41 protein-coding genes and 1 tRNA gene (1 of these 42 running past the window's edge) are annotated in these 45,516 nt (G+C 57.6%); 20 read left to right on the top strand and 22 right to left on the bottom strand.

Features of this window, described 5'->3' with window-relative positions; all coding sequences use genetic code 11:
• Positions 1-82 precede the first annotated feature (82 nt).
• Together ACR1XY_RS05080 and ACR1XY_RS05075 are read right to left on the bottom strand one after the other, a co-directional pair.
• Positions 83-613, bottom strand: coding sequence for a tyrosine-type recombinase/integrase (locus ACR1XY_RS05080; protein WP_480590530.1), 531 nt, complete (start codon positions 611-613; stop codon positions 83-85).
• A gap of 147 nt (positions 614-760) precedes the next feature.
• Positions 761-835 (bottom strand) — tRNA-Gln (locus ACR1XY_RS05075).
• Between the two features lie 417 nt (positions 836-1,252).
• Between ACR1XY_RS05075 and ACR1XY_RS05070 the strand changes: the two genes are divergently transcribed.
• Positions 1,253-1,756, top strand: a complete 504-nt coding sequence (locus tag ACR1XY_RS05070) for a ferritin (RefSeq protein WP_480590527.1) — start codon at positions 1,253-1,255, stop codon at positions 1,754-1,756.
• A gap of 38 nt (positions 1,757-1,794) precedes the next feature.
• Here ACR1XY_RS05070 and ACR1XY_RS05065 read toward each other — a convergent pair whose 3' ends face one another.
• The gene (locus tag ACR1XY_RS05065) at positions 1,795-2,283 is read right to left on the bottom strand and encodes an SH3 domain-containing protein (RefSeq protein ID WP_480590549.1); all 489 of its coding nucleotides are present in this window, start codon (positions 2,281-2,283) and stop codon (positions 1,795-1,797) included.
• Positions 2,284-2,453: 170 nt separating this feature from the next.
• Here ACR1XY_RS05065 and ACR1XY_RS05060 point away from each other — a divergent pair, with 170 nt between their 5' ends.
• The 5 genes from ACR1XY_RS05060 to ACR1XY_RS05040 all read left to right on the top strand — a co-directional run bounded on the left by ACR1XY_RS05060 (position 2,454) and on the right by ACR1XY_RS05040 (position 10,728).
• Positions 2,454-3,440, top strand: a complete 987-nt coding sequence (locus ACR1XY_RS05060; protein WP_480590524.1) for a 2-hydroxyacid dehydrogenase — start codon at positions 2,454-2,456, stop codon at positions 3,438-3,440.
• 46 nt (positions 3,441-3,486) lie between these two features.
• Positions 3,487-5,280 (top strand): gamma-glutamyltransferase, encoded by a 1,794-nt coding sequence (gene ggt, locus ACR1XY_RS05055; RefSeq protein ID WP_480590521.1) that lies wholly within the window; start codon positions 3,487-3,489, stop codon positions 5,278-5,280.
• A gap of 12 nt (positions 5,281-5,292) precedes the next feature.
• Complete coding sequence (locus ACR1XY_RS05050) at positions 5,293-6,705, top strand: FAD-binding oxidoreductase (RefSeq protein ID WP_480590518.1); 1,413 nt, start codon at positions 5,293-5,295, stop codon at positions 6,703-6,705.
• A gap of 94 nt (positions 6,706-6,799) precedes the next feature.
• On the top strand, positions 6,800-8,083 hold the full coding sequence (locus ACR1XY_RS05045; protein WP_480590515.1) for a hypothetical protein: 1,284 nt from the start codon (positions 6,800-6,802) through the stop codon (positions 8,081-8,083).
• Positions 8,084-8,220: 137 nt separating this feature from the next.
• Positions 8,221-10,728 carry a GcvT family protein gene (locus tag ACR1XY_RS05040; RefSeq protein ID WP_480590512.1) on the top strand — a complete coding sequence of 836 codons (2,508 nt, stop codon included), beginning with the start codon at positions 8,221-8,223 and terminating at the stop codon, positions 10,726-10,728.
• A 45-nt stretch (positions 10,729-10,773) separates the two neighbouring features.
• Here the strand turns inward: ACR1XY_RS05040 and ACR1XY_RS05035 are convergent, their stop codons facing one another.
• From ACR1XY_RS05035 to ACR1XY_RS05025, 3 genes are all read right to left on the bottom strand, one after another.
• On the bottom strand, positions 10,774-11,109 hold the full coding sequence (locus ACR1XY_RS05035; RefSeq protein WP_480590509.1) for a carboxymuconolactone decarboxylase family protein: 336 nt from the start codon (positions 11,107-11,109) through the stop codon (positions 10,774-10,776).
• 69 nt (positions 11,110-11,178) lie between these two features.
• Positions 11,179-11,832 carry a DUF938 domain-containing protein gene (locus ACR1XY_RS05030; RefSeq protein WP_480590506.1) on the bottom strand — a complete coding sequence of 218 codons (654 nt, stop codon included), beginning with the start codon at positions 11,830-11,832 and terminating at the stop codon, positions 11,179-11,181.
• On the bottom strand, positions 11,829-12,902 hold the full coding sequence (locus ACR1XY_RS05025; RefSeq protein WP_480590503.1) for an NAD(P)/FAD-dependent oxidoreductase: 1,074 nt from the start codon (positions 12,900-12,902) through the stop codon (positions 11,829-11,831). Before ACR1XY_RS05025 ends, ACR1XY_RS05030 begins: the two co-directional genes overlap by 4 nt.
• 143 nt (positions 12,903-13,045) lie before the next feature.
• On the opposite strand from ACR1XY_RS05025, the gene ACR1XY_RS05020 reads away from it, so the two are divergent.
• Both ACR1XY_RS05020 and ACR1XY_RS05015 read left to right on the top strand, forming a co-directional pair.
• On the top strand, positions 13,046-13,426 hold the full coding sequence (locus ACR1XY_RS05020) for a hypothetical protein (protein ID WP_480590547.1): 381 nt from the start codon (positions 13,046-13,048) through the stop codon (positions 13,424-13,426).
• A gap of 3 nt (positions 13,427-13,429) precedes the next feature.
• Complete coding sequence (locus tag ACR1XY_RS05015) at positions 13,430-14,662, top strand: HlyD family secretion protein (protein ID WP_480590501.1); 1,233 nt, start codon at positions 13,430-13,432, stop codon at positions 14,660-14,662.
• Positions 14,663-14,712: 50 nt separating this feature from the next.
• Here the strand turns inward: ACR1XY_RS05015 and ACR1XY_RS05010 are convergent, their stop codons facing one another.
• The 9 genes from ACR1XY_RS05010 to xdhA all read right to left on the bottom strand — a co-directional run bounded on the left by ACR1XY_RS05010 (position 14,713) and on the right by xdhA (position 25,596).
• The gene (locus tag ACR1XY_RS05010; protein ID WP_480590498.1) at positions 14,713-15,630 is read right to left on the bottom strand and encodes a hypothetical protein; all 918 of its coding nucleotides are present in this window, start codon (positions 15,628-15,630) and stop codon (positions 14,713-14,715) included.
• Between the two features lie 289 nt (positions 15,631-15,919).
• Positions 15,920-16,993 (bottom strand): BMP family ABC transporter substrate-binding protein, encoded by a 1,074-nt coding sequence (locus tag ACR1XY_RS05005; protein WP_480590495.1) that lies wholly within the window; start codon positions 16,991-16,993, stop codon positions 15,920-15,922.
• 31 nt (positions 16,994-17,024) lie between these two features.
• On the bottom strand, positions 17,025-17,945 hold the full coding sequence (locus ACR1XY_RS05000; protein ID WP_480590492.1) for an ABC transporter permease: 921 nt from the start codon (positions 17,943-17,945) through the stop codon (positions 17,025-17,027).
• Between the two features lie 3 nt (positions 17,946-17,948).
• Positions 17,949-18,260, bottom strand: coding sequence for a hypothetical protein (locus ACR1XY_RS04995; RefSeq protein ID WP_480590489.1), 312 nt, complete (start codon positions 18,258-18,260; stop codon positions 17,949-17,951).
• On the bottom strand, positions 18,260-19,342 hold the full coding sequence (locus tag ACR1XY_RS04990) for an ABC transporter permease (protein ID WP_480590488.1): 1,083 nt from the start codon (positions 19,340-19,342) through the stop codon (positions 18,260-18,262). The genes ACR1XY_RS04995 and ACR1XY_RS04990 overlap by 1 nt, the downstream gene beginning before the upstream one ends.
• A gap of 35 nt (positions 19,343-19,377) precedes the next feature.
• Positions 19,378-20,895 carry an ABC transporter ATP-binding protein gene (locus ACR1XY_RS04985; RefSeq protein WP_480590485.1) on the bottom strand — a complete coding sequence of 506 codons (1,518 nt, stop codon included), beginning with the start codon at positions 20,893-20,895 and terminating at the stop codon, positions 19,378-19,380.
• The gene (gene xdhC, locus ACR1XY_RS04980; protein WP_480590483.1) at positions 20,892-21,827 is read right to left on the bottom strand and encodes a xanthine dehydrogenase accessory protein XdhC; all 936 of its coding nucleotides are present in this window, start codon (positions 21,825-21,827) and stop codon (positions 20,892-20,894) included. The genes ACR1XY_RS04985 and xdhC overlap by 4 nt, the downstream gene beginning before the upstream one ends.
• Positions 21,827-24,241 (bottom strand): xanthine dehydrogenase molybdopterin binding subunit, encoded by a 2,415-nt coding sequence (gene xdhB, locus ACR1XY_RS04975; protein WP_480590480.1) that lies wholly within the window; start codon positions 24,239-24,241, stop codon positions 21,827-21,829. The genes xdhC and xdhB overlap by 1 nt, the downstream gene beginning before the upstream one ends.
• Positions 24,238-25,596 (bottom strand): xanthine dehydrogenase small subunit, encoded by a 1,359-nt coding sequence (gene xdhA / locus ACR1XY_RS04970; protein ID WP_480590477.1) that lies wholly within the window; start codon positions 25,594-25,596, stop codon positions 24,238-24,240. Before xdhA ends, xdhB begins: the two co-directional genes overlap by 4 nt.
• A gap of 343 nt (positions 25,597-25,939) precedes the next feature.
• Here xdhA and dnaE point away from each other — a divergent pair, with 343 nt between their 5' ends.
• The 3 genes from dnaE (at position 25,940) to ACR1XY_RS04955 (ending at position 30,127) form a co-directional block, all read left to right on the top strand.
• Positions 25,940-29,443 carry a DNA polymerase III subunit alpha gene (gene dnaE, locus ACR1XY_RS04965; RefSeq protein ID WP_480590474.1) on the top strand — a complete coding sequence of 1,168 codons (3,504 nt, stop codon included), beginning with the start codon at positions 25,940-25,942 and terminating at the stop codon, positions 29,441-29,443.
• 85 nt (positions 29,444-29,528) lie between these two features.
• Positions 29,529-29,753 carry a YMGG-like glycine zipper-containing protein gene (locus tag ACR1XY_RS04960; RefSeq protein ID WP_480590471.1) on the top strand — a complete coding sequence of 75 codons (225 nt, stop codon included), beginning with the start codon at positions 29,529-29,531 and terminating at the stop codon, positions 29,751-29,753.
• A 92-nt stretch (positions 29,754-29,845) separates the two neighbouring features.
• Positions 29,846-30,127, top strand: a complete 282-nt coding sequence (locus ACR1XY_RS04955; protein ID WP_480590469.1) for a hypothetical protein — start codon at positions 29,846-29,848, stop codon at positions 30,125-30,127.
• Positions 30,128-30,148: 21 nt separating this feature from the next.
• On the opposite strand, the gene ACR1XY_RS04950 is transcribed toward ACR1XY_RS04955, so the two are convergent.
• Complete coding sequence (locus ACR1XY_RS04950; RefSeq protein WP_480590466.1) at positions 30,149-30,841, bottom strand: imm11 family protein; 693 nt, start codon at positions 30,839-30,841, stop codon at positions 30,149-30,151.
• A gap of 10 nt (positions 30,842-30,851) precedes the next feature.
• A complete protein-coding gene (locus tag ACR1XY_RS04945) occupies positions 30,852-31,046 on the bottom strand; it encodes a SlyX family protein (RefSeq protein ID WP_480590464.1) in 195 nt (64 codons plus the stop codon).
• Positions 31,047-31,177: 131 nt separating this feature from the next.
• Here ACR1XY_RS04945 and hisS point away from each other — a divergent pair, with 131 nt between their 5' ends.
• From hisS to hisG, 3 genes are read left to right on the top strand one after another with little or no spacing between them, the layout of a single operon-like run.
• A complete protein-coding gene (hisS, locus tag ACR1XY_RS04940) occupies positions 31,178-32,665 on the top strand; it encodes a histidine--tRNA ligase (protein ID WP_480590461.1) in 1,488 nt (495 codons plus the stop codon).
• Between the two features lie 3 nt (positions 32,666-32,668).
• A complete protein-coding gene (locus tag ACR1XY_RS04935; RefSeq protein WP_480590458.1) occupies positions 32,669-33,757 on the top strand; it encodes an ATP phosphoribosyltransferase regulatory subunit in 1,089 nt (362 codons plus the stop codon).
• Positions 33,754-34,443 (top strand): ATP phosphoribosyltransferase, encoded by a 690-nt coding sequence (gene hisG, locus ACR1XY_RS04930; protein WP_480590455.1) that lies wholly within the window; start codon positions 33,754-33,756, stop codon positions 34,441-34,443. The genes ACR1XY_RS04935 and hisG overlap by 4 nt, the downstream gene beginning before the upstream one ends.
• Here the strand turns inward: hisG and ACR1XY_RS04925 are convergent.
• Positions 34,440-34,871: a DUF1489 family protein gene (locus ACR1XY_RS04925; protein WP_480590452.1), complete on the bottom strand. Its 432-nt coding sequence runs from the start codon at positions 34,869-34,871 to the stop codon at positions 34,440-34,442. The two genes, hisG and ACR1XY_RS04925, sit on opposite strands and share 4 nt — an antisense overlap.
• A gap of 129 nt (positions 34,872-35,000) precedes the next feature.
• Here ACR1XY_RS04925 and ACR1XY_RS04920 point away from each other — a divergent pair, with 129 nt between their 5' ends.
• Positions 35,001-37,286 carry an adenosylcobalamin-dependent ribonucleoside-diphosphate reductase gene (locus ACR1XY_RS04920; protein ID WP_480590449.1) on the top strand — a complete coding sequence of 762 codons (2,286 nt, stop codon included), beginning with the start codon at positions 35,001-35,003 and terminating at the stop codon, positions 37,284-37,286.
• A 227-nt stretch (positions 37,287-37,513) separates the two neighbouring features.
• On the opposite strand, the gene ACR1XY_RS04915 is transcribed toward ACR1XY_RS04920, so the two are convergent.
• Positions 37,514-38,271 (bottom strand): IS5 family transposase gene (locus ACR1XY_RS04915; protein WP_480590447.1). Its coding sequence is split into 2 segments (ribosomal slippage): positions 37,514-37,950 and positions 37,950-38,271, totalling 759 coding nucleotides; the frame shifts between segments, so codons are not numbered across the junction.
• Positions 38,272-38,349: 78 nt separating this feature from the next.
• Between ACR1XY_RS04915 and ACR1XY_RS04910 the strand changes: the two genes are divergently transcribed.
• On the top strand, positions 38,350-38,832 hold the full coding sequence (locus ACR1XY_RS04910) for a hypothetical protein (protein ID WP_480590444.1): 483 nt from the start codon (positions 38,350-38,352) through the stop codon (positions 38,830-38,832).
• A 261-nt stretch (positions 38,833-39,093) separates the two neighbouring features.
• Here the strand turns inward: ACR1XY_RS04910 and ACR1XY_RS04905 are convergent, their stop codons facing one another.
• Together ACR1XY_RS04905 and ACR1XY_RS04900 are read right to left on the bottom strand one after the other, a co-directional pair.
• On the bottom strand, positions 39,094-40,203 hold the full coding sequence (locus ACR1XY_RS04905; RefSeq protein WP_480590441.1) for an adenylate/guanylate cyclase domain-containing protein: 1,110 nt from the start codon (positions 40,201-40,203) through the stop codon (positions 39,094-39,096).
• A gap of 454 nt (positions 40,204-40,657) precedes the next feature.
• Positions 40,658-40,906: an EF-hand domain-containing protein gene (locus tag ACR1XY_RS04900; RefSeq protein ID WP_480590438.1), complete on the bottom strand. Its 249-nt coding sequence runs from the start codon at positions 40,904-40,906 to the stop codon at positions 40,658-40,660.
• Between the two features lie 260 nt (positions 40,907-41,166).
• Between ACR1XY_RS04900 and ACR1XY_RS04895 the strand changes: the two genes are divergently transcribed.
• The 3 genes from ACR1XY_RS04895 to ACR1XY_RS04885 all read left to right on the top strand — a co-directional run bounded on the left by ACR1XY_RS04895 (position 41,167) and on the right by ACR1XY_RS04885 (position 43,845).
• On the top strand, positions 41,167-42,030 hold the full coding sequence (locus ACR1XY_RS04895; RefSeq protein WP_480590436.1) for a LysR family transcriptional regulator: 864 nt from the start codon (positions 41,167-41,169) through the stop codon (positions 42,028-42,030).
• 424 nt (positions 42,031-42,454) lie between these two features.
• Entirely contained in the window at positions 42,455-42,724 is a 270-nt protein-coding gene (locus tag ACR1XY_RS04890) for a hypothetical protein (protein ID WP_480590433.1), read from the top strand.
• Between the two features lie 569 nt (positions 42,725-43,293).
• Complete coding sequence (locus ACR1XY_RS04885) at positions 43,294-43,845, top strand: 2OG-Fe(II) oxygenase (RefSeq protein WP_480590430.1); 552 nt, start codon at positions 43,294-43,296, stop codon at positions 43,843-43,845.
• A 47-nt stretch (positions 43,846-43,892) separates the two neighbouring features.
• On the opposite strand, the gene mgtE is transcribed toward ACR1XY_RS04885, so the two are convergent.
• Positions 43,893-45,257: a magnesium transporter gene (mgtE, locus tag ACR1XY_RS04880; protein ID WP_480590427.1), complete on the bottom strand. Its 1,365-nt coding sequence runs from the start codon at positions 45,255-45,257 to the stop codon at positions 43,893-43,895.
• 95 nt (positions 45,258-45,352) lie between these two features.
• On the opposite strand from mgtE, the gene ACR1XY_RS04875 reads away from it, so the two are divergent.
• A protein-coding gene (locus ACR1XY_RS04875) for a hypothetical protein (protein WP_480590424.1) crosses the window boundary here: on the top strand, positions 45,353-45,516 show its 5' portion. It continues 115 nt past the right edge of the window; the window shows 164 of its 279 coding nt (coding positions 1-164); the start codon lies at positions 45,353-45,355; its stop codon lies beyond the right edge, outside the window.

Raw genomic sequence — 45,516 nt, 5'->3', positions numbered from 1 at the left:
AGAAAGGCTCTAAACGCGCCATCTGCGCGTCTGTAAGCCAGAAAAGATCAGACATGTTCACCGCTCGTTTTCGAACCGTGAATCACGCCGCTATACGGAAATCAATGGGTCCTGAGCCTAGCTTGTAGGCTGGGCTTTTGACGATGAGGTCCCTAGCCACAGCCCAATTCAAGATCGACTTGGAAAGGTCAAATGCGTGCTTGGCGGTTTGTCGGGAGGTGAACTTCTCGGTGAGCTGCCCCATGAACATGCTCATCTTGTCTCTGGTCAGCTCGTTCAAACGTACATTCCCGATGTACGGGAGTATGTGTTCGTCCAGATAATGTTGGTAGCCCTTTAATGTGGAGTACTCGAGCGGCATTTTTCCATCCCTGCCGCGCTTTGAGGCTTCCATATATTGTTCGGCGAGCTGAGAGAACTTCATCTCCCGCATGCCCGGTCCGACTTGAGAAGCGTTCATGGCATCGATTTCTCGTTTGCGTTGCTTCGCTTCAGCCAGCGACTTGAAAGTCTCCTCCTTATAATTTTCACTCCAATCACAGTACCAACGCACTCTGTACCGTCTGGAATCGCCAATGATTCTGTCACTTATACGAACGCTTTTGTTGCGCATGTCGTTGTCTCCCGTTGTTTTTTGGGGGACGCAGCCGGCCGGAACCGCGACCATGCACTATCTGTGGGGGAGGTGTGGGGCAGAAATCAAGGTAAGTATAACTTACATCTTGAGTGCTTATAAGTATCTGATTTTAAAGAAGTTTTGTGGCTGGGGTGGTAGGATTCGAACCTACGATACACGGTACCAAAAACCGCTGCCTTACCACTTGGCTACACCCCAACGGTGAGCGGCTATCTACGATTGTTGTTCGGAGGGTTCAAGAGGCTTTGAACGAAAAACTTCGGCTTTGAGCAAAATTTATTTGGCCCGCGTTCCTGATGGCTCAGGTTCGGATTTTATGTCGATCAGCCAGTTGAGCGATAAGGTGTTCCATGGGCAAGAGCGGTCGAAACTGCGCAAGGCCTTGGCTGGGAAGGGCGCTGCATCAACCGTTTGTTTTTGTCGATTGCCAGTAGCTTAGTGGGCGACTGAATTGGGGCGCAGAAACCCGTGGGTATTGCAAGTGCCTTTCACTTGCAAATCATCCCGGTAAAATATTGAAATATATCTAAAAAATCATGTGGTGCTGGTTGCGCCGGTTCGCTGGAGAAAATATCTGTATGTTTGCCCCGGCAAACCGTGACACAGGAGATGAAGATGAAGTTAAACCCGAATGTCGCAGAAGCGTTGAATCGTCAGATCAACAATGAACTTCACGCTTCCTACACGTATCTCGCCATGGCCGCTTATTTCGAATCCGAGGACCTGCCCGGATTTGCGCAGTGGTTTCGTGGGCACTCGGTTGAAGAGAGCGGGCATGCCATGCGCATCTTCGACTTTTTGGCCCAGCGTGGCGGAAGAATCGAAATTGATGGGATCGCCAAACCAAAAACCGAATACGTCTCGCCTGTCGAGGCGCTGGAACACGCCCTTGCAAATGAGGTAACGGTGACCGGGCAGATCAACGCGCTGTTTGAGCTGGCGCATGAGGTCAAGGAATACAGCACTCAGAACATGCTGAACTGGTTCCTGGCGGAACAGAACGAGGAAGAGGATCTGTTCGGCAAAATCCTCGACCAGACCAAAGCGGCCAACGGGGATCGCTGGAATCTGCTGTTGTTGGATAAGGAAATGGGCACGCGCACTGCCGAGACCGCATAGCAGTCGTATTGTTCAGGCGGGGCGGGCATATCGCCCCGCTATTCGCGAATCTCGGATGGATCGACGCCCCAGAGGTTCGACTTCTGTGTCCAACCGCGATAGCCACCAGCAGAGACGTGGCACCAGTCTAGACTGCAACTGCCGAGGCGCGCTACTACGCCAGATTCGAATTTCGCGCTGACCTGAGAATTGGAGTCAGGGCTGGTGTGAACGGGTAGCAACTCGGATTCGATTAGCACGGTACGCATGCCAGACAGCAGGGCATAGTGAACCCAACCACCAGCGCCGTCACGGTCCTGTACCCTGCGCCAGTTGCCGTATTCGGCCGTAATCTGCAACGGCATTCCGCGGCGTTTGAATACCCAGTCGATTCGATGCGTCAGCGAGGGGCCTCGGCGGACGTTGCCCTCGGCGGCCTTCATCGAAACATATCGCGGCAGGGGCAGGTTGGTGACAGGGCCACGTTTGTCCTGTGCGCTGGCGGTCAGAGTGCTCAGCACAACCAGAAATGCGGACGTGACCACCAGAAGGCGGTGTTTTACTGGTAGAAAACCACTCACTGACTGTCTGCTCTTGTGCCTGTTGATCGGGTTTCGAAAAAAGGTCGTCTCAATGCATTGGGGTTCTTGTGCCCCGCCTTATCCTGCGCCACGATGCCATGGCGCGCGAAGATTTGCAAAGCGATGGGAGGGCGAAAGTGCCAAGAGAACGTCTGAGTGTTGTCGTTACGCGACGGTTGCCCGAGGCGGTGGAAACCAGGCTGAGCGAGTTGTTCGATGTGCAGTTGCGCGACGATGACACGCCCATGACGCGGGAAGAGCTGGTCGCAGCGGTGCAAAGTGCGGATGTCTTAGTGCCCACGGTGACGGATACCATCGATGGCGGGTTGCTGGGTCAGGCGGGTGAAAAGCTGCGCCTGATCGCCAATTATGGAGCCGGGGTCGACAATATCGATGTGGCCACAGCCCGGCAGCGGGGCATTCTGGTGTCGAACACGCCGGGCGTGCTGACTGATGATACCGCAGACATGACCATGGCGCTGATCCTGTCGGTGACCCGACGGATTCCCGAGGGGTTGACGGTCATGCAGAAAGGCGACTGGTCGGGCTGGGCCCCGACCGCGTTTCTGGGTGGCCGCATCGGCGGGCGCCGCCTTGGTATTCTGGGCATGGGGCGGATCGGTCAGGCGGTGGCCCGCCGCGCCTCGGCATTCGGGATGCAGGTGCATTATCACAACCGTCGTCGCTTGCGCCCCGAGGTCGAACAGGAGCTTGAGGCGACATATTGGGAAAGCCTCGACCAGATGGTGGCGCGAATGGATGTGATCTCCATCCATTGTCCGTCCACTCCGTCGACCTTTCACCTGATGAACGCGCGGCGGTTGAAGCTGTTGAAACCATCGGCCGTCATCGTGAACACGTCGCGGGGCGAGGTGATTGATGAAAACGCGCTGACCCGTCAGGTTCGCTCGGGTGAGATCGCCGGAGCCGGGCTGGACGTTTATGAACATGGTACGCAAGTGAACCCGCGCCTGCGACAATTGCCGAACGTCGTCCTGCTGCCTCATATGGGATCGGCCACGCTGGAAGGGCGGATTGAGATGGGTGAGAAGGTCATCATCAATATCAAGACCTTCGAAGACGGGCACCGCCCACCGGATCAGGTTGTGCCTTCCATGTTGTAACGCGTTTGCGCCGCAGGGACGACAAACGGATTTTCAGGAGGATACGATGAAACGAAATCTGATTTCGGGATTGTTTTTGACGGCGTTGATACTGAGCAGCGCGTCTTTTGCGCAAGAGACAGCGGATGCAGTGGCCCCCGAGGCGGCCTCTGACGGGCAGGTTCAGGGCCTGACGGACGAGGTCATCGCCGCGCTTGAGGCCAAGATGGCTGGTCAGCCGGTAACGTCGCAGAACTGGATGGTTGCCGCCGCGAACCCTCTGGCTGTTGAAGCCGGGGCCAAGGTGCTGCGGGCCGGTGGGTCTGCCGCTGATGCGATGGTTGCCGTGCAGGTTGTGCTGGGGTTGGTTGAGCCGCAATCCTCGGGTCTTGGCGGCGGGGCTTTTCTGGTCTGGTATGACGCAGCAACCGGCAAACTGACCACGCTGGACGGGCGGGAAACGGCTCCGCTTGAGGCAAACCACCGTCTGTTTCATGACGAAAACGGCGATCCACTGAAATTCTACGACGCCGTGGTTGGCGGTCTTTCGGTTGGCACGCCGGGTACGCCCGCTTTGTTGGAAGAGGCGCACCGGCGTTGGGGGCGAAGCCCGTGGCCCAGCCTCTTTCAGGATGGCATAACACTGGCCGCTGAGGGGTTCCTTGTATCTCCACGCCTGGCCACGTTGGTCGAAGCGGACGCCGAGCGCCTGTCGCGTTTTCCTGCAACGGCTGAGTATTTCCTGCCGGGCGGAGAGCCCTTGCAACAGGGCCAACGGTTGATGAACCCGGACTATGCGAAAACGCTGCGGGTTCTGGCCAGCGAAGGTTCTGCCGGGTTTTATGGTGGTGAGATCGCGGCAGGGATTGTCAGCACCATTCGCAATGCACCGGGTAACCCCGGGGTTTTATCCGGTGTTGATCTGGCGTTGTATCAGGTGATCGAGCGCGAGCCCGTCTGCGCCACCTATCGCGCCTATGAGGTCTGCGGCATGGGTCCGCCCTCGTCGGGTGCGTTGACGGTCGGTCAGATACTGGGAATGCTTGAAGGGTATGATCTGGCGGCGATGGGGCCGGAGGACGTACATACATGGCGCCTGATTGGCGACGCCTCGCGTTTGGCCTTTGCCGATCGCGGGCGTTACATGGCTGATCACGATTATGTCCCGATGCCGACAAAGGGCCTGGTCCATCCCGACTACCTCTCTGAACGCGGAACATTGCTGAACGGTGAGGGGGCGCTGCCCGAGGTTGCGCCGGGCAATCCTGAATTCGACCACGCGTCGAACTGGGCGGACGACGTGTCGCTGGAACTGCCCTCGACCTCGCACATTTCGATCGTCGATCAGTATGGCAACGTGCTGTCGATGACCACGACGATCGAGAACGGGTTCGGCTCGCGGCTGATGACCAACGGGTTCCTCTTGAACAACGAACTGACCGATTTCTCGTTCAAGACCCACAGCGATGGTGTCCCGATTGCCAACCGGCTGGAACCGGGCAAGCGTCCACGTTCGTCCATGAGCCCGACTATCGTGATGCAGGACGGTGCACCGGTTCTGGCGATTGGTTCGCCCGGTGGCAGCCGGATCATTGGCTACGTGGCCAAGTCGATCATCGCCTGGGCCGATTGGGATATGGATGTGCAACAGGCGCTGTCACTACCGCATCTGGTCAACCGCTTTGGTACCTATGATGTGGAACAGGGCACAGCCGCCGAAGGCTATGCCGATGCGCTGATCGAGTTGGGGTTCGAGGTCAACCCGCGCGACCTGACATCGGGCCTGCACGCAATTGAAATCGGAGATGTTCTGATAGGTGGCGCCGACCCGCGCCGCGAAGGCATCGCGCTGGGCGAATAAGAGAGGTTGTTCATGGTGCAGGCAGTAACGTTGCCCCGAAACGAGGCCGGGATTGAAACAGCTGTCGGCATCCTGAAGCAGAAATTCGGTGATCGTCTGCAAACCGGTCAGGCGATCCGCGAACAGCACGGTCACACGACCACATGGATCGAAAACCAGTCTCCGGACGCGGTGGTGTACCCTCACACAACCGAGGAAGTGTCCGAAATCGTTAAGACCTGCGCCCTGCACAAGGTGCCGGTGATCCCCTTTGGGACCGGTACATCGCTGGAGGGGCATGTGAACGCCCCGGCCGGTGGTATCTCGGTGGACCTGACCCAGATGAACAAGGTGCTGGCCGTCCATGCGGGCGATCTGGATTGCGTTGTTCAGCCCGGTGTCACGCGCGAGGACCTGAACACCCATCTACGCGATCAGGGCCTATTCTTTCCCATCGATCCCGGTGCCAATGCCTCACTGGGCGGGATGGCGGCGACGCGGGCCTCGGGTACCAATGCGGTGCGCTATGGCACGATGAAGGACAACATCCTCAGTCTGGAAGCGGTGATGCCGGACGGGCAGATCATCCGTACCGGGCACCGGGCCAAGAAATCGTCGGCCGGCTACGATCTGACGCGTCTTCTGGTCGGGGCCGAGGGCACGCTGGGTATCATCACCGAGCTGACTCTGCGCCTGCAGGGCATCCCCGAGGCGATCACCTCAGCTCGCTGTTCTTTTCCAACGGTCGATGCCGCCTGTCAGGCGGTGATGATGACGATCCAATACGGCGTGCCCGTGGCGCGGATTGAGCTGCTGGATGAGCTGTCGGTCAAGGCTGCCAACGCCTATTCCGGGCTGGACCTGCCGGAAACGCCGCTGTTGCTGCTGGAATTCCACGGGTCCGATGCCGGTGCGGTTGAGCAGGCCGAGACATTTGGTCAGATCGCCGAGGAGTTCGGTGGTGCGGATTTCGCCGCGACTTCGACCACCGAAGAACGCAACAAGCTGTGGCAGGCGCGGCACGACATGTACTGGGCAAGCTTGCAACTGCGCCCCGGTGCGCGGGGCATTTCCACCGATGTCTGCGTTCCCATCTCGCGTTTGGCGGAGTGCGTTGCCGCCGCGCAACAAAAGGCGCAGGATCTTGGCTTGCTGGCTCCGATTGTCGGGCATGTGGGAGACGGGAACTTTCACACTCTGCTGCTGATAGACATGGAGAACGCGGACGAGGTCGCCAAGGCCGACTGTTTTGTCGGCTGGCTGAACGATCTGGCGATCTCGATGGAGGGGACTTGTACAGGTGAACATGGAATTGGACAGGGTAAACGGCCCTACCTGGTTAAGGAACTGGGCCCGGCGGTCACCTATATGGCGGCGATAAAAATGGCGCTGGATCCGGATAATATCATGAATCCGGGTAAAATTTTGCTGTCCACAGAGTGTTGATACGCACTAGTTTTCCGGCGCTACAGCCATAAGACCGCCCCAATTTGGCTTTATCTTTCGCGAAAACGAGCAGCGATTGATTTCGGGTATTCAGATGGACGGTTTGCGGATCTTTGGATTTGTGGTGATCATAGTCTTGGTCATTGTCGGCTTGGACTATTATCAACAGGACAAAAAACACGAAGGTACTCTGTCCGCCAATGGCTATGTGGGCACGATAAAGCATCGCTTTTCTCAGCAGCAGATCGAGCGTGACGCCAAAGCCGCCGAACGAGAGCGCAAGAAGCAATGGAAAGCGGGCGCAAAATCCCACCTTCCTGCATCCACCGGGGAATGGTCCCGGTATGAGCTTACAGATGCGGATAACAAGACAGTTGCGACCGCGACTTCAAAACTTGGTATGACACCGCTGATCAGTTCCGTTTCAAACACGGCGGAACTGATGAGCCTGTCCAGCGGGGGCAAGGACGGCATTCTGCGCAAGCTCAGCAAGACGGGTGCGGTCTATTCCAAAGGCGAGGAGATCGCTTGGTTGGACATCAGCCTGAAACCGGAATCGGCGCGCAATACGCTGGCGGGAATCGCATTGTCTCGACAGCAGAATTTCATGGCGCAGGCCGCGATTAAGGAAGGGTTCGCCGTTGTCGACGGTGTTGCCTTCGTTGAGATCACTCAGGACATGACGTCTCCGACCGAAACGCTTGCGTTTCGCAAGGTCACGGGGCGGATCGGGATCGACGAAGAGGTTGTGATCCGGCTGCACACCAATGCCAGCGACGCCTCGATTCGAGAGCTTTTGGGCATGGTTGACTATGCAGCCCTCAACTCTTTGCTGACTTTCCCTTCGCCTGTGGTAGGGCAGGGAATAACGGTGCCTCTGGACCGGCAGCCGGAGGTCGCCGGGAAAATGGATCGCCTGTATTCCGAGATGACGTTGATTCAGGAAAAGACGACCGGCGAAAAGCTCGGGAATCTGGATGTCACGGCGCTGATGGTGAATACGATGACAGCGTCGGGGTTCAACAGCGATGGCCTCATGGACATCACTGGCGGGGAGGTCTTCGAAAATCAGGACGTCCTCCAAATCGGTTATGGCCGGGCGCAGAAATTGCTGCTGGAGTCGGATAAGCGTCAGGCAGCTTTGGGTGACGCGGCCGAAGTGGATACCGCGGCAAAGGATGACACCGCTGAAACGGAGGCTCGGGGCTTTTTCAGCCGGCTGAAAGACAAACTGCCGGCTTTCGGTGCGTCGGAGCCCAAGGAAGCTGCTGCAAAACGCCCAGGGAACAGTCAGCCGGTGCGTGTGCACAAAGGTGGGCTGGGTGGTGGCTGTGCCAAGGTTGGCAGCATCAAGCGGTGTTCGGTCACCGGACAATAATGGCAAAATCGTCGAATCCGGTGGTCATCTGCGGCAGCGGGGTCGTTTTCCTTCTCTCACTGGTCGGATGAATGTCGCGTTTAACCCTGCAAATGCGCCATATGGTTCCAACAGATTCCAAGGAGAGACGTCCGGTTATGAAAACCCAAGTCAAAGCACTGGTCGTTGGCGGCGGCGCCGTCGGGACCTCGATTGCCTATCACCTGGCCAAAGCGGGCTGGGACGATGTGATGTTGATCGAACGGGACGAGCTGACGTCCGGGTCCACCTGGCACGCGGCCGGTCTGCTGCCACTGTTCAACATGTCCTATGCGACAACTCATATCCACAAGTACTCGGTCGACTTCTACAAGACGCTTGAGGAAGAGACCGGCCTGAACGCAGGTTTCGCCGTGGTTGGCAACCTGCGCATGGCGCAGACGCAAGAGCGTATGGATGAGTACATGCTCTATGCCTCCACCGCCGAAACCTGCGATGTTGCCTATGAGTGGTTGACCCCGGACCAGATCAAGGAACGCTGGCCGCTGATCGAAACTTCGGACCTGAAGGGTGCGATCTACCACACCGAAGATGGCTACATTAACCCTGCCGACGTGACCCAGGCGATGGCCAAGGGTGCCCGTCAGCGTGGTGTCGACATTGTCCGCAAGATGCAGGCCGATGCCTTCCACTGGAACGGCACCCACTGGGAAGTCACCTGCACCAAGATGGTCGAAAAAGGCGGCAACCTGGTTGAGAGCGACGAGCAGGTGGTGATCACTGCCGAGCATGTCGTAACCGCATCGGGTAACCACGCTCAGCGCACCGCCAAGATGCTGGGCATCAAGATGCCGGCCATCCCGGTTGAGCACACCTTCATCGTCATGGACAAGGACCCCGAGCTGGTCAAGTGGCGCGAAGCCGGCAACCCGGAACACCCCGTTGTGCGCGATGCCGACAACGAATCCTATGCACGTGAAGAACGCGGCGGCTGGATTCTGGGTATCTATGAGCACGGCGCACCCGCGCGGTTCGAGCACGGCGTGCCCGACAGCTTCCGCGCGGACCTGTTCCCGCTGGATCTGGACCGGATCGCCGATCAATACATGGCAATGGCCGAACGTGTGCCGTCCTGTGCCGAATCTGGCTTGAAAGACGATTTCAACGGCCCGATCTGCTATACGCCCGACGGCAACCCGCTGGTTGGTCCGGCTCCGGGCCTGCGCAACATGTGGCTGGCAGAAGGGTTCTCGTTCGGCATCACCGCTGCAGGCGGTACCGGCTATTATCTGGCGCAGATGATGGTCGATGGCGAAGCCGAGATCGACATGGCCTCTCTGGACCCCAAGCGTTACTCGTCCAACTGGATGACCACCGAGTTTGCAGCGCGCAAGAACGAAGAGTGCTATGAGCACGTCTATATCCTGCACCACCCTGACGAAGAGCGCGCAGCTTGCCGTCCACTGCGGACTGTTCCGGCTTATGACCGTCAGAAAGCGCGCGGCGCACAGTTTGGTTGGGTGAACGGTTGGGAACGTCCCAACTACTTTGGCCCTGTCGATGCACCTGAGAACTTCGACCATGACGCCCGCTCCTTCCGCCGTGGCGGCTGGTGGCAGTATGCCGTCGAAGAGGCCAAAGCGATCCGCGAAGGCGTTGGCCTGATCGACGCGTCGGCCTTCACCAAACATGTCGTCAAAGGCCCCGGCGCCACACAGTTCCTGGATTGGTTCACCTGCAACAAGCTGCCCAAGGTCGGTCGCATCAACCTGACCTACGCGCTAACTTCGCACGGCACCACCCGCACCGAATACACCATCGTCCGCAATGGCGAGAACAACTACTACATCGTCTCTGCCGGTGCCTGGACCGAGTACGACGCCGACTATCTGCGAAAGGCGGCCGAGGACAAGATGGATGAGTTCGGCTACATCGAGATCCAGGACGTAACCACCCAGTGGGGCGTCTTCGCCATCGCCGGACCCAAGTCGCGTGACGTTCTGAAAGAGGTCATCAAAGACGCCGATCCGGAAACATCACTGTCCAACAAGCGCTTCCCATGGCTGTCGGCGCGCCAGATTGAGCTGGGCATGTGCCCGGTCAACGCAATCCGTGTGGCCTATACCGGTGAACTGGGCTGGGAACTGCACCACCCGATCGAGATGCAGAACTACCTGTTCGACCAGCTGGAAAAAGCCGGAGAGAAGCACGGTATGAAACTGGTCGGTGCACGCGCCCAGAACTGGTTGCGTCAGGAGAAATCCTATCGCGCCTTCGGCACCGAACTGGGCCGTGATGCGACCCCGCTGGAAGCTGACCTGCCGCGCTTTGTCGATCTGTCGAAAGACTTCTACGGCAAGGCCAAGCTGGAAGAGACCAGCGTGCGCGTCAAATGCTGCACTCTGCTGATCGATGGACCGGACGATGCCGACCCGTGGGGCCGCGAGGCGCTGTATACGCCGGAAGGCGAACGCGTGGGTCGTTTGACCTCAGGCGGCTACTCGGTGGCGTTCGAGAAATCCATCGGCATGGGATACGTGAAACCCGAGTTGGCGGTCGAGGGCACCAAGCTGAGGGTCAAGATTCAGGACAAATTGTGGGATGCGGTCGTCACCTGCGACAGCCCCTACGATCCGAAGAACGAAACCATCCGCAAGGACGGCTAAACAAACAAAGGCCCCGGTTAAGCCCGGGGCCTTTTGCTTTTGGGGTCAGGCGCTCAGTTCGTCATAGCATTCCAATGCCTTGGCGGCGTACATCATCGATGGTCCACCGCCCATCTGAACGGCCATAGCCAACACATCGGAAAACTCCTCTCGCGATGCACCCGCTTTGAGCAAGGCTTCGGTGTGGAGCGTGATGCAGGGCTCGCACCGGATTGAAATGGACATGCCCAGAGCGATGAACTCCTTGGTCTTATAATCCAGCGTTCCGCCCTGCTTGACCGCTGCGCTGAGCGTACCGAATGCGCGGGCCGCCTCGGGTATCGCGCCGTTGAGGTTGCGCAGACCATTGCGCGTGTCTTTGATCTTGTCCTGCCAGTGCATGTCACCATTCCATTTAACATTATGCAAACGGAATATGTTCTGGCGTGTCAAGCCGGGCCTTGATTTTAATCAGGTGTCGGGCTTTTCCGCGACGAAGGCCAGGTTGTTTGCGGGCATCTCCACGGATGCGAGGACGGTCAGGTTCTGGGCGGTCATCCAGGCGACGATATCTTTGTCATTTTTGTATCCGATTTCGGCATCCTGCTGAACCAGCGCGTCATGGAACCTCCGGTCGCCGTCGCTTGTCAGTTGGCCCGACCGTTTGAACGGCCCGTAGAGGATGAACCTTCCCTCGCGGGCCAGTGCCTGCGCGGCTTCGGCGATCAGCACCTGCGTCTCGGGCCAGCTGATCAAATGCACCAGATTGATCAGAACGATCAGGTTCTGCCCCGCGAACTCATCATGCCATCCCAGCGCTGTTGCGTTCAACGTGACGGCGCTGGCGACGTTGGGCAGGTTGGAGGCATAAGCGTCGATGCTGGCGCGACGGTCTGGTTCCACCTCGGTCGGTTGCCAATGGAGGCCGGGCAGGGATCGGGCAAAGGCACTGACATGCTGGCCGGTGCCGCTGGCGATCTCCAACGCCTGACCGGTCTTTGGGGCCCATTGCGTTAGCAGTTCACACAACACGTCGGCATTGCGGGTTGCAGCGGGGGCAATCAATCGGCCATCCTGCCCCTCGGTAGCGACGCTGGTGTTGGACGGCAGAGACCGTTTGCTCATCGGTGCAACCTTTCCGGGCTAAGGGCTGCGATCGTTTCCGGATCCAGCTCCGGCGCAGCGCCGATCACGAGGTCCGAGACCAGTTGCGACGCGGCCGGAGAGGATTGGAACCCGTACCCGCCCTGACCGGCAACCCAAATGAAAGCCGGGTCTGACGGGTCCGGCCCCAGCACAAGGGTTCCATCGGGCGCAAAGCTGCGCAAACCCGCCCAGTTCGTTTCCACTCGCGTGACGGGTTCGGTGACCATTTCCTCGTACCTGGCCAGACCTTCGGCCAGCACCATATCATCGGCATAGGCATCATGTGGCGGCACAGGATCGGCCTCGGATGGCGATACCAGCAGTTTGCCCGCATCCGGTTTGGCATACCACGCCTCACCTACGCCCAGCATCATGGGCCAGTCCCGGACGTCATGCCCGCCCGGCGCAGGCAGGCGCGCCATTGACCTGCGTTTCGGAATAATCCCAATCGGGGCAATTTCGGCCATCGCGGCGACCTCGTCCACCCAGGGGCCAGCGGCATTGATCAAAGTGCGGGCCTCGTAGGTGTCCCCGGTTTCGATAAACCAGTGACGGTCTTTGCGAATGGCGGAGACTCTGGCCTTGGTCAAAACCTCACCGCCATTACTTCGAATAACGCGCGCGAAATCCTGCAGCAACCTGTCCGTGTCGATGTCGAATGCCGCTTCGCCGACAGCTGTGAAGCCCAGCGTCTCGGGTTTCAAGATCGGTACACGAGCCTGCGCCTCTGCCGTGGGGATGACCCGCATGTTCAGATCTTCAACGTCTTGTTCGAAGGCCTCGTTCTGATCCTTTCGGCCAACCAGCATCAACCCGCGCGGCGTCAGATAGCCACCATTTTCGGCGTGCAAGAAGTCGGCGCTGGCTTTGTTCAGCGCCACAACCGACGGCGGGCCGTAACTTTCTTCGAATAACGCGGCCGATCGGCCGGAGGCATGATAGCCAAGAGCATCCTCTGCTTCGAGTACGGTAACAGTCCCGTGCTGCGACAGCCGTGCCCCAGCGCTCAGACCGGCGACACCGCCGCCGATGATCAGAAAATCAATCATATTCATCCTTCCGGTCACGTTCCATGTGCTAAGGACGTAAGCGTCTGCAAACATTAAGCAGGCTTGAATTTGCGCATCAACCCATCCAAACAGGGATCAAACAGAAACAGGAGGGCAGGGTGAGTACCGCAGACCTACACCCGATGGCCACGGGGCATATTCCGTCCTACGTGACCCATGCGGACGGCAGTGATTTTCTTTTGACGTTCATGTTCGTTTTTACTGTTGTCGTAATCATTCTGATCGGCGTGGGATATTTCACCCTGCACTCGATCCCCGAGAAGATCGCGCATGAATCCAATCACCCTCAGTTTCAGCTGGTCGGCATTCTGGCCCTGTTGGCGCTGTTTACCCATAACGGTCTTTTCTGGGTTGCCGCCATTCTGGTGGCCGGGTTCCAGTTCCCCGATGTGGCCGCTCCGCTGAGGGCCATTGCCGACGCGATCCGATCTTTGGGCAAACAGGACCAGTCGGAACCCGCCCCGGCCCAGCCGACCGAACCCGCCGCGCAGCAGGAGCAGTAAGACATGCTTGAGACTTTGATGTGTGCGCTGGTAACGGTGCTGCCCGACTATCTGTTTCGCCGGTTTGTTCAGGGCAAGCGGATCGGTCATGAAATCACGCTGTTCACCATGTGGTATGAACTGCGCTGGGGCCTTACCACTTGTGCCATTCTGGCGCTGACGGTTATCACCACTCTGTTTTACTTCCACCCGGCCAGTAAGACAGCGGCATCCTATTTCCGCACGGTGACGATCCTGCCACAACTGGGTGGCCGTGTGTCCGAGGTGTATGTCTCCAACAACCAGCGGGTCGTGGCGGGCCAGCCGATCTTTCGGATCGAGGATTTCACCCAGACCGCCATGGTCGAAGCTGCCCATGCACAGATCGCGCAGGTTCAGGCCTCGTTGAAAGTTGCGGAAACCGATCTGGCCGAGGCCGAAGCAGGTATTGCCGGTGCCCGCGCCGCGCTGGATCAGTCGCTTGAGGATCTGGAACGCAACACCACGCTGCGCGACGAAGGGTCCAGCGCTGTAAGACTGGCCGAGATCGACAGGCTGGAAAACCTCGTGGCCGAGCGCGAGGCGCAATTGAGGGCGGCAGAGTCGCAACGCGCGGCTGTGGTTCAACAGATCGAAGAACTGATCCCGGCCCAACTGGCCAGCGCCAACGCGCAGCTGGATGCTGCGTTGACTGAACTGGACAAGACCGTGATCAGTGCCGGTGTGACGGGCCGGGTCGAACAATTCGGCCTGCAGGTTGGCGACTATGTCAGCCCGCTGCTGCGCCCGGCGGGTATCTTGGTGCCTTCGTCTTCGGGCCACAACCGATTCCAGGCCGCGTTCAACCAGATGTCGGCGCAGGTCATCAAGCCCGGCATGATCGGAGAGCTGGGCTGTATGACCAAGCCCTTCACTGTAATCCCGATGGTTGTGGTCGAGGTTCAGGACGTGATCCCTTCCGGGCAAATCCGCCCCTCGGACGAATTGCGGGATGTGCAAGCCAACACCAATCCGGGCTCGATTTTGGTCTATATGGAGCCTCTGTACAAAAACATGGCCGATGACATTCCTCCGGGCAGCAATTGTCTGGCCAACGTCTATACCGACAATCACGAACGGTTGGAGCATGAGGATTTGGGTTTTTGGCACAGCGTCGTGTTGCATGTGATCGACACGATTGGCGTCGTCCATGCTGCGGGTTTGCGGCTGCGTCTGATCCTGATGCCGGTGAATACGCTGGTTTTGACGGGGCATTGATCCTTCGGTCAGCGGAAATGAAGAAAACGCCTTGCCTTAGCGGGGCGTTTTCATTTGGTTGCGTCTTGTGAACTGGATGCCTCATTGCTCTTTGCTTCCAGCAAGTTGGGCACAAGCCGTTCACTGAACCCGGCCAGAATGCAGACAAATGACAGCCAGTAGGGGGCAGGTTGAATCTCGGTCTGCCCTGAGGCGCCCGAGCCAGAGAACAAACCCTGCAGAATCCCGGCCTTGATACCGAAATACAGGATCAAAGCACCAAGAGCCCCGACAGCGACACGCTGAAATGCGTAGACCCAATGGATGTACCAATCAACGCGCGGGTCCACCTTCATGCTTTGCAGTCTGACGGTGGTCGAGAACAACGCGCCGATACTGCCCATCATCAACGCTAAGCTGATCTCCTCTGAGTCGAAACTGAATACGGATACGACGTTCAAGCACGCCAGTAAGAAGCTTAACAAAATTATCAGCGCAACCAGGATGATATTCACAGAAAGATGTATGACACGCCCCCGGTTGCTGAGCCGGGACGCCAAACGGTCGCGAAGCCCGTCAAGCGATGTCATTGCCGTTTCTTCCTGACCCAGAAGAGCCTGCGCAATGCACCTGGCAAGTTCGCGTTCGTAGAAGACCAAGTTCTCTGCTTTTTGGGCGGGCATAGGCCGTTCCGAACGCCACGCGCCGAACCGTGTTAGGATTTGGATAAGGTGATTGAACTCGGCAATTTCAGACCCCAGTTTCAGATAGGCCATTTTTTGTTTGCACGCCTGTTCCGGGGCATCGCAAAAGAACGGTGAAATACCAAAGCGTGTCTTGTAGATTTTGAACTCATTGACCGCCCAGAGGATATCCAGAACTTCTCGGCCTCTGGGGTCGAGCCCACCGGCTTTCAGGTCTTTGAGCTTGAATTCCATCTCAGTAAAACTGTTCGGATCGTTCAATGTGTCTTCTGGTTCGGGCTCCATAATATCAACCCGAATGACCAATTTTGTTAAATGCCCCGCTAGGATAGCACAGGTGCCATTTCCCGCCAAATTTGGCGAACGAGGCCGCATCAAGTCGCCTTTTGGGCGAGGTGATTTGTGGTTGCAAAAGATCAGCGACCAGCAAACCACTGAGGTCACCGGGTTTGGGTGCGAACGATTGAACTTAGCCAACCTCGTGCGCCTATCCCCGCCCTGTTAGCTCTTAATCAAGAGCAATAAAAAAGGGCCCGCCAAAAGGCCGGCCCTCTATAGTTTGGTGATCGGCAGATTACTGCGGGATCTCGCCTTCCAGCCCTTCGACATAGAAGTTCATGCCTGCCAGCGTACCGTCATCGGCGGTTTCGCCCTCGGCCAGCCAGTCGCTGCCGTCCTGCATTTTCAGCGGGCCGGTGAAGGGGTGGTATTCGCCGGCGGCCATGGCAGCCTTGAGTGCCAGTGCCTCTTCCTTGACGTCGGCCGGAACCGCGTCGGAAATCTCACCGATCTCAACCATGCCCTGCGCAATACCGTCCCAGGTGTTCACGGTTGCCCACGAACCGTCCATGACGGCCTGAGTGCGTGCAATGTAGTATGGCGCCCAGTTGTCGATGATCGACGACACGCGCGGGAACGGAGCGTATTCGCTCATGTCCGAGGCTTGGCCGAAGGTGATCACGTTACCCGCCTCTTGCGCCGCCGCCTGCGGCGCGGTCGAGTCGGTGTGTTGCAAGATCACATCCGCGCCCTGTTCGATCAGAACGGTGGCCGCGTCAGCTTCTTTCGCAGGATCGAACCAAGTGTAGGCCCAGACGATCTTGAACTCGACATCCGGGTTTACTTTTTTGGCGTGGATGTAGGCCGAGTTTATGCCGCGGATCACTTCGGGGATCGGGTACGAGCCGATGTAGCCGATGATATTGGACTTGGTCATCTTGCCCGCGATGTGGCCCTGAACGGCGCGGCCTTCGTAGAAACGGGCCGAGTAGACCGAGACGTTGTCGGCGGTTTTGTAGCCGGTCGCGTGCTCGAACTTCACGTTCGGGAATTTCTTTGCCACGTTGATGGTCGGGTCCATGTAACCGAACGAGGTAGTGAAGATCAGATCGGCTCCTTCCAGCGCCATCTGCGTCATCACACGCTCAGCGTCTGGGCCTTCGGGTACCGATTCAACGAACACGGTTTCGACCTTGTCGCCAAAATGCTCTTCGACCGCCAGCCGACCTTTGTTGTGCTCATAGGTCCAGCCGCCGTCACCCACCGGGCCGACATAGACGAAACCGACCTTGGTCTTGTCTTCGGCCATGGCGCCAGTGGCCAGACCAAGCGCTATGGCGGCGCTTGTCAGAAGTGTAGTGAATTTCATGTGTTACTCCCCAAGTTGATTTAGTTGGCCCCTAGTGCGAGGCGTGGAAGATCCGACCCAATGAGGCAGGTGCGCTGCTCTTGTCGGCTGAAAGGATCACAAGCACAAGGATCGTGATGATATAGGGCGACATTGCCAGATACTCGACTGGAATGGCAACGCCCGCCGCCTGCAAATTAAGCTGCAACACGGTGATTCCGCCGAACAAATAAGCACCCAGCAGTGCGCGCCATGGTTTCCAACTGGCGAACACCACCAGCGCCAGGGCGATCCAGCCAACGCCGGCTGTCATGCCCTCGGTCCACTGCGGGACGCGGATCAGGCTGATATAGGCGCCGCCAAGGCCCGCGCAGGCGCCCCCGAAAAGGATCGCCAGGATGCGGATCTTGATGACCTTGTAGCCAAGCGCGTGGGCTGCATCGTGGTTTTCGCCCACCGCACGCAAGATCAGGCCGACACGAGTGTATTTCAGTGTGGCCCAAACGGCTGCGGTCAGGGCAATGCCGACATAGAGGATCGGATCATGCTGGAACAGGATCGGTCCGATCACCGGGATATCGCTGATCAGTGGGATGTGGATATCACCCATGCTGGGAGGTTTAACCCCGACATAGCTTTGCCCCAGTAGGGCGCTGAAACCGAGTCCAAACAGGGTCAACGCAAGGCCACTGGCGACCTGATTGGCCAGTGCAAACTGCGTTAGCAGCACGAACAGCAAGGACAGCACAGCACCGCCGATAGCCGCTGCGATGAAGCCCAGCCAAGGGGACCCGGTCTCGACCGAGATCGCAAAGCCACTGATTGCACCGACGATCATCATGCCCTCGACGCCGAGGTTCAGAACACCCGCTTTTTCGACAACCAGCTCCCCGATCGCGGCCAACAGCAGGGGGGTTGCGGCGACCATCAGCGAGGCGACCAGAAGTACGGGATTGATTTCGCCAAGGTCCATGGGTCACTCCTTGACCAGAAAGAGGAAGACAGACGCAGCGCTTGCCGCAAGACATACAAACATCGGGACGAGCCGGGTAAAGAATCCAAACTGCTCGGGCCAAGGGCCACTTAGGCGCTCCGTGAGTTTATTCATCGGGTGAAACAGGACGGCAATCAGTACTCCGGCGGTTATCCGAGCCGTATCGAAACTGTTGGTTGCCAACTCGGTCAATAGCAGGACGCATCCCATGAAAATTGGAAAGAGCAGTCCGAGACTTGCATGAATAATCGACGCGCGGCGATCCGCCTGAATGGCAGAGACTAAGGTATTCATCACGCCACCTCGCTGCGGGCCGCACGGATGCGGTAGTTTGTCAGAAGATCGAATGCCAGCAGGAAGAACAGCAGCATCCCTTGGAAAACTTGAATGGCAGCAGCGGGCAGACCCAGCTGCGACTGGGCGATTTCGCCACCGATATAGGTCAGCGCCATCAGGCCACCCGCCAGCAGGATACCCACCGGATGCAGGCGACCAAGGAAGGCCACGATGATCGCGGTAAAGCCGTAACCGACGTTAAAGTCGATGCTAACCACACCCGAAGGACCAGAGACTTCGAACATCCCTGCCAGACCGGCCAACGCACCGGACAGGCCCAGACAGAACAGGATCAGGCGCGCCGGGTTCACACCGGCGAACTTGGCTGCGCGGGGCGCTTCACCCGTTAGTCGGATGTGGAAGCCCAGCATATGCCGGTTCAGAAGGACATAGGCAAAGATTACAGCGATCAATGCCGTCACCACGCCCCAGTGCATCCCTGATCCCGCAATCAACTCGGCGTTATGAGCGCTGTCATAGGATTGCAGGTTGCGCGAGCCGGGAAAGCCGAACCCTTCGGGGTTCTTCAGCAGGCCCAGCGAGACCGAGGCCAGCATCTGCTCGGCCACATAGACAAGCATCAGCGAGACGAGGATCTCGTTGGTGCCGAAGCGAACCTTGAGGAAAGCCGGGATCATCGCCCAGAGCCAGCCGCCGAACGCCCCTGCGATCACCATGATCGGGAAGATGTACAACGCATCCAGCGGGTAGAAGGCCAGACCGGCACCAGCGCCAAAAATGGCACCCATGATGTACTGTCCTTCGGCGCCGATGTTCCAGATGCCAGCGCGGAAGCCCAACGACAAACCGATCGCAATCAGCACCAATGGCGCACCTTTAACCAGCAGTTGCGGGCGGTAGTAAAATGCGAACTCACCAAACAAAGGCTCCCAGAAGATCGTACCGATGGCTTCGACCGGGTTTTTGCCCAAAATGGCGAACAGGATGCCGCCAAACACCATCGTTGCCAGTACCGCGACCAGTGGGGTGGCATAGGACCAGGCCTTGGACGGCTGTGGCCGTTTCTCCAACACTATCATCTGCTCACACCCCCGTTTTCAGCTCTTGTTTTGTATTAGACATGGGCCACCTCCATGCCATGCGCACCGCCCATCATCAGGCCGATCTCATCAACCGTCAGGCCGGTGGTCGGGCGCGGGGCACTCAGGCGGCCTTCGTTCAGGGCCGCGAAGCTGTCCGAGATTTCCATCAACTCGTCCAGGTCCTGAGAGATACAGACTACCGCCGTGCCTTTGGCCGCGAGATCCAGAATGGCCTGCCGGATCGAGGCCGCCGCTGCCGCGTCCACGCCCCAGGTTGGCTGGTTCACCACCAGAACGTCCGGGTTTTGCAGGACTTCGCGACCGATCACGAATTTCTGCAGGTTGCCGCCTGACAGCGAGCGCGCTGCGTTCTCCGGGCCCGGTGTACGGACGTCAAAGGCGCTGATGATTTTCTCGGCAAAGCTTTTGGTCTCGTTCCATTTCAGGAAACCGTTGTTCTCAAGCCCTTCGCGAACCGATCCGGTGAGCAGGGCGTTTTCGGTCAGGCTCATGTCTGGCGCCGCCGCATGACCCAGCCGTTCTTCAGGGGCGGTCAGCACGCCCAGCTTCCGCCGCGCAGTGGGGCCGAGTTTGCCGATGCGTTGGCCGTTGAACTTGATCGCATCAGCGGTTGTCGGGATTTCGCCCGACAACACGCCCAGCAACTCGTCCTGTCCGTTTCCGGCAACGCCGCCAATGCCCAGAACCTCGCCCTTGCGGACCGTCATGTGGATATTGCGCAACGCCGTGCCGAATTCGGACGGCGAAGGCACTGAGAGTCCGCTGACATCCAGCGCCACCTCACCGAATTCACGGCCGGACCGTTCCGGTGTCTGTAGGGTTGAGCCGACCATCATTTCGGCCATGTCACGCGCCGAGGTCTCGGCCGGAACGCATTCGCCCACATTCTTGCCCAGACGCAGAATCGTGGCATGGTCACACAGGGTCCGGATTTCTTCCAGCTTGTGCGAAATATAAAGTATCGAGGTGCCTTCGGACCGCAACTTGTTCAGTGTCTCAAACAGGATTTCCACCTCCTGCGGCGTCAGAACCGAGGTCGGCTCGTCCATGATCAGCAGCTTAGGGTCCTGCAACAAACAGCGGATGATCTCGACCCGCTGGCGTTCACCTGCGGACAGGTCGCCAACAGTGCGGAAGGGATCCAGCGGTAGGCCGTAGGTCTCGGACACTTCCCGAATACGCGAGGCCAAATCGCCCATAGCCGGCGGGTTCTCCATTCCCAGGGCTATATTCTCGGCCACGTTCAGCGCGTCGAACAGCGAGAAGTGCTGGAACACCATCGCGATCCCGTCAGCCCGTGCCGCGCGCGGTTCGGGGGGGGAGAAGGACTGGCCGCGCAACAGCATCGTTCCGCTGTCCGGTTTCACCAGACCATAGATCATTTTCACCAGCGTGGATTTACCCGCGCCGTTTTCACCCAGCAGCGCATGAACTTCGCCCTCACCGATGTCAAAGGACACCTGATCATTAGCCACGACGCCGGGATAGGCTTTGGTCAGCCCTTGCAAACTTAATAGCGGAGTAGTCACGCGCTCAGGTCCTTCTTCAACTCGTTCTGCCTGGCCGGGCGCAAAAGCTGCGCGGCGACGCCGACGGCGATCATCTGCGGGTGTTTGCCCAAGCCGGGATTACCGATCGGGCAGGTGATCCGACCGATCCGTTCGGGTGAATGCCCGAGGGCCGCCAGCCGTGAACGGAACCGCGCCCATTTCGTAGCCGAGCCGATCAGGCCAGCAAAGCGGAAATCATGCGAAAGCAGCCGGTTGCACAGCTCTAGATCCAAAGTGTGTGAATAAGTAAGCACTAGATGCTCGGCATCGCGCGGCGCATGGTGAACCAGCTCTCCTGGTTTGGCGGCTGGAACCGGCGTCACACCAGTTGGAATCTTATCCGGAAATCGTTCGGGGCCGGTATCGACCCAGGTAATTGCAAGACCGGGAAGGGGGGACAACACATCCGCCAACGCGCGACCTACATGACCAGCGCCCCAGATCCACAGATTACGGGATGGCTTATGCACCGGCTCAACCATCCATCCGTCGATCAGTTGCGGTTGGGGCGCGACGCCCTGTCCGCGCGCGGCCGCCAACAGGCGTTTGACCGACAGGGGCATGTCACTGCCCGACGGGGAACGCGCGATAACAGTATCATCGAGCGCATTCATATCGTCTTGGTCATAGATCTCGCTCAGCAATGAGACCACACCGCCGCAGCATTGGCCCATGTCTGGACCAAGTGCGTGATGTGTCAGGCGGCAAGGCGTGATTTGACTCCGCGCGGCCTCAGTCGCCTGAAACTCCAGCGTGCCGCCGCCGATGGTTCCGCTTTGCCCGTCCTCCCAAACCAGCATTGCTGCACCAACCTCGCGTGGGGATGACCCTTTAATTGCAGCGATGACCACTCGGGTGACTCTCCCATGGATTCTGACCGCCTCCCTTAAAGCCTCTCGATCAAATCCCATCAGGCTCCTCCCTTTACCCTTTGGACACCGCGCCAAACCTCTTCTGCCGTGGCGGGGGCATCCAGCGCGGGATAGCAGTCACCGCAAGCCGCCACCGCGTTCGACAGGGCGAGCCAAGCGGATATGCCCAGCATGAATGGCGGCTCTCCCACTGCTTTCGAGCGATAGATCGTGTCCTCGCGGTTCGCGCCATCCCAAAGCGCGACGTTGAAAATGTCGGGCCGGTCAGAACAGGCCGGAATCTTGTAGGTCGACGGAGCATGGGTGCGCAGATTACCCTTGCCGTCCCAGACCAGTTCCTCGGTGGTCAGCCAGCCCGCGCCTTGCACGTAACCGCCTTCGACCTGCCCGATATCCAGCGCCGGGTTCAGCGACGCGCCTGCATCATGCAGGATATCGGTGCGCAGGATACGGTTCTCACCGGTCAGCGTATCGACTGCGACCTCGGTAACAGATGCACCGTAGGCGAAATAGAAGAATGGTCGACCGCGTCCAGCGATTCGGTCCCATTCGATCTTGGGGGTCTTGTAGAAACCAGTCGCCGAAAGGCTGATCCGACCCTGATAGGCCAATGCGGCAGCTTCGGCGAAGGTATAGCGTTCAGCACCAACCGAAACGTGGCCGTCCGAGAATATAACTACTGACGGGTTGGCCTGATGCCGCTCGGCCAGATACTCGGCCATCCGGTCGCGGAGCGTGTCGCAGGCGGCTTTCACCGCCATGCCGTTTAGGTCACTGCCCGAAGACGCTGCCGTCGCCGAGGTGTTGGGTACCTTGGCCGTATCCGTCGCGGTGATCTTGATCATCTCAAGTGGGATGCCAAAACGCGATGCAGCCACCTGTGCGACCTTCTGGAACAGTCCCTGACCCATCTCGGTACCACCATGATTCAGGTGGACCGAGCCGTCCTGATACACGTGCACCAACGCACCCGCCTGATTGAGGTGGGTCAGCGTGAAGGAAATCCCGAACTTGACCGGAGAAAAGGCGATGCCCTTCTTGATCACGCTATTCTCGGCGTTCCATTTCTCAATCGCCGCCTTGCGCGCAGTATAGTCGCTGGACTTGAGCAATGCCTCCGTCATGGCGTGCAGCTCAAAATCGGTGACTTCCATACCATAAGGCGTTGTATTGCCGCCTTCCGGCACCGGACGGACAGGCGGAGCGGTCTCAACCTGTTCGACAGCGCCCAAGCTTGTCAGATCCTCATGTGGATCTACACGTTCTAACGGACGCTTTTCCAGATGCTCGGCTTCTATGGTTGGCGCATGCGCGGGTTCATAGTAGTTCCGGCGGCGCAGTTCGACTGGGTCCATTCCCAACGCATAGGCTGCGTGGTCCATTACCCGTTCGATCGCGATCATGCCCTGCGGGCCGCCGAAGCCGCGATAGGCGGTCGCGGATTGGGTGTTGGTTTTCAGCCGGTGGCTTTCAATTCGCGCGTTCGGCAGCAGATAGGCGTTGTCGGAGTGCAGCATCGCGCGGTCGGCGACAGGTAGGGACAGGTCCTGCGCCCAGCCGCAGATGGCATGTTGCAGGAAGGATACCCCCTGTATATGGCCGTGCTCATCAAACCCGGCGCGATAGGAAATCCGGAACGCATGACGCTTGCCTGTGATGACCATGTCATCATCACGATCGTAACGCATCTTGCAGGCCTTGCGGGTCGCACGCGCAGCAACGGCACAGGCCACGGCCAACGCATTGCCCTGGCTTTCCTTGCCACCGAACCCGCCACCCATGCGGCGGGTTTCGACCCGGATGGCGTGCATCGGAACGCCCAAAGCATCCGCCACCTTGTGCTGAATCTCGGTCGGATGCTGGGTCGAGCTGTAGACCAGCATATCCGCGCCCTCATTCGGCACGGCTAGGGCGGCCTGACCCTCCAGATAGAAGTGTTCCTGCCCGCCGAGTTCAAAGCCCCCTTCAATCACATGGGCCGCGCCCGCAATGGCAGCATCCGCGTCGCCTTTGGCATAGATGCGCGGGCCTTCTTCGAACCGGCTGTCGGCGGCAAGCGCGTCTTCAACCGTCAGGATCGGGGTTTCTTCGTCATAGTCGATCTTGCCCAGCCGCGCGGCCTTGCGGGCGGCCAGATGGCTGGTGGCGACAACCAGAAACACGGGCTGGCCGATGTAATGAACGGTGCCGTCCGACAGCAATGGCTCATCATGGATCGAGGGCGAAACGTCATTGGCGAAAGGCAGATCCTCGGCCGTCATCACCATCACGACACCTTGAGCGGCTTTCACGGCTGTCAGGTCCATCGAGGTGATCTTACCCTTGGCAATCGGGCTAAGGCCGAATGCCAGGTGCAGAGAGTCCTTGGGCGTCGGAATGTCGTCCACGTATCGCGCCGCGCCGGATACATGTAGCGGCGCCGCGTCATGGGGGAGGGGTTTGGTCACGCTCACGCCGACACCTCCAACACGTTGGTCACTTCGCCCTGATCTTCCAGGAAGTAACGTTCCAGCATCGCTTTGGCCGTTTCCAGACGATAGGTGGCGGAGGCACGCATGTCCGTCATCGGAGTGAAATCATCCGCAAACGCCGGGATCGCAGCTTGAATGGTCTCGCGCGTCCAGGGCTTGCCGGTCAGTGCAGCTTCGACATTCGAGGCGCGCTTTGGAATGCCGGCCATGCCGCCGAACGCGATACGCGCATCGGTGACCACGCCATCCGTCACCGTGATATTGAAACACCCGCAAACGGCCGAAATATCCTGATCGAACCGTTTGCTGAGTTTGTAAGCTTTCAAACGATCTTCCTGACGGGCGAAACTGACCGCTTCGACGAACTCGCCCGGCGCGCGGTCCTGCTTGCCGTAGTCGACGAAGAACTCTTCCAGCGGGATCGACCGGCGCTCATTTCCCTTGCGCAGATGCAAGGTAGCGTCCAGCGCGATCAGGGCAGGCGGGTTGTCTCCAATGGGTGAGCCATTGGCGATGTTGCCACCGACGGTCGCGGCATGGCGCACCTGTACACTGGCATAGCGGCGGATCATTTCTGCATAAGAGGAGTGGAGATCGGCCAGCGCGTCGCCCATACGATTCATATCGACCATGGCACCGAAACGGACCTCCTCATCGGTAATCGAAATCTGTTTCAGATCATCACAACGATTGAGGAAAATGACCGGGTCCAGATCACGCAGTTGCTTGGTAACCCAAAGCCCCACATCCGTTGCTCCGGCGATCAGAGTGGCATCAGGGTTCTCGGCGTATACAGCCGCCAACTCGTCGGACGAACCGGGCAACATCGGTGATGCCTGCACTGTAATCGGATTATCTTTGACCCAAACCGGAACCGGCTGTTCTTCGGCCGCTTTCGCCGCACGAATGATCGGGGCGTAGCCCGTGCAGCGGCACAGGTTGCCGGCAAGCTGGGTGTCGTGATCGGTCGCGCCGTTCGCATGCCCGGTGACCATCGACATCACAAACCCGGGGGTGCAGAAGCCGCATTGCGAACCGTGCAGGTCTACCATCGCCTGTTGCACGGGGTGGGCCTCTCCGTTCGGGCCGCTTGCGCCTTCGACGGTGCGCACCGCCTTGCCATGCAATTGGGGCAAAAACAGGATGCACGAGTTCAGTGCCTTTGCCCCGTCCTCATCTGTCACCATGACGGTGCAGGCCCCGCAATCGCCCTCGTTGCATCCTTCCTTGGTGCCGGTCAGGCCGCGATCCTCGCGCAGCCAGTCCAGCAGGGTCGCTGTCGGATCGACATCCGCCAGTTCCACGGTCTCTCCGTTCAGAAGAAACGTGATGTTCATTCGAGAAACCCGTCGCCTTACCCGGTTGCGCCCTTGGGTGCCCTCCTTCGATGCGACGTAGAAAGAGTGGCGGGCGAATAGCTTGCCGTCAGATGTTAGGAACAGGGCAGGTTCTCTGGCAAGAAAAACTGCCTAAATAATATACCATTGGACCCGATCGGCCTGTGAATGTCACGTTTGTGTAGAAGGCAGTCGCTTGAAAATAAAGCTTTTTTAGAAAGGGCGCCGGATCGTGCCCGAAGCTCCTTCTGGAAAAGCCGAATAATCCACTTTGATTTTTTTGGCATTCCGAGGTGTCAGTTCCCGCTTTTGCCGCGCTGCTGGCTGGGATAGCGTACGGGGCATGAGCAGTACTCCTCGATTCATTCACCTCCGCGTTCACACCGAATATTCCCTGCTAGAAGGCGCTGTGCGGCTGAAAAAGCTGCCCGCCCTGTGCGAGAAGATGGAGATGCCTGCCGTCGCAGTGACGGACACCAATTCGATGTTCTCGGCGCTGGAGTTTTCCGTGACTGCCAGCGGAGCCGGAGTACAGCCGATCATGGGGTGTCAGGTGGATTTGACCTATCTGAAGGCACAGCCGGGTGAAAAGCCAAAAGCCCCTGCGCCGCTGGTGCTGCTGGCGCAGTCCGAGGTGGGGTATGAGAACCTGATGAAGCTCAGCTCGTGCCTCTATGTGGACAAGGGCGGGCAACTGCCGCAGGTCAGGGTGGAGGAACTTGCGGATCGTTCGGACGGTTTGATCTGTTTGACGGGCGGGCCGGATGGGCCGGTTGGAATGCTGCTACAACAGGGACAGCGCCCGGCGGCTGAGGCACTGGTGGATCGGCTGGCGGGGATGTTCCCGGATCGCCTTTACATCGAGCTTCAGCGCCATCCGGGTGAAGACGGTCAGCCCGAGGCCGAACGTCTGACCGAGCGTGGTCATGTCGAGATGGCTTATGCCAAGAACTTGCCGCTGGTTGCTACGAACGACGTCTATTTCCCGACGACGGACATGTATGAGGCCCATGACGCGCTGATCTGTATCGCAGAGGGTGCTTATGTCGATCAACAACAGGGCCGCCGCCGCCTGACTGCGCAGCATTATTTCAAGTCACAGCAGGAAATGGTCACTCTGTTTGCCGATCTGCCAGAGGCTATCGAGAACACAGTCGAGATCGCAAAACGTTGCGCCTTCATGGCCTATCGCCGCGACCCGATCCTGCCGAAATTCGCCGATGATGAGGTCGCTGAACTGCGCCGAATTGCCAATGAAGGCCTGCAGAAACGTCTGGCTGTAATCCCGCATGCGGTGACGCCCGAGGAATACCAGAAGCGTCTGGATTTCGAACTGGGCATTATCGAAGGCATGGGATTTCCCGGATACTTCCTGATCGTTGCCGACTTTATCCAATGGGCCAAGGATCACGACATTCCGGTGGGGCCGGGGCGGGGGTCCGGTGCGGGTTCACTGGTGGCTTACGCGCTGACGATTACCGATCTTGATCCGCTGCGCTATTCGCTGCTGTTCGAACGGTTCCTGAACCCGGAACGGGTCTCGATGCCCGACTTCGATATCGACTTCTGCATGGATCGTCGCGAAGAGGTGATCCGTTACGTACAGCAGAAATACGGGCGCGATAAAGTGGGGCAGATCATCACCTTCGGTGCCTTGTTGTCAAAGGCGGCCGTGCGCGATATCGGACGTGTACTGCAAATGCCTTACGGGCAGGTGGATCGCTTGTCCAAGATGATCCCGGTCGAGGGCGTAAAGCCAGTCTCCATCGAAAAAGCGCTGAAAGACGAACCGCGACTGCGCGAAGAGGCGCGCAACGAAGAGGTTGTGGATCGTCTGCTGACTTACGGCCAACAGGTCGAGGGTCTGCTGCGAAACGCCTCGACCCACGCGGCTGGGGTTGTGATAGGAGATCGTCCGCTGGACGCACTTGTTCCGCTCTATCAGGATCCGCGTTCGGACATGCCTGCGACGCAGTTCAACATGAAATGGGTCGAACAGGCCGGCCTGGTGAAGTTTGACTTTCTGGGCCTGAAAACGCTGACCGTCATCCAGAACGCGATGGATTTGATCTTCAAATCCGGGCGTCCCCTGCATGTGGCGGCGGATGGTACGGAACTCTATGAACCCGCCGAAGGGGCCGAGAATCAGATCAACGCAATCCCGCTGGATGATGAGGCGACGTATAAACTCTATTCGGCGGCCAAAACTGTAGCGGTGTTCCAGGTTGAATCCTCGGGTATGATGGATGCGCTCAAGCGCATGAAGCCCACCTGTATCGAGGATATTGTCGCCCTCGTGGCGTTGTACCGCCCCGGCCCGATGGAGAACATCCCGACCTATTGCGAGGTCAAGAATGGGCTGCGCAAGATCACGTCCGTACATCCGCTGATCGACCATATCCTTGAAGAAACGCAAGGGATCATCGTTTATCAGGAACAGGTGATGCAGATCGCGCAGGTGATGGCCGGGTACTCGTTAGGCGGGGCCGACCTGCTGCGCCGGGCGATGGGTAAGAAGATCAAAGAGGCGATGGACGCCGAGCGCCCGAAATTCGAAAAGGGCGCGGGCGAGAATGGCGTCGATGCCAAGAAGGCCAGCGAAGTCTTCGACCTGTTGGAAAAATTCGCCAACTACGGTTTCAACAAATCCCACGCCGCAGCCTATGCGGTGGTCAGCTATCAGACAGGGTGGTTGAAGGCGAACCACCCGGTCGAGTTTATGGCGGGTGTCATGAACTGCGATATCCATCTGACCGACAAGCTGGCGATCTATTTCGAAGAAATTCGCAAAGGGTTGGAACTGCCCTATGTGCCGCCCTGCGTGAACCGCTCTCTAGCGACGTTCGATGTGGTTGAAGGACAACTGGTCTATGCGCTGGGCGCGCTGAAAAACGTGGGCGTCGAGGCAATGAAGCTGGTCGTCGATGGGCGCGCTGATAAGCCGTTTGTGAACCTGTTCGACTTCGCCCGCCGGGTAGACCTGAAGAAAGTGGGCAAACGCCCGCTTGAGATGCTGGCGCGTGCCGGGGCGTTCGACCAGCTCGACAAAAACCGCCGCCGCGTCTTCGAAAGCCTCGACCCGCTGGTGCAGTATTCTGCAGCGATCCACGATCAGAAGAACTCGAACCAAGTGTCGCTGTTTGGTGAAGCCGGAGATGACCTACCCGAACCCCGTTTGTCGCCCACGCCGGATTGGTTACCAGCAGAAAGGCTCAGCGAAGAGTTCAAGGCCATTGGTTTTTACCTGTCCGGCCACCCACTGGACGATTACATGCCCGCGTTGAAGCGCAAAGATGTTTTGACTTTGGAGCAGGTTAAGCAACGCATGGAAAAAGAGCGCATCGGTATGGTGAAGTTGGCAGGGGTCGTAGCTGGCCGGCAGGAGCGCAAGTCGGCGAAAGGCAATCGTTTCGCGTTTTGTCAGCTTTCAGATCCAACCGGTGCGTATGAGATCACGCTATTTTCGGAGACGCTGGAGAAATCACGAGAGTTTCTGGAAACCGGGTCGCATGTGGTTGTTACAGCCAAAGCGGAAATGGAAGCAGATCAACTCAAACTGCTAGGGAACTCTGTCGGGCCGGTAGACTCGGTTGTCGCAGAGGCCGGTGCGACGGGGCTTCGCATCTTTGTTGACGCAGCGCCGGCGGTTACAACCGTCGCCAAAGTGCTGGAAGACGCAGCCAGTGTCGCCAAAAGCGCATCGAAAGGCCCGATCCATCTGTGCCTGCTTGATCCGGGCCTGCCGGGCGATGTCGAGATGGATCTGGGTCAGGATTTCCCGATCAACCCGCAGATCAAGGGCGCAATCAAATCGCTGGACGGCGTCACCGAGGTCGAAGAAATCTGAGCCAGCCTTTTGTTGCCACAGCGTTTTTGCGCGGCTAGGCTGTGATCATTGCCTCATTTGGGGCGTGTCACAGGAGGGCACCGGTATGGCAATTTCTACTTTTGGAGTAAGAACTCTGACCTTTGCGGCGGCAGCGTCGCTGGCATTGGTCTCGGCGTCTGCGGGATTGGCAGATGACAAGGATGACAAAAAGAAAAAGACGATCGAAGGCGCGCTGATCGGAGCGGGCGTCGGGGCGTTGGTCGGCGACGGCAAGGGCGCTGCGATTGGTGGCGTGGCAGGGGCAATTATTGGACACAACTGGAAGTGATGTTGATGCGATTCTTTAGACACAGAATATTCGCTTGCGCCGCAATCCTGGTGATTCCGTGTGTGACGTCGGCCGATGATGCGGCTGATCAGATGGTTCAGGACGCCTTGCCTGTGATGCACTATACCTGCGCCTCGATTGCTGAGGAGGCAAATGGTGATGAAGCTTTTGTTGTCGCCGTCGTTGAAAAGATGACGGCCCTATCTCTCCACAATCGCCAGATCAATATCGAAGATCATGCGGCGACTGACGAGGAAAAGGCCCAACTGCGTGAAACATTCATAGCCGCGCTGTCGGAAGGCTGCGCCGCGGATAAGGATGCCCTTTTGGGCGGCGTGGTGGATAACGCTGTGAAAACGACGCTGGGATTGTAATTGGCTTTCGGATTGGGCGTGCTACAGCGTGCCCACCGCGCACCGGACCAGCCCCCAGCCTTTGTCCATCCCGGCGGATTTGAGGCCGGTGACGAGGCGGTCCGACAGGAACAGCAGAGAGGGGACTTTCGGGTCCAGCCAGATATCCGGGCCGTTGAGGGCTTCGGGGATTATTATGAGGCGGTCTTCCTTGCCACTTCTCGGAAGGTATCGAATGCCGCCGCCTCGGCAGTTCAGCGGCGCGCTGGCGGGCCCACCTTCCGGCCCAAGCGCCTCATAGTTACCTATCGACCGTTTGTTGCCGACATTCAGAAGGTAGTACGGCTCGGGCGTCGTTAACCGCGTTTCTTCTGAGTCCATGATTGTGAGCGGGTGGAAGACTGTTTCTCCCAGTTCGAACCGTTCAAGAACAGTTTTCGCTGTTTCCGAAATCAAGGGGTAGCCACCTCCTGAGATGAACGGAGGGGGAATAAACTCGGGATGTGCGTTGAAATACCAAAGGTCGCCGACCTGCTCTTCGGTCAGGATTTCGCCGCGTTTCCAGCCAAGAGAAGATTCATCAACCATTCTCTTCGACCACTCAACTTCCTCTTGTGAGTTCAGCGCCCGCCACGCGTCACCAAGCTCTCTGCGACTTGCAGCTTGCACATCGTTGATATTGTTGACCGTCGTAGAAACCCACGCACAGGGTTCAACGCTCGCGTCGTTCGCCATCCGTCAAACCTCAATAATGTGGCGGGCGTTCGTCTCCGAAAACGACCCCGCCTGATCCTTCCTGCGCCCGTTCGGCCTCGCGCTGCAACAGCATCTCGACGCGGCGGGTCAGGCGATCAATCTCATCCTGCTGGCGGGTGACGACCGTGTTCAGCTCTTCGACAGTGCGGGTCAGGTGGGCGATCTGTTCTTCCAGATGCTGCATGGGTGAACTCCTGTTCCTGCGACGGTCATAGCGACCCTGTGACGCCAAGGCCAGCGAAAGCGCGCCTTGCCCCGATGCGGGCCATGGGATAGACCGCGCGCGGAACAAGGATACTCCCAAGGACGCCCCACATGGCCAAGCCCAAGAAACAGCCCCGCCCCAAGGCAATTACGCCCAAAGGGTTCCGCGACTATTTCGGCCAGGAAGTCTCGCAGCGCACCGAGATGCTGCGGACTATTGCGGACGTCTATCATCGTTACGGCTTCGACGCCCTGGAAAGCAGCGCGGTTGAAACCGTCGAAGCGCTGGGCAAATTCCTGCCCGACGTGGATCGCCCGAACGAGGGTGTGTTCGCATGGCAGGAGGTTGACGAAAACGACAAGGGCGACTGGATGGCCCTGCGCTATGACCTGACCGCGCCTTTGGCGCGTGTCTATGCGCAGCATCGCAACGATCTGCCCACGCCCTATCGCCGTTATGCGATGGGGCCGGTTTGGCGGAATGAAAAGCCGGGGCCGGGGCGCTATCGCCAGTTCTATCAGTGCGATGCCGATACTGTGGGCACGGCGTCGATGGCCGCGGATGCCGAGATCTGCGCGATGCTGTCGGACACGCTGGAAACCGTTGGCATTCCACGCGGTGATTATCTGGTGCGGGTTAATAACCGCAAGGTTTTGAACGGTGTGCTCGAGGCGATGGGGCTGGGTGAAGACGTCGCGGCCCGCGACAATGTTCTGCGTACTATCGACAAGTTCGACAAAGTGGGTGAGCAGGGCGTGCGAGAGTTGCTGACTAAAGGCCGTCTGGATGCCTCGGGGGCGTTTATTGATGGTGTCGGTCTCAGCGACGATCAGGCCGAGCCGGTAATTGCATTCCTTACATCGAAAGCTTCGGATACTGCCGGAACGCTGACCAATTTGCGTGCCGCCGTTGGCGATAGCAAGACCGGCGTGGACGGGATTGCTGAACTGGAACAGATCGGCGCATTGCTGGATGCCGGCGGTTACGGTGCGGGCAGGATTGAGATCGATCCCTCGGTCGTGCGTGGTCTCGGCTACTATACAGGACCGGTTTACGAGGCCGAGCTGACCTTTGAGATTTTCGACGAGAAAGGCCGTAAGCGGCAATTCGGGTCGGTCTCGGGCGGCGGTCGTTACGACGATCTGGTCAAACGCTTCACCGGGCAGGAAGTACCCGCGACCGGCATCTCCATAGGGGTGGACCGTCTGCTGGCCGCCCTGCGAGAAAAGGGCCGGATCGCTGCCGAGGCCACCGGCCCCGTGGTTGTCACCGTCATGGATCGGGACCGCATGGCCGACTATCAGGCTATGGTCGCCGAGCTGCGCAATGCAGGCATCCGGGCCGAGGTTTACCTGGGCAACCCCAAGAACTTCGGTAACCAGCTGAAATACGCGGATAAGCGCAACTCTCCGATCGCGGTGATCGAAGGTGGTGACGAAAAGGCCAACGGGATCGTTCAGATCAAGGATCTGATCCTTGGTGCCAAGATCGCCGAAAGCGCGACGCTGGAAGAATGGAAAGAGCGCCCCAGTCAGTTCGAAGTGCCACGCGGCGATTTGGTCGCCAAGGTGCGTGAAATTCTGGACAGTCAGGACTGACCCATGCCCAATCGTTCCCAGATACAAGCCCGCGCCGCGATGATGCGCGTCCGGTTCGAGGCTGCAGGTGCGCAGGTCGTCGATCCACCGCTGCTGCAACCGGCCGAAACATTGCTGGACCTCTACGGCGAAGATATTCGCGCGCGCGCCTATGTGACCTCTGACGCGCTTCGGGGCGAGCAGATGCTGCGCCCCGACTTCACCATGCCGGTGGTGCAAATGCACATGAGCGAGGGCGCAGAACCCGCGCGCTACACCTATTCCGGTGAGGTGTTCCGCCGTCAGGAGCACGATCCGGATCGGTCGAACGAGTACATTCAGGTCGGCTATGAGGTGTTCGACCGCGATGACCCCTCGGGTGCCGATGCCGAGGTGTTTTCACTGTTCGCCCTGCAACTGCGCGGCCTGCCCCTGCGCGCGGCGACCGGGGATATCGGTATCCTGACCGCGGCTGTTCAGGGCCTGCGCACGACCGACCGTCGCAAAGCGGCGCTGATGCGGCATCTGTGGCGTCCACGCCGGTTTCGGGTTCTGCTGGATCGCTTCGCCGGACGCAAACCCGGCCCGGAGGGGCGTGACGCTCTGTTGAGCGCGGAAAACCCGTTGGACAACGACATTCCCATGATCGGCAAGCGCCGCGCGTCCGAGGTTGAGGCGCGGATCGAAGCTCTGCGCGAGGATCGTGATACGCCGCCGATTTCCGATAGCGAACTGGCCGGGTTGGAAACGCTGTTGAACGTGCGCGAGACCATGCCCTTCGCGTTGGAACAACTGCGCGACGTGGCGGTGGACCTGCCGCAGATTACCCCTGCATTGGACCAGCTCGAAGCTCGGATAGCGTCTCTGCAAGCGCGCGGTGTCGATGTGGATCGACTGGATTTCGAGGCCGCCTATGGCCGGACTTCGATGGAATATTACGACGGGTTCGTTTTTGGTTTTTACGCCGAGGGCCGCCCCGATCTACCGCCGATTGCCACCGGCGGGCGCTATGACGCGCTGACCCGGCAACTGGGCAACGGCACCGAAATCCCCGCTGTAGGCGGCGTCATTCGCCCCGACCTGATGCTGGAGATTGAGGAGGGCGCGCAATGAGGCTGAAACTTGGTGTACCCTCCAAGGGCCGGTTGATGGAGAAGACCTTCGGTTGGTTCGAAAAGCGCGACATCATCCTGTCGCGCAGCGGATCGGACCGAGAATATGCGGGAAAGGTCGAAGGGATCGGTGGCGTTTCGCTGGTCCTGTTGTCCGCCGGGGAAATCCCGCGCGAACTGGCCGCGGGGCGCATTCACTTGGGTGTCACCGGGACTGACCTCGTGCATGAGAAACTGCCGCGTTGGGAACAGCAGGTCGAAGATATCTCACCGCTTGGGTTTGGCAATGCTGACCTGATCATCGCCACGCCTGCCTGCTGGGTGGATGTGGACACGCTGGACGATCTGGATGCGGTAGCGGCGGCGTTTCGGAAGACCCACGGCCACCGGCTGAGGATTGCCACCAAGTACCACCGGCTGGTGCGCGAGTTCCTGACTGATGCAGGCGTGGCCGACTACACTTTGGTTGACAGTCAGGGTGCAACCGAAGGCACAGTAAAGAACGAAACCGCCGAAGCGATTGCCGATATTACTTCGACGGGGGAAACGCTGCGGGCTAACCACCTGAAAATCCTGTCGGACGGGCTGATCCTGCAATCACAGGCGACGCTGTGGCGCAGCCGGGTGGCGAAATGCGATGCAGAAGAGAAGGCGGTACTGACCGAGTTGCTGGATCGGTTGGGTTAAAGCACGCCAATTTCCGCCAACGCGCGGTTGAGATCATCGGGCAGGGCGTCGTCCTGCTCGCGTCCTTTGGGCAGATCGGCGGGAGTGTCCTCGGGTTTCAGATAACGCCAGCCCTGGAAAGGGCGTTTCAGGGCGTTCTGGGTGCGGTGGACCTCGGGGCTCAGCACGATGGCGCAGCGGCGGATGCCGTCTTCGCCGCGCACCTCATCCAACCGCAGGATGCGTTGGCGGCACTGGATCACGCCCTTGATGACCCAATAGATTGATCCACCGTTCAGAATCTCGGCCTCGCGCTTGGGCCACATGCGGGTGACGTGGCGCGGGCAGCCGTCCTCAAAAAGCGGCCTGCGGCTGTCTTGCCACGCGATCAGCGAGTCGACGCTCTCTGATCCGACCGAAAGTTTTATGAGGTTTACGTACTTATCCACAGCTTTCCCACAGAGTCGCCCCAAGGTTCATCTTTATATTGTAGCTTGGTCTTCGCTGCTATCAAGGTGTTGTGGTTGGGGTGTGAATTGGGGTAGTCTGTATCCCTCTTCTAACACAGGGAATCGCCAATGAGCCGCTTTGCCGCCCCCATCGCCGAGCAGATCTGGGATATGAAATACCGCTTCAAAAAGGCGGATGGCACGCCCATCGACCAGACGGTCGAGGACAGCTGGCGGCGCATCGCCCGCGATCTGGCGCGGGTCGAGAATGACCCGGCCCATTGGGAAGAAAAGTTCTTTGCGGCGCTGGAAGATTTTAAATACCTGCCCGCTGGTCGCATCACCGCAGGCGCAGGTACCGCGCGGCAAGTGACGCTTTTCAACTGCTTTGTCATGGGCACGGTGCCGGACAGCATGGGTGGCATTTTCGACATGCTGAAAGAGGCCGCGCTGACGATGCAGCAGGGTGGGGGGATCGGTTACGATTTCTCGACCATCCGACCGCGCGGGGCGGATGTGCACGGGGTAGCGGCTGATGCTTCGGGGCCGCTGAGCTTTATGGACGTATGGGATGCGATGTGCCGGACGATCATGTCCGCAGGTTCGCGTCGCGGGGCGATGATGGCGACCATGCGTTGCGATCACCCGGATATCGAACAATTCATCACCGCCAAGTCTGACCCGGCACGTCTGCGCATGTTCAATATGTCGGTGCTGGTGACCGATCCGTTCATGGAGGCGGTCAAGGCTGATGGCCCGTGGGAGCTGGTGTTTGGTGACAAGGTCTATCACACCGTTCAGGCCCGTGATCTGTGGAACAAGATCATGCAAGCCACATACGACTATGCCGAGCCGGGTGTGATCTTCATCGACCGCATCAATCAGGCCAATAACCTGAGCTATGTCGAGACCATCGCGGCGACAAACCCCTGCGGTGAGCAACCCTTGCCGCCCTATGGTGCGTGCCTGCTGGGCTCGATCAACTTGGCTCGCCTCGTGACCGAGCCGTTTGGGGACGCCGCTCATCTGGACGAGGCGGCGCTGCAGGAACTGGTCGCCACCGCCGTTCGCATGATGGACAACGTGGTGGACGCGTCGAAATTCCCGCTGCCGGAACAGGCCGCCGAGGCGCAGGCCAAACGCCGGATCGGGTTGGGTGTGACCGGTCTGGCGGATGCACTTCTGATGCTGGGCCTGCGCTATGGGTCCGACGAGGCGGCGCGTCAGACCGAGCGCTGGCTGAAAGCGATCGCCCGCGCCGCGTATCTGGCGTCGGTGGACTTGGCGAAGGAGAAAGGCGCATTCCCTCTGTTTGATGCCGAGAAATATCTGGCCAGTGGCACCATGCAGCAGATGGACGAGGACGTGCGTGATGCAATCCGCGAGCATGGTATCCGCAACGCTCTGCTGACTTCGATCGCGCCGACTGGCACAATTTCGCTGTATGCCGGCAACGTGTCCTCGGGTATCGAGCCGGTCTTTGCCTATGCCTACACCCGCAAGGTACTGCAGAAAGATGGTTCTCGTACCGAAGAGGAAGTCGTGGACTACGCTGTGCAAATGTGGCGCGACAAGTTTGGCGACAAGGACCTGCCGGACTATTTCGTCAACGCGCAGACGCTGTCTCCGTCGGATCACGTGAAGATGCAGGCGGCGGCGCAGAAATGGATCGACAGCTCTATCTCGAAGACGATCAACTGTCCCGAGGATATCAGCTTTGACGCCTTCAAGGATGTCTACATGCAGGCCTGGGACCAGGGCTGCAAAGGCTGCACCACTTATCGCCCCAATGACGTGACGGGATCGGTTCTGACTGTATCTGAAAGTGCTGACACCGCGCCGGGTGAAAGCGTGGCGGCGCCGCATGAAGTTGACGGTGGCGAAGTCGTCTATATGTCCGAGCCGCTGGACCGCCCGCAGTCGCTGGAAGGATCGACTTACAAGCTGAAATGGCCCGATAGCGAGCACGCGATCTACCTGACCATCAACGATATTGTAATCGGCGGTCGTCGCCGTCCGTTCGAGGTGTTCATCAACTCGAAGAACATGGAGCATTACGCCTGGACGCTGGCGCTGACCCGCATGATCTCGGCCGTATTTCGTCGGGGTGGGGATGTGTCCTTTGTGGTCGAAGAACTGAAGGCCGTTTTTGATCCGCGCGGCGGTGCCTGGGTGAAGGGGAAGTACATCCCCTCGATCCTGGCGGCTATTGGCGGCGTGATTGAACAACACCTGATTAATATCGATTTCCTCGAGGGCGAAGGGATGGGGCTGAAATCTGATCCTCAGGCGCAGGTGGTCAACATGGATGCCCCCCGTGGCAAGGCGTGCCCATCTTGCGGCCAGTTCGACATGGTGATGATCGAAGGCTGCATGACCTGCCGTAGTTGCGGCCATTCCAAATGTGATGGATAATGCTTTATGTAAATGCTTGAACCGCCAGGCAATACGAACCCATTTCGGCGGTTTTGGCGCCCATAAACAAGGTCATTAGCGCCCACAACTCGCAAATCTAAGGATTTATAGGGAAACAAGGCGCCGGATCGTTGATCAACGGCGCTTTGTTTTTTGCGAGATTGGGAGTGTACGCAGAAGTCTTACGAGAATTGATGGCAACAAGCTTAGGCTCCAGACTCATTGATTTACAGCCAGAATAGGACTGTAGCAGCGAGAGCGATAGCTGAGAGGAATACTTTTGGGCATCGGTCATATCGGGTGGCAATCCGCCGCCAGTCCTTCAGGCGAGCGAACATGATCTCAATGCGGTTGCGGCGTTTGTAGCGACGCTTGTCATACCGGACAGGCTTGTCGCGTGACTTTCGACCTGGGATGCAGGGCCTAATTCCCCTGTCATTAAAGGCTTCGCGGAACCAGTCTGCGTCATAACCTCGATCTCCCAGCAGCCAGTCAGCCGATGGCAGACTGTTCACCAGAGCCTTGGCGCCCGTGTAATCGCTGACCTGGCCCGCGGATATGAAGAAGCGGATGGGGCGCCCGACACTGTCAGTAACAGCGTGCAGTTTCGTATTCATGCCGCTTTTGGTTCTACCGATCAGCCTGCCGCGCCCCCCTTTTTTAACCGCAGGCTGGAAGCCGTGCTGTGTGCTTTGAGGTATGTTGCGTCAATCATGATGGTCTTGTGATCCGGGCCTTCAGCAGCCAGCCCGGTCATGATCCGAGCGAATACACCCATATCGCTCCATCGTTTCCAGCGATTGTATAGCGTCTTTGGCGGCCCATATTCACGTGGCGCATCGGACCAACGTAACCCATTGCGGTTGATGAAAATAATCCCGCTCAGTACACGACGATCATCAACCCTCGGCCTGCCATGGCTCTTTGGAAAGTAAGGCCGAAGCCGCGAAATCTGCTCGTCGGTCAGCCAAAATAGATTGCTCATGATACACCCCTGAAACTCAAGGGGTTGAATCAGGCAGCCGAGTTGACGGCAACCAATTTAATGGGTCCAGAACCTAGCTTGGCAGTCTTAACCCCTGAGTTTTGCGACGAATTAATCTCATCAACACTAGCGGACGATCAAAATTTCACGCAGGCGCATTTAGTTGATGAAAACTATCAGTACTATCAGAATATTTGTGGTCCACTTGACTTTAAGGCGCTCGGTCTGTCGATGGAGGGCTTGCCCATGAAATCCAACGGTTTGCCATTCCCACTTGAGCAACAGATAGTCGATACCAGCCAAAATCCTGGCCGCTACCGGCTCTGCCAAAATTATGTAGAAGTTGCTGCAGGATACATGTGGTTTGGAGACAGTTTTTGGAAGCTCATAGGGCGTTCTTCACAATGCGTTCGTGAACGTTTGCCTGCAGAGGTATCTCTAGTAGACGCTGAGTGCTGGAAGCTGCGCTCTCAGGTGGACGTTTTTACCGATAGCTGTACAGCTGAATTGCAAGAAGGCGTACGTTCAGCTCTGTTTGATGACGTTCCGCCAAATGGTTGACGCACGTCAAATGACCAACAAGAGAAGTGAGTAACCGTCACGATTATACCAGATTGGGGCAATCGTGTAATTTTACATAGTCAAATGTTCTCGACTTGCCGATCTTCGGAGCAAACATGATTGGCAGGTCGCAGCCCTAAGCGGAAATACCCAACTAAACTTTGCAAATCCTGATAAGCGGACAAACCTGCCATTTGACACTTGGCGCCCAATATTCGGTTCCTGTTTTTGCGATGCAGCCAAAATTAATTCAGCACTGAATCAAAGCTCTCCTTCGATGAGAGAAAACAATTCGATAGGGCGAGCAAGGCCACGAACTTCGTGAAACCCACAAGGCAAAAACAGATCAGGTGACTCACCAGCAATCGCTGATGTCGCCAGCACTCTGTGGCCAATAGATTTGGTTAGACCCTCTATTCGACTGGCAACGTTCACTGCGCCCCCGAGAACCGTGAAATCAAGTCTTCCAGGACTGCCGACGTTGCCATAGCTGACTTGCCCAACATTGATCCCGATCCCAACATCCAATGACGGCTTATGGGCCTCAACGCGGCGACGGTTGAGCGTCGTCAAACCGGCCAATACACTTTGTGCGGCTTGCGCAGCCTTTCGGCATCGGTCGGCGTGATCAGCCTGAGTTGCGATGGTGAAGATCGACAGAATTCCGTCACCCATGAACTTGAGAACATCGCCACCGTTATCTTCCACAGACTGAACAACCAGATCAAAGTACCCGCTCAACGCGTCAAAAACATCTGCCTCGGTTGCGACTTCAGAAAGTGCCGTGAAACCTCGCAAATCAGAAAACATGACGACTGCTTCAAGGGTCGTTCTTTCGCCTCGCTTGATCCGCCCGTTCCACACGGCATCGGAGGGTCCATCGCCAAGATATGTTCGTAGTAGACCTTTGGCTGACTTGCGCATCGTGACAGGTTCCAAAGCGGAAGACAGAGCAGGCAGTGCTGCTTCAATCAACTCCAGATGCCGTGGTAAGAAGCCTTCTGGTTCTAGCGTGACAAACGTGCAGCCGTGCAAGGATCCATCGCCATAATACATCAGAGTCGCATAGTAATCTGTGCCACCCAACTCAGCGAATTCAAGATACGAAGAATGCTCAGTCTTTGGATCCAGTTGTCGCAGACTTTTGTGCAGAGGTTTTCTGTGTTCCAAAATGTACTCAAATGAGCTGCCAACATACCCTTCCGTCAACATAGTTTCATGAGTTACGTCGTAGCTGTCGGTTCCGTCAGGGGTCCAAACGACCCCCCATGCTATGAGTAAAGGATTGGCGAATCGCTGACCGATATTGACCCGCCAAAGCGGAACACCTTCCTCAATTAATGACGAGCAGAAATGAGAAACTACTTTCACGGGGTCGCCTGAGCGGCGTCCTTCGGTAATCATCCAGTCGGTCAGTTGTGCTACGGAGGCCATTTTCTCAAACTAGTTGCTTGGGCAAGATGATCAAAGAACCTTGGCTCTATTTTGAGCTGGATAATTCCAACTTGTTTCTAAACGCGCTGACCCGCTTACAGAAGCGTGAAGCGCTAGGGTGAAACGGCCTAGAGAAATTAAGTCGTTGACCCATACTGGCACTAGTTGTTTCGTATTCGGGACTTAAGTTGCGAGAATTCGGACGTTAGCCAAAGAGAGAGCCGCATCGTGATGCTCAAAAAACGAGTGTCGAAAATGGGGAAGCCTTGAAACGACCGGAAGCACATTGCCTCAATCTACACAGCTTGTCTGCTAACCAGCTGCGATAGCTGCCCGCATAAAAAGTTCCGGTCAGATTGACTACTAACGCGGTGCGGGCGAGCGCCTGTGCTCAAAAGTTGTTTTCAGGAAACGAGACGAGACCGACGCCAATGGCAGTCAGCAGTTCTTCATCCGTCACGAAACCGTCATCGTTTGTATCGATTTCGGCGAACAACTGTTCCGTGAAATCGGGATAGAAAGCCGCCAGTTCATCTAGTGACGCCAATCCGTCACCGTCCACATCCAGTGCAGCAGGCATTGCTACGACTGAGATAGCGCAGAACTGTCCCAGAAATGCGCCAAGCACCAGTTTGAACATAGTATTCCCTTGAATGGGTCGGGAACACAGGCCAAGCGCTCCCGACTAAGTGAGGCAGTTCGTGTAGCATGAAAGATGCTTTGCACTACCGGGAGTCTTTCTTCGACACTCGCTTCGAGATTGGGGGACTCTGATACCCTGGGGTCGCAATCGGGACAGCATCAGCAGTTTCATGCTACCAGCCGAATTTGCCACATGCTGTTTTAGTTGAAAAGCGAATTTACTTCATGCAAAATATTGGAAAAATGAATAGATAAGCCATGGACATTGAACTCGCACGAACATTTCTGGCGATTGTTGAAACGGGCAGTTTTTTGGAGGCTGCCAACAAGGTCTATGTCACACAATCAACAGTAAGCATGCGAATTCGATCACTGGAGCAACAGCTTGGGAGGCCAGTGTTCGAACGTGGAAAATCTGGCGCCACCCTTACTCCGGCCGGGCACCGTTTTCACAAACATGCGCAAGCACTTGTCAGGTGTTGGACACAGGCTCGAATTGACGCCGCCCTGCCGGATACTGTTGGAGCTGCTTTGGAAATAGGTGCCGTGCCCAGTCTGTGGGATGGGTTCCTGATTGACTTAATTCCGGAGATGATGCGGGCGTTCCCTAATGTGGCGATTCACGGATCAACAGTTTCCACTGAATCACTGTTAGGCCAAACCACTGCGGGCGCGCTGGACTTAGCTGTGATGTATGATCCACGGAATACGGTCGGGTTGACGGCCCTTCAGCTGTTTGAGGATGATTTTGTACTCGTTAGCAGCGATCTGGATATCTCGCGAAACCCATTTGAAGACAACTATGTTCTGATCGACTGGGGGTCAGAATTCCGTGCAGATCACCTGTTGAACTTTCCAGACATTCCGACGCCGATGTTGCAGCTCGGAATCGGCACGCTTGGCCTGAATTTCCTGAGAACTCGACCGGCCGCCGGGTATTTCCCTTGGCGGATTGTGTCGCGGGAAGTGGAAACCGGTTGGTTGAGGGTGATTGAGGATGCTCCGCGGTTTGCTTATGCCGCCTATGCCGTTATTGCAGATGATGACCCCGAAAACCTACCCTACAAAGCCGCACAGCTTTTGGGTGCCTTCGCAAAAAAACAATTTCCCGTCACGGCCTGAGATGTGAGACGCTTTCGCAGGTGATCATTTAGAAGGCGAAATATTAGTTTTCAGAGGCCTCTAACATATCGGTCGCTGCGGGCTGATTGTGGACTGACTCGAAAACTAGAACTGCGGTTATCCCAGCCACCAAAACACCGCCCAAGATGGCCCAGTACCTCCAACCAAAAGACGTTCTCAAGCGCATTTCTCTCTCCACGACCGTCAACCAGGACCTGAAAAGTATAAGACGGGAAAAAAATCTGCCAATTCTCGGCGCTTGAACCTCGAAGATATAACATTTTGAAAATAAGTACCTATTCCAATTTTCGATAGCACGGTTGAGAAAAAATCATAAGGTTTTGCACTCCGAAAAGGAGTTCCGATCACCTAAAATCACAAAGAGAACGGCCAAATCTGTGAATTGGAGGGAAAGGAGGTATCAATGGAAACGCGTTGGATCAATCACGTTACTAAGCACATAAGGCGGTTCATAACGTCAGACCGGTTCGGAATTGTGAAGGACCCGGCAGAAAAAACGCAGGATCTGAAAACCCGGCAGGATTGGGATGATGCCGCCGAGATATGGGATCCGTCCGAATTCGATCTGGAAAAAGAAAACCGGGAACGGCGCTTGCGCCCGAACGACTACGAATGGGAAGCAACCGGCGAATTTCCTTGGCGCGGGCACAGGCGCCGAATTAGAGGAGGATGACTGGAAGCATAAAGCGTGAAGATAGGATGATTCAGCTAAAGCCGACTTGATTCCCATATTCCTGGATCAGTCAGTGTCAGGAAATGAACAGCACAATGAGTGAAAAATGCCTTGTCAGTTCATCACCAGGCAGGGTTCTTCTTTCAGCGCTCAGTGACTTCCTCCAACCGGTCTCCTATTCGAAGGATGCAACCGTGCTGGTGTCTGAATTTCTGTCCTGGTTCATCAAAGATGCCAGGCCCAGAACCAAAGGCAGCCTTCGAGATCACCCGGCCACGAAAAAATGTACCCGTATAGATCAGTAGACGAAATGATACCGGTGTCCCGCTGATCAAAGGCGATTGCAGGTGTTTTGTTATTGTTTCACCTTTGTCGAACCGGGGTATCGCTACAACGCACTACAGCTTCGGCCCCGTGAACGTCGAGCATGAATTCCTGCCCATGATCGATTGAAAACAATTGAGATTACGTAAAGTTTTACGTCGCTTTAGACCTCTCAGGTCGAAAACAGCGCAGCACCATCAGCGCGTTTTGGCAAAATTCAGCACCAAACAAAAATGGTGTACAGAATGTTGGAAGTTCATTCGATTCCCGGTGTATTTACCACGCGGGAATGTGAGCAGATTGTTGCTGCATCAAAAACAGCCCCGACGAACGAGGCATTGCTGGTCGGGCAGAACAAGGATCACAATCTGCGCAGGGCAGAGGTGACCTGGCTAGATGACGTCAGCGGCACTGGTTGGGTGATGGCACGACTGATTGATGTGGTCCGTCGCTCCAATACCGACAAGTTCGGCTTTGATCTGCGCGAATTTGCTGAAAGCCCACAGGTTGCATGCTACAAAGCGTCAGATGGAGGTCATTTTGCGTGGCATTCCGATATAGGGGACGGGCCAGCCGCTCGAAAAAGAAAGTTGTCGCTGGTCGTTCAACTCAGCAAACCTGGGATGTACGACGGTGGCGATCTGGAGATTATGCCGGGCGCTTATGCGGTAACCGCTAGCCGATACCAAGGCTGCGCGACCATTTTCCCGAGTTTCCTGCTCCATCAGGTGACACCAGTAGAACATGGTGAGCGACACTCGTTGACGGTCTGGGCGCATGGCCCGGTGTTTCGGTGATGATGTCAGCCGTAGACTGGCATTAATCCGGGCCCATAATGAGTTCATCAGATCAAAAGCGGCATCATTGCCGTCGCGAGGCTCAGAACAAGGAAGAACCCTGCCATGTCGGTGATAGTCGTCAGCAAAGGGCCGCTGGCCACCGCGGGGTCCTGGCCGATGCGCTTCAACAACAAGGGCAGGACACCACCGATTGATACAGCGACGATGGTATTGAGCCCAAGCGCCCCGCCGATCACCAAACCCAGAAACGGATTGCCTTTCCACATCCAGGCAACGACGCCGATCAGAAGCCCAAGAACGAACCCGTTGATCAATCCGACCGACACTTCCTTGATCCAGACCCGCATGGCATCAATCGGACGGGCAAGGCCGAGGGACAGTTCGCGCATGCTGACGGCGACCGCCTGATTGCCCGAGCAGCCGCTCATGTCGGATACCATCGGCAGGAACACGGCGAGCGCGATCACAGCAGCGAGGGTTTGTTCGTAGGCGGCGATCACACTGGCGGCGATCACGTTTAGAACGATATTGGCCGAGAGCCATTGTAGGCGCCGCCGCGCCCGAAGTGGCAGGGGCATCGACCGAAGTTCATCGCCGAAGACACCCTGACGTTTCAGGCTGGACGACTCCGCGCGTTTCAGCAGAGCTTCATCGACGGCAGACCTGGAGACGACACCCACCAGATGCCCGTCTGCCTCGACGACCGGCAATCCAAGAAACGGGTTTTCATCGAACAGGTCTTCCAGTTTCTCCAGCGGCATGTTGGCCTGGACGGTTAGTGGAGGCACCATGATCTCAGTTAGACGCGCGCTTCGACGCGTGGATACAAGACTGCGTAAAGAAACGACACCAATAGGTGCGCCTTTCGAATTCAATACGTAAGGATGCTGACCCCGATAACGTTCAAGGTCATATTCTTCGTTTGCGAACCGCCGCAACACCTTTCCAACTGTGTCGGTTTCGGAAAAAGTGAAGGCTTCAGCAACCATAAGGCCGCCCGCGACATCGTCCTCGTACTCCACCAAACGACGAACATCTGCGGCGTCTTCGGGATCCATCCGAGTAAGGATCGCTTCCGCGTCCGCGTCCTCAAGTTCTCCAATGACATCAGCCTGAACATCCGAATCCAGTTCTTCGATAACCTCTGCGGCCTGCTCCGACTCCATGCGCTCAACAAGATCGACTGCCAGCGCGTTCGGCGCTTCTTCGACAAGTTCGGCAGCCAGCTCCGGTGGCAGCAACGACAATGCGACGCTCCGCTGTTCTACCGGCAGATTGAGTAACTCACGCAATGCATCGCTCAATGGAAGAGGATCAAGCAGGTTTGCAAGTTCAGCCCCGTCACGCTCTGACAAAGCCTGCTGCAACTGCATTTCCAGTTCCCTTGGGAAAGTGTCTGTGTCGCTCATATTCATTTCTTTGGTGGGGATTCTGGTCAATGCCAGGCTTATAACAGATTTTTTTTGCCTATAGACAAATAATTCTTGCCAATATAGGGGAAGTCATGCGTGAAAATGACTGGATATCTATGACCGCTGAACGCTTGGCGGAACTTTACGATCAGGACTTTGGCGGTAAGGCAAATGGACGTTATCGAATCCCGGACAAGCTCGTGCGTCGGATCGCAGGGCGTAGACGTTTATACGAAACGGACATCCGCGGATTGTC

It is taken from the genome of Ruegeria sp. AD11(2025), from assembly GCF_056542405.1.
Note: the sequence above shows the minus strand (reverse complement) of the source record. Positions and strands in the feature narration are given on the sequence as shown.

Bases quoted from the DNA above. Each gene is read 5' to 3' on its own strand.
- ACR1XY_RS05080 (WP_480590530.1), bottom strand. From the start codon at position 613: ATGCGCAACAAAAGCGTTCGTATAAGTGACAGAATCATTGGCGATTCC.
- ACR1XY_RS05070 (WP_480590527.1), top strand. From the start codon at position 1,253: ATGAAGTTAAACCCGAATGTCGCAGAAGCGTTGAATCGTCAGATCAAC.
- ggt (WP_480590521.1), top strand. From the start codon at position 3,487: ATGAAACGAAATCTGATTTCGGGATTGTTTTTGACGGCGTTGATACTG.
- ACR1XY_RS05050 (WP_480590518.1), top strand. From the start codon at position 5,293: ATGGTGCAGGCAGTAACGTTGCCCCGAAACGAGGCCGGGATTGAAACA.
- ACR1XY_RS05045 (WP_480590515.1), top strand. From the start codon at position 6,800: ATGGACGGTTTGCGGATCTTTGGATTTGTGGTGATCATAGTCTTGGTC.
- ACR1XY_RS05040 (WP_480590512.1), top strand. From the start codon at position 8,221: ATGAAAACCCAAGTCAAAGCACTGGTCGTTGGCGGCGGCGCCGTCGGG.
- ACR1XY_RS05035 (WP_480590509.1), bottom strand. From the start codon at position 11,109: ATGCACTGGCAGGACAAGATCAAAGACACGCGCAATGGTCTGCGCAAC.
- ACR1XY_RS05030 (WP_480590506.1), bottom strand. From the start codon at position 11,832: ATGAGCAAACGGTCTCTGCCGTCCAACACCAGCGTCGCTACCGAGGGG.
- ACR1XY_RS05025 (WP_480590503.1), bottom strand. From the start codon at position 12,902: ATGATTGATTTTCTGATCATCGGCGGCGGTGTCGCCGGTCTGAGCGCT.
- ACR1XY_RS05020 (WP_480590547.1), top strand. From the start codon at position 13,046: ATGGCCACGGGGCATATTCCGTCCTACGTGACCCATGCGGACGGCAGT.
- ACR1XY_RS05015 (WP_480590501.1), top strand. From the start codon at position 13,430: ATGCTTGAGACTTTGATGTGTGCGCTGGTAACGGTGCTGCCCGACTAT.
- ACR1XY_RS05010 (WP_480590498.1), bottom strand. From the start codon at position 15,630: ATGGAGCCCGAACCAGAAGACACATTGAACGATCCGAACAGTTTTACT.
- ACR1XY_RS05005 (WP_480590495.1), bottom strand. From the start codon at position 16,993: ATGAAATTCACTACACTTCTGACAAGCGCCGCCATAGCGCTTGGTCTG.
- ACR1XY_RS05000 (WP_480590492.1), bottom strand. From the start codon at position 17,945: ATGGACCTTGGCGAAATCAATCCCGTACTTCTGGTCGCCTCGCTGATG.
- ACR1XY_RS04995 (WP_480590489.1), bottom strand. From the start codon at position 18,260: ATGAATACCTTAGTCTCTGCCATTCAGGCGGATCGCCGCGCGTCGATT.
- ACR1XY_RS04990 (WP_480590488.1), bottom strand. From the start codon at position 19,342: ATGATAGTGTTGGAGAAACGGCCACAGCCGTCCAAGGCCTGGTCCTAT.
- xdhC (WP_480590483.1), bottom strand. From the start codon at position 21,827: ATGGGATTTGATCGAGAGGCTTTAAGGGAGGCGGTCAGAATCCATGGG.
- xdhA (WP_480590477.1), bottom strand. From the start codon at position 25,596: ATGAACATCACGTTTCTTCTGAACGGAGAGACCGTGGAACTGGCGGAT.
- dnaE (WP_480590474.1), top strand. From the start codon at position 25,940: ATGAGCAGTACTCCTCGATTCATTCACCTCCGCGTTCACACCGAATAT.
- ACR1XY_RS04960 (WP_480590471.1), top strand. From the start codon at position 29,529: ATGGCAATTTCTACTTTTGGAGTAAGAACTCTGACCTTTGCGGCGGCA.
- ACR1XY_RS04955 (WP_480590469.1), top strand. From the start codon at position 29,846: ATGGTTCAGGACGCCTTGCCTGTGATGCACTATACCTGCGCCTCGATT.
- ACR1XY_RS04950 (WP_480590466.1), bottom strand. From the start codon at position 30,841: ATGGCGAACGACGCGAGCGTTGAACCCTGTGCGTGGGTTTCTACGACG.
- ACR1XY_RS04945 (WP_480590464.1), bottom strand. From the start codon at position 31,046: ATGCAGCATCTGGAAGAACAGATCGCCCACCTGACCCGCACTGTCGAA.
- hisS (WP_480590461.1), top strand. From the start codon at position 31,178: ATGGCCAAGCCCAAGAAACAGCCCCGCCCCAAGGCAATTACGCCCAAA.
- ACR1XY_RS04935 (WP_480590458.1), top strand. From the start codon at position 32,669: ATGCCCAATCGTTCCCAGATACAAGCCCGCGCCGCGATGATGCGCGTC.
- hisG (WP_480590455.1), top strand. From the start codon at position 33,754: ATGAGGCTGAAACTTGGTGTACCCTCCAAGGGCCGGTTGATGGAGAAG.
- ACR1XY_RS04920 (WP_480590449.1), top strand. From the start codon at position 35,001: ATGAGCCGCTTTGCCGCCCCCATCGCCGAGCAGATCTGGGATATGAAA.
- ACR1XY_RS04900 (WP_480590438.1), bottom strand. From the start codon at position 40,906: ATGTTCAAACTGGTGCTTGGCGCATTTCTGGGACAGTTCTGCGCTATC.
- ACR1XY_RS04895 (WP_480590436.1), top strand. From the start codon at position 41,167: ATGGACATTGAACTCGCACGAACATTTCTGGCGATTGTTGAAACGGGC.
- ACR1XY_RS04890 (WP_480590433.1), top strand. From the start codon at position 42,455: ATGGAAACGCGTTGGATCAATCACGTTACTAAGCACATAAGGCGGTTC.
- ACR1XY_RS04885 (WP_480590430.1), top strand. From the start codon at position 43,294: ATGTTGGAAGTTCATTCGATTCCCGGTGTATTTACCACGCGGGAATGT.
- mgtE (WP_480590427.1), bottom strand. From the start codon at position 45,257: ATGAGCGACACAGACACTTTCCCAAGGGAACTGGAAATGCAGTTGCAG.